Origin of the sequence: Paraglaciecola sp. (genome assembly GCF_039942875.1) — a bacterium.
Taxonomy (GTDB): Bacteria; Pseudomonadota; Gammaproteobacteria; order Enterobacterales; family Alteromonadaceae; genus Paraglaciecola.
Map to the genome: position 1 here is coordinate 173014 of NZ_JBDVBQ010000044.1, position 57671 is coordinate 230684.

A 57671-nucleotide genomic window follows, 5' to 3' on the forward strand; every position below is an offset into this window, starting at 1 on the left:
GAGAAAAATATCAAGGAGTCATGGCTCCGGTTGAGCGCCCAGTTGATGCATTTGATCCCGGAGCTAAATACCATGTACCAGGCAATACTCCTTATACTCGATATTTTTTAGCACACATTTTACAATTTCAATTCCATAAAACATTATGCGAGATTGCGGGTAATACAGACCCTATTCATCGGTGTTCAATTTATGGCAGTGCAGAAGCGGGCAAGGCATTAAACGCTATGTTAGAAATGGGAAAAAGTAAAACTTGGCAAGAAGCCTTGGCTAGTTTGACTGGTAAAGGAGAAATGGATGCCAGTGCTATACTTGATTACTTCGCTCCGCTCAAAACTTGGTTAGACGAACAAAATCAGGATAGAACTTGTGGGTGGAGCCAGAATATCTAAGTGTACTATTGCTCTAATCTGAGTATATTGCCAAGGAAGGCTAACTCAATTTTATTTAACTTACCTAACCTTAATAAGCAACTCATTGATTCGCTTACATCTAAAAGTCTGACGCGGGACGTCACTAACTAAATAAGCACTAAATTAGTACAAATCACTAAATAGGTGACTTTATAACCTCTTCGTTTCTAAAATTTGTTAATAAGCTAACAGTTTGAAAAAAATCATAAATGCTTAAAATAACAACTAGTTAGATTGTTATTTTTGTCGCAATAGTGTCTTTATTACAAGATTAATTTACAAAAGAACTTTGGCACTGATATTGCGTTTTTTTGAATTAAGTCATTTGCACTTATGTATTCACTATTAAGGATGATCGATATGCCCAGCCGTAAATTTTATAAAAGTCTAGTGCCTTATATTACTTCACTAACATTCTGCACTGTTTCTGCAACCGCAGAAATAGCATTCTATGAGCCCGTTAATCTTTCATACACTTCTGGACATTCATTTGCTCCCACAATAGATGTAGATAGCTCTGGTAATGTGTATGTTGCCTGGCACGACAATGACCTAGGTAATCAAGATATTTACTTTATAAAGTCTAGTGATCATGGTGAGACCTATGATGGTAAATTGAATATAAGTGAAAATGAGGGAAATTCTAGTTTTGCCGATATGGCCATTTCAGATTCTGACAATATTTATCTCAGTTGGGCAGATAATACTTCTGGCAAGTCAGATATTTTTATCAGTTTTAGTACAGATGATGGTACGAGCTTTTCTTCGGCTCTTAATATTACTAATTCGGACGTAAACTCTAGTTCGGTAAAATTAGCAACAGATTCCAGAGAAAGGCTCTATTTAACTTGGATTGAAGATGCGTCAATTAGCTTCGCAGCTGTAAATAATGGCGCCAATGTAAACAGCGTAAAAAACCTTGGCAACGGAGGCTCCCCTGGCGTAGCGGTTGATAGCGATGACTATATACACTTAGTTTATCTGGCCGCGCCAAATGATGATGGTGAAAGGCATGTTTTTTACACTCACTCTAGGGACGGGGCGAATTCGTTTTTGGACCAAGTTCAAATTTCCAATGGCATTAAAATTAGCGCTCCTTCAATAGATGTAAGTGACAGCGGCAATGTTTATGTGGTTTGGAGCAACACCCCCACTGAAGGTGAAGAAACAGATTTATATTTCACAGTGTCTACTGATCAAGGCCTGAACTTTAGTGAACCTAAAAACATTTCAAATAATGAAGGTGTTTCAGTTTTCCCAAATGTGTTTGTTGATACGTTAGGTACTGTTCATATAGTGTGGAATGACACTACACCGGGTAATTACGAAACCATGTATAGTTACTCAAACGATGCTGGCCAAACTTTCTCGCCCCCCTTAAACATTACACCCAGTGAATTAGGCTCATTAAAAGCGCAAGTGGCAGCTGATTTAGATGGTTATGTCCATGTCGCTTCTGATGATAATAGATACGATAGTGTATTCGAAGCGGTTGTTGCCACGGGCAAAGATGGCATTCCTACTTTCACAGATATCTCACTAAGTGCTGAGGTTTTAAGTCCAAATGGTGACTTAGAAGACGATCAGATTTCATTTAGTGGTACTGCTAGTGAAAACATGCTTTGGATTGCTGAAATTTTTGAAGAGGGTGAAACTAGGCCGGCGTTTATTAAAAAAGGCTTGGGAAACAATATATATGCTGAATGGGATGGACGTACGACTAGAGGCGGCCTAGTTGATGATGGAACGTACCAAATAACCTTGAGTGGGCGTACTCAAACAGGTGTTAATGCAGTTGTTGAGAAAGCATTTTTTTCAGTTAATTCAACTGCTGCAGATGCTACTCCCGAATTAATTTCGTTTAATGCAGCCAATACAATATCTCCTAATAATGATGGACGTCAGGAGGAAGCCTATTTTGATTTTGAGTTTAATAAATCAGTTACTTGGACTTTCACAGTGGCTAATCAACTAGGTGAGTTAATATTTGATACCTCTGGGACAGGGACATTAGGAGAGGTTATATGGGATGGAACCAACAATAATGGCGCGACTGTTGAAGATGACACTTACATTATCTCTTTGGTGGGCAGTGATTCATTTTCTCAAAGTATAGAGACCGAAACAGAGATTCTTGTGGATACAATTCCTCCCGAATTCAGTAATTTTTCAATTACACCTGACCCCTTTTCACCTGACGATGACGGTATTTTAACAATCAGCCTAGACGTTTCAGCAAGTTCATTAGTTACCGTATATATTTTACAAAGTGACGGGGTCGGCTTAGTGAAAGATCTAGATAGAACTTTGTACGAAAGGGAACAAACCGTAACGTTAACCTGGGATGGAACAGCAGATGGGGGGAATCTGGTTAGCCCAGATAACTATCAGATATCTATATGGATACGTGATAACGCTTCTAATCGAGTGAGCCCCTACCCGATAAAAACCATGATTACCGTGGAATAATGATTTAAACAAGTATTAATAGGTCACATACTTATTCACCTTTTGTTGTCTAAGCTCTAGGTGAATAAGTTTAAATACCCCATAACTTGGCTTTGTGGTTATCACTTTGTTTAGCGTCAACCCAATATTGACCGTCTTTAGTGGTTTCCTTTTTCCAAAATGGCGCTTGGGTCTTAAGGAAGTCCATAATAAATTCAGCACCTTGAAATGCAACTTGTCTATGTTGACTGGTCACTCCAACAAATACAATTTGTTCTGATATTTGTAGCCGCCCTACTCGATGAACGACTCTTATTCGGCCTAAAGGCCATTTGTCTCTCGCAAGTTCAATAATCGATAGTAATGATTTCTCGGTCATACCTGGGTAATGCTCAAGGAATAAACTTGATACTGAGTTGTCTAAATTCATATCTCGCACTAAACCACAGAATGTCACTACCGCTCCATCACGACTGTTGCCATCTATTAATGCTTGGTATTCAGCGGCTAAGCTAAAGTCATCTTCTTGAACCTGAATATACGTTAATGTATCCGCTTCCATTATTAGCCCCCCGTTACCGGTGGGAAAAATGCGATTTCATCCGAGTCTTTGATTGGCGTATCTTCCGTCGCCATTTGTTGATTTACCGCCACTAACGCTGAGCCATAAGCTAGGTTTTCTTTCCAAACATCTCCTTTCGTCTGTAAAAAAATCCTCAACTCTGCCACTGAATCTAAACACTTTGAGCCATCAACTAATTCAAGGGGCAAACGAGAAGTGTCTAACCGTTCTTTTAATTGTCCAAAAAATAAAATAGTTACCATCTTTTAGTCTTGCCTTGTCCAGTCACCGCTCTTGCCACCTTGCTTTTGCAATACCTTAATATTGTTAATCGTCATTAAGGGATCAACGGCTTTACACATATCGAATAACGTCAGGGTTGCCACACTCACAGCGGTTAGGGCTTCCATTTCAACGCCAGTCTTACCGGCAAGTTTACATAAAGCCTCGACTTTTATAGTGTTTTCACTAGGTTCAGGGATAAAGTCCACTTGTATTTTGGTAAGCATTAATGGATGGCATAATGGAATTAAATCGCCACACTTTTTGGCTGCTTGAATACCAGCAATTCTTGCTACAGATAACACGTCACCTTTAGCGTGCTGATTGTTAACCACCATATCAAATGCCACTTTCGACATCTGGATACTGCCCTGTGCTATGGCTTGACGCTGAGTGACCGATTTATCTGACACGTCAACCATATTTGCTTGACCGTGCTCATCAACATGAGTCAACACATCAGAATGCAAATTTGTCATATTAAACCTCTCTAGTAGCGCATTGGGTTTCAATGTTTTTTAAGTGAACCACAAAATTACATGGCCTATGGTTGCTATCTAATTGTTGCTGTAATATGCCCGTCCAAGCTGTCTTGCATGCACCTGTTGAACCCGGCATACAAAATATGGCTGTTCGATTTGCCATGCCTGCCAGTGCTCTTGATTGTACAGTAGACGTGCCTATTTCTAGATAAGATATATGCCTAAATAACTCTCCAAATCCTTCAACATCTTTATCAAATAAAGGTAATACTGCTTCTGGCGTGGTGTCTCTTTCTGTGAATCCCGTTCCACCTGTTATCAACACAACCTGAACATCTTGTGAGGCAATCCAATTGGACACTAATGCTCTAATCTGAAATTTGTCATCTATTACGATTTTTTTATCTAAAACATTGTGTCCTACAGCCTCAGCCGCGTCCACAAGATACTGCCCTGAGGTGTCATTGGCTTCGGTTCGCGTATCAGATACCGTTAGCACAGCGATATTTAAGGGTTGTTTAAGAGAAGATTGATTAGTTTTCATTTATGGTTCTCGCTACTCACATGACAGTGCTGTCGCCATTGCTGTGGAGTATTAATGTTTTCAAAAGGTTGACAATGTGAAGGCTTAATTACTATTCCTTGCAAATCGTTTATTAAATTTTTTAACGCATAGCGTTTATGCTTAACTGCAGGCTCCTGTGGAGTATCGACTGTAGTAAACACACCATCTAGGTAATTCATGAGCGATGTATCAATGGGTAAGTACAAAGGGAAATTATAAGATTCAAAATTAGTCACCCGCTTTGCCTTTAAACCTTGATGCAATAATTGCTTTAACTCAATTAAAGAAATATTAGGCATATCGATGGGCAGAATAAGCAGGCCTGTCACACCCGGGGTGTACAAAGAGATATGCTTAACTGCTGCGTGTATACCAGACATTGGCCCTAACTTTGCGTGAATATCCAAGATACCATCAGCATGCTGCGCGCCACTTACTAGCACTGGCTCACATAAATGTGACAGCATCTGTTTACTATGCTCAAGCATAGATAATTGGCTATTAGGTAACCTTAGATAACTTTTATCAGTGCCCATTCTTTGGGATTGACCACCTGCTAAAACCAGTCCAGCTAACATTACCCACCTATCATAGCGAGATGTTTAGTGGCTCCAGTAAATCCATCTTGTAACCAATGGGTGGCCTCTTTATCACCTAACAATGCCTGTAATTGTTGTTGTAAAGCCTGGTCATTTTCATTTTGCAATGTAGGCCTAATATCAAGTCCTTGATCTGCAAATAAACACAAATGTAACTTGCCTAAAGATGAAATCCTCAACCTATTACAACTCGAACAAAAGTCCTTACTATAAGGCATAATTAAGCCCATTCGTCCTTCGAAGTCAGGATGATAAAACTCTTGAGCTGGGCCTGATGATTTATCTCGAATAAGCTGACTCCAGCCATTACTCTGTAGCTTCTCTTTGATAGCGCTCCCAGATACATGATTCTGTTTAAAGAAATCAATATTGTCACCAGTTTGCATTAACTCTATGAGACGCAGCGTAATAGGCGTAGTCTTTAACCAAGCTAAAAACGCCTCAAGTTCTTTTTCATTACATTGCTTCATCAAAACCGCGTTGACTTTGACAGGAATGCCCAAGGCTAAAGCTTTATCGATTCCTCGCAGAATACTTTCTAACTTATTATGGCCGGTAATAGAGGCAAACATTCTGGGGTCTAAACTATCGATACTAACATTCAAAGAGTTGAGGCCCGAGTCAACCCAATCTTGAATATCAGATTCTAATTTAAAACCATTGGTTGTCATGGCAACGTGATCAATGCCTGATGTTGACGCGCATACCTTTAAAATATCGCATAAGTCTTTTCTTAGAGCAGGCTCACCACCGGTAATGCGGACCTTACTGGTGCCAAGCTTTGCAAAGCCCGAAACTAAGGTTTTAATTTCAGGTACCTTCAAAAAATCTCGGTCATTGTCACATTGATACCCATCAGGTAAACAATAATCACAACTGAAGTTACATACATCGGTTATGGACAGCCGCAAATAATGGAAGCGACGCCCATATTTATCTTCTAACATAATTTGTTAACACCTTTCCAAAATGAAGAGAATAACGACTCTTACGGGAGGCTGCTCAATTTCTCTTGCAACCCTGGCAAACTCAAAGTTTGCGGCCAAAATACCTTGTCTAAGATTTAGGTATAGAGGCTCGGAGTTATAAACATACCGTAAACTTGACGGTACTTGATTCAAAGCATTTGTATCATAAATAGTGATATCTGTCATAAAAACACTAGGTTTACAGAAAAATATATGGCATTTTGAACATGGCACACAAGTTGAAGATAAATTTACCAGCAAGAATAAATCGTTCTTAAAAGCAGCACTTTAAAAGTGCAATTATGAAGGACAAATAAATTAATGATCAGTGAATTCATCAAACAGCATAAGCTATCGGACGCTTTTAAAGATATTGCAACGCAATATTATATCCCTTTAGCAGAAGAAATCAGCTCGCACCATAAAAGTGCACAAAACACCTATTTTGTTGGTATAAATGGCAGTCAAGGTTCTGGTAAGTCAACCTTATCTGAGTTTATTAAGGCATATCTAACAGAAGCACATTCACTCAATGTTGTTGTTATGTCCCTAGATGACTTTTACTTCAGTCATGCTAAAAGACATAGTTTAGCCGCTAATATCCACCCTCTGTTACAAACCCGAGGTGTTCCTGGCACCCATAATATGGAACAAGCCCAAACAGTATTAAATGCCCTAAGGCAGCAGCTACCCGCCACAGTACCTAGATTTAATAAAGCGACTGATGACCCCCACCCAACAGCTAATTGGACAACAATTAGTGAGCCTATTGATGTAGTCATATTTGAAGGCTGGTGTTGGGGCGTGCATGCCCAAACTGCAGAGCAACTCAAAACACCTGTCAATAAACTAGAGTCAGAGCAAGATAAAGAAGCGATATGGCGTACTTATGCGAATACACAACTTTCACTTCATTATGCAACACTCTATAGTTACATGAACAAGTGGGTCATGTTAAGTGCCCCTTCCTTTGAAGACGTGTACGCATGGCGCTTAGAGCAAGAGCAAAAGTTAATCGCTGCATCTGGCTCGGGTAATCATTCAGGTTTAATGAATGAACAACAAATCTTAGACTTTATACAGTATTATCAAAGGCTGACAGAACATGGGTTGAATACTTTACCTGCTACGTGCGACCATGTATTCAAACTTAACTCGAAGCGAAAAATTGTTGAGCATATCAAAAAGGATGTTCATGAATAACAGCATTTTAGTTTTTAGCGATTTAGACGGAACCTTGCTTGACCATCACACATATAGCTTTTCAGCTGCAGTGCCAACCCTTTCCAAGTTAGCAGAACATGATATCCCTGTTATCCCTACAACCAGTAAGACCTACGCTGAATTAAAACAAATTCGCAATGACTTAGGGTTAGATACGCCTTTTATCGTAGAAAACGGGGCCGCCATCTTTATCCCGATAGGTTTTTTTACTGAACAGCCAAAAGATACGGTCGAAAAAAATGGTTTCTGGATCAAGGAGTTTTCAAAGCCCGTATCTTATTGGCGAGCATTACTTGGTCAATTAAAAACAGACTTTGAAGGTAAATTTAACCATTTCGCAAATATGTCGACCTCAGAAATAGTTGATGCTACTGGCTTGTCTGACGCCCAAGCAGAACAAGCAGGCGCCCGAGAATACGGAGAGCCGATACTGTGGTTAAGTGATCAAGACACTAAAATACAATTTTTAAAGGCCCTTGAAAGTTTAGGTGCTAAACCTTTGCAAGGAGGTAGATTTTTACATCTATCAGGACAATGTGATAAAGGTAAAGCATTGCTTTGGCTCAAAGAATTGTTTGAAATTACACATTCTGATAATACCTATACAAGTATCGCCTTAGGCGATGGCCAAAATGATGTTGCCATGCTAAATGCGGCAGATATTGCTGTTAGAATTTTATCACCCGTAAATGAACCACCGACATTAACAAAAGAAAATGATGTTCATACCACTAAGCGATTCGGACCAGAAGGATGGGCTGACAGCCTTAACCAAATTATTTTCAATTGTTAATTTTTTTTATAACCGGACAACGGAGCTATAATGGCTGATTTTTATCAAAACGGTATTGTTACTACGCTACATAACCTTTCAGAGCGACCTATAGAGGATCTTGAAAAAGAGTTGATGGGATTCGCTAAAAAGCGCCCGATGGCGTTGATACTTCCTTCTTTATTTTCTGAACTTGAAGGCGAAGCCTTACCCAATATTATTAACCACCTAAGTGACGTACCTTATCTGTCACAAGTAGTCATTGGCTTGGATAGAGCGGATTTAGAGCAATATCAACATGCTTTAAAATTCTTCGGAAAACTCCCTCAAAACCATAGAGTATTATGGAATGATGGCCCTAGATTAAAAGCATTAGATGCAAAATTAGAATCTTTAGGCCTTGCTCCTAAAGAATTAGGTAAAGGACGAAATGTTTGGTATTGCATGGGATACATACTGGCTACAGGTAAAGCTGAATCGGTAGCCCTTCATGATTGCGATATACTCACTTACGACCGTGGCTTGCTCGCTAGATTGATTTACCCTGTGGCTAATCCTCAATTTAATTATGAGTTCTGTAAAGGTTATTATGCCCGCGTCGCTGAAGGAAAAATTAATGGCCGAGTATCTAGACTGTTGGTGACACCGCTTATTAGAGCATTGCAGAAAGTAGTTGGGCACAATGAATATTTAGAATATATGGATAGTTTTAGATATCCACTTGCTGGAGAATTTTCTTTTAGACGAGATGTGCTAAACGATATTCGTATTCCAAGTGATTGGGGGCTAGAAATAGGCGTTTTATCTGAGATGCAACGTAATTATTCTCATAACAGACTTTGTCAGGCTGACATAGCTAAAACCTATGATCATAAACACCAAGATTTATCAGCAGATAATGAAAATGGTGGTTTATCAAAAATGTCTATTGATATTACAAAGGCGTTGTTTAGAAAATTAGCCACACAAGGCGAAACCTTTACGAATGAAACCTTCAGAACACTAAAAGCAACCTATTATCGTATTGCATTAGACTTTGTAGAAACCTATCACAATGATGCCATTATGAACGGCCTTAATTTAGATATTCATAGTGAAGAAAAAGCCGTCGAACTATTTGCTGGCAATATAATGACAGCAGGAGAAAGTTTCCTTGATAACCCAATGGAAACGCCTTTTATTCCAAGTTGGAACCGTGTAGTGAGCGCTATGCCAGATGTTTTAGACGAGTTAAAAGACGCAGTTGAAAAAGATTATTTAGAGTTTAACCAAACATAGGGGGCAATAGATGTTATCGGTATTTGAGCAACTAACTGAACGAGTTGAACATCACTTAGATGTAATATACCAAGACGTTGACTTGGAGGTGTCCCACAACGAGCTGGCTGGGACCCTTATCAAAACAATGGGAATTGTTGAAGATAAGTTAGCAGATGAACCAAAGCGCCATCATAACAATTGGGATCAAAAAGACGTCATGCTAATCACCTATGGTGATAGCATTGAAAAAGAAGGTGAAAAACCACTTAAAACACTCCACAGTTTTTTAAAGCAATACTGTGGAGATTCAATTAATAGTGTTCACATTCTACCGTTTTTTCCTTATAGCTCAGATGACGGTTTTTCAGTTATTGATTACTCAAGTGTAAATGAGTCATTAGGTAACTGGGATGACATTGAAGATATAACAAAAGACTATCGAATGATGTCTGATGTGGTTATCAACCACTGTTCTTCTAGAAGCGCATGGTTCCAGAATTTTATTAAAGGTGAAGGACCTGGTAGTGACTTTTTCTACACAGCTTTGCCTATAGATGATATTTCTGAAGTCACCCGTCCACGTACTTCTGATTTGCTCAGGCTCACAGAGACACAAAATGGTGAAAAATATGTTTGGTGTACCTTTAGTCACGATCAGGTTGATTTTGACTTTAGAAACCCAGCGGTTTTAGACACGTTCGTTTCTATTATTCGCCAATATTTAGATACTGGAATTCGTATATTTCGTCTAGATGCCGTAGCCTTTTTGTGGAAAAAGCTAGGGACGACTTGTATTAATTTAGAGCAGACTCACGAAGCAATAAGATTATTACGAACCCTAATAGAACATGCGGTAAGTGATGCCGTCATTATTACCGAAACCAACATTCCTAACCGTCAAAATTTGACTTATTTTGGTAATGCAAACGAAGCTCACGGTATCTATAACTTCTCTTTACCCCCTTTACTCGTGAACTCTCTGGTAACAGGCTCTTGTACTCACCTTAAAGCGTGGCTATGTAGTATGCCTCCGGCACAAAACGGTACGTTTTTCTTTAACTTTATTGCATCCCACGATGGTATAGGGTTAAGACCAGCTGAAGGCTTGCTTGATGATGATGAGCTTGGTGCTTTGGTCAATACCATGCAAAATTTTGGTGGCCGAATTTCATGGAGAAAATCAGAAACTGGTGAACAAAAAGCTTATGAGATAAATATCGCGCTTTATGATGCATTACAAGGCACCACAAAAGGCACTGATAAATGGGGCCTTGAACGTTTTGTTTGTGCTCACAGTGTGATGTTTGCCTTAGAAGGTATACCGGGCTTATATATTCACAGCTTATTAGGCACCACAAACGATTATGAGCGAGTCAAAAACACCAGTCATAATCGCTCTATCAATCGTCATAAATGGCAATATGGGCAATTGCAGCAAGAATTAGCATCGCCCTATAGCCAACATGCAAAAGTACATGCTCGCATTACTGAGTTATTAGATATTCGTAAAGAGCAGCCAGCTTTTCACCCAAATGCAACGCAATTCACTCTTCAACTAGGTGAGCAATTATTTGGGTTTTGGCGACAAAGTTTAGGCCGTAGCCAAAGTATCTTTTGTGTGTTTAATGTATCTGATGAGCCACAAATGATGAGACTCAGTGACTTAAACTTAATCGGAACTGACTCTTGGATTGATTTAATTAGTGGTCAAACCATAAGTTTAGAAGATTTAGAGTACGAAGTGGCACCTTACCAATCTTTGTGGATTTCAAATCGTTTAAAATAAATGTCAATGCCTCTAACCTGTTTTTTTTAAAGGTTAGAGGTATAACGTTTTGTCTCGTCTATATTTCTACGGGTAAATCTAATCTAGCCCCCCATTCGGACCATGAGCCATCATAAACCGCTAAATGTTTGCAGCCCAATTGGCTGGCAGCTAAGGCTAAAATACATGCCGTCACACCAGAGCCACAACTAAAAACAAGTTTTTCATGTGGATGGACATTTAACGACTCAAAAACAGAGGTTAACTCTGACGTGGATTTCAGCTGTGTGCCATTTATCAATTTCGTAAATGGCAAGTTAATCGCCCCAGGTGCGTGCCCCGAACGCAAGCCTTCACGAGGCTCAGGAGCCGTACCATAAAAACGCCCTTCACTTCTCGCATCTAAAACGTTTACAGTACCTTGCTCCGCTAATATATTTTCAGCCGTTGTAAAAAATACAGAGCTGAAGTTTACGTTAACTTGCTCTATGGGAGGTTTTACAGTTAGACTATTATCACATTGCCGACCTTCCTTTAGCCATTTTGGTAACCCTCCGTCTACTACATATACACGTTTAAACCCCATAGACTTTAACATCCACCACACTCTTGGTGAGCTATACACGCCTTTATTGTCATACACTACAATCAAGTTATCGGTACTTACTCCTAAGTTCGCGATGTGTTCAGAAAACTGTTTTTTACTTGGCATAGTATGGGGCCACGGTGAATCTTGATCGCAGAATACATTTTCAAAATCAAAGAATATCGAGTTTGGAATGTAACTCTCAGGTGCGGTGTCTTTTTTACCTGTAACCGGATTATCCATTTGCGTATACAAAACAGTTAAATCCTCATCATCAAGATGCTCGTTTAGCCATTGAGTTGATACTAAATTTTTATTGATCATTTTTTATCCTCAGTAAAATCAACCTAAGCCCTATTGTTTATTAAGTAACATTAAACTGCACCATTATGCAGCAAGCATTAAAAATTAAGTCACTCTGGTTACACAGTACACCAGTAATAAATTTCAATAATAGCAATGTTATCAGTAATCTAGCTCATAAGGTAGCAATTGACCAAGTGGTCACAATATTGCTAGTAAACTCTCATATTGAAATATAACAAGTATTGGTAATTTATCTCTATGCAGAACAATGATGAAATAATGTACGGCTTACACGACAAACCTAAAGTATTACATTGTATCAATGCGGCCTTACAACATGTCATGGCTTCTTTTATTGGAATTATTACCCCAATACTGATTATAGGCTCAGCATTAGGACTGACAGCAGAAATCCCCTATCTGATCAGTATGGCATTAATGATGTCAGGCATATCAACCTTCATTCAAACCAAAACCTTTGGCCCCATTGGATGTGGATTAATCGCAGTACAAGGCACTAGCTTTACATTTATCAGTGCACTTTTGATTGCAGGCTTTGCCGTTAAAGGACAAGGGGGAAGTAATGATGAAATTTTAGCGGTAATGTTTGGTATTTGTTTTTGGGGGGCATTAATTGAAATTGTCCTTAGCCGATTTATTGATCATCTCAAGGCTGTAATAACCCCATTAACCACTGGTATCGTCATTACTACAATCGGGATTACTTTAATAAAAGTCGGTATGACGGATTTGGCTGGTGGCTTTGGTGCAGAAGACTTAGGCTCCGTTGAAAATATCAGTCTCGGGTTTACTGTTATGGTTATTGTAGTAATTTTAAATCTCTCTAAACACCCAGTCCTGCGCTTGTCAGCTATTTTTATCGGCATGTTTGTAGGATGTGTCATTGCGTGGTGGCAAGGTGTGTTGTCCTTTGACGATATGCTGGACTTTCCGATATTTAGTTTTCCAGAACCGTTTAAATATGGCATTTCGTTTCAGTGGGACATATTTATACCGGTAGCCTTAGTGTATTTGTTAAGTGCCATTGAAACCTCTGGTGACTTAACGGCAAACAGTTTATTTTGTAAACAACCCATTAGCGGCCCACTCTATATAAAACGAATTAAAGGCGGGATCCTAGCTGACGGTATTAACTCTATGCTCGCAGCGATTTTTAACAGCTTTCCTAATACTACCTTTGGACAAAACAATGCGGTTATTCAGATGACAGGTGTAGCCAGTCGTCACGTAGGCTTTTACATATCAGGTTTTTTAGTGATTTTAGGCTTGTTTCCTATGATTGGTGCAGTCATTCAACTAATGCCTAAACCTGTTGTGGGAGGCGCGACACTGATTATGTTTGCAACCATAGCCACCGCTGGAATAAAAATACTCACCAGTGAACCTATTGACCGTCGCAAAGGTATTATCATCGCAACCTCAATTGGCTTAGGGCTGGGTGTCATGATGGTCCCAGATGTTTTAATACAATTGCCTCTTTTGGTTAAGAACATTGTTTCTTCATCAGTTACCACCGCAGGTTTTTGTGCGATAATTATGAGCGTATTAATTCCTGATCCTACAAAATCAGTTGAAGAAAAATCCTAATTTAAGAGTAAAAAATGTCTAACAAAACCTTATGGCTAAAGTCGCCCGCTGCAATATACACGGGCAACGAGTCTAATGCAGGTAACGGTTTGGTTATCCAAGGTACGAAAATAATAGAATTAGTACCTAGCGGACATACACCAATCAGCAAAATTGATCATTATATTGATTGCAGTAATTCAGTTCTAACTCCAGGTCTGATAAATACTCATCATCATTTTTATCAAACCTTAACGCGTTGCGTACCCGGGGCAATCAATAAACCTTTATTCCCATGGCTAAAGTATCTTTACAAAGTATGGGCACATTTAGACGAAGACATGATTTATAGCGCAACAAGGCTAGCCGGTTTAGAACTTATGCTGTCAGGCGCAACATGTATTGCAGACCACCATTATGTGTTTCCAAGAGGCTTAGAAAACGCAATAGATATACAAGTAGAAGCTATCAAATCGCTAGGGTGCAGGGCTACATTGACACGAGGCTCTATGAGCCTTGGAGAAAGCGCCGGAGGTCTCCCTCCAGACAGCGTTATTCAAAATGAAGATACCATACTCGAAGATAGCCAAAGGTTGATAAACCAGTATCACGATAGAGACGATGATGCTTTTATACAAATAGCATTAGCACCTTGTTCTCCTTTTTCGGTTTCAACTGAATTAATGAAGGACACGGCTACACTAGCTAGTCAAAATAAGGTGTTATTACATACTCATTTAGCGGAAACCGAAGATGAAAATAGTTTTTGTCTTAGGGAGTATGGTATGCGCCCATTAGATTATTTAGAGTCATGCAACTGGTTAAATAGCCACACTTGGTTAGCGCATGGCATACACTTTACCAACGAAGAAATACAACGATTAGGTAAAGCAAACGTCGGTATCGCTCACTGCCCAAGCTCAAATATGTTACTCGCTTCTGGAATTTGCCCCACCATTGAACTTGAAAATGCAGGTTGCAATATTGGCTTAGCAGTGGATGGCTCTGCTTCAAACGATTGCTCGAATATGATCCAAGAAGCTAGACAATCATTATTGCAGCAAAGATTGCGCTATGGCGCTGAGGTGATAACTGCAGAAAAAGTATTAAGTTTTGCGACTAAAGGCTCAGCTGCAGTATTGCAACGTCCTAGTTTAGGCGAATTTAAACCGGGTCAACAAGCCGATATTGCTATGTTTTCACTAAATGAATTACGGTTTTCAGGTGTAGGTAGCCCATTAGACGCACTTGTGACCTGTGGGGCTTATAAAGTCGAAAAACTGATGATTGCCGGCAAGTGGGTTGTTGAAGATGAACAACATCGCACAATTGAAGTCGCTAAATTAATGTCTCAACATCAAGATTTAGCCCGAAAACTACAAAATAGTGCAATCAATTAAGGCACCACGAGATGTCATACCCTACCATATAAGTGCACTGCTCATATAATGCGCCCCAATAAGGGGCGGATTTCCATTAAATTTAGGTTATGATTCAATGGCTAGACATTTAAATCACACTTAAGTTTTAAAATATTAATTGAAATCATATAATTACAATCAACCTTTACAACCTGACCAGCTGGACAGGTTGTTGGCATTAATTGTGCAATCCAATCAAAGACACATAAAAAAGCATTTGATTGGTCACATCTAGTGCGCAGAAGTAAATTATAAAAATTGGGAAAACCACAATGAAAAATAAAACGTTCAAATCAAGCTCTGTTGCTACTGCTGTAGCAATTGGGTTAGCAGTATTTTTGCCTAGCCAAGTGTTAGCTCAAGAAAGTGAAGAAGAATCAGTAGAGCGTATACAGGTAACTGGGTCGTTGGGAAGTCTTCCCGGTCAAGATGTAGAAGCCGTATTTGGCTTTGGTAAATCAATCCTTGAAACGCCTCGTTCTGCCTCTACAATCAGTCAAGAACAATTGGAACGTTTTAGTGTAAGTGACATAGATGAATTAGTTGCCTTTGCACCGGGTACTTTTACCCAATCTTTCTTCGGTGTTGCCGGCTCATTAGACGTACGTGGAACTCCAGGTGAAACCTATTTCCGAGGGGTAAAGCGCCTAGATAATCCAGGTAACTACCCTACTCCAATCGGCGCATCTAGCCGTATCGATATTGTGCGTGGTCCCGCATCTCCTATTTATGGCCCAGCTAAAATTGGGGGATACCTTAACTTTAACCCTAAGTCAGCCCGTGCAAGTGGCGGTCAATATTTAGATAAAAATGAAGGTGCGTTTTCTTACACATTAGGCTCTTGGGACAAGAGTATTATGACTGCTGAAGTGGGTGGTCCTGGCAAGATTGGCGATAAGGAAATGGGTTTTTATCTTTATGGTGAAGTAGAAAACTCAGGAAGCTATTACGACAATACAGATACAGATCAAACTGTTTTACAGGCCTCTTTTAATATTGATGTCACCGATAACGTTTTAGTCGAATTCGGTGCTATGTACCACGACTATGATGGTAACCAAGTAGCGGGTTGGAACCGTCTAACTCAAGATTTAGTTGATAACGGCACCTATGTGACTGGCACTGCAAAACCACTTGATACAAGCGGTGACGGCTTAATTTCACATGACGAGTATGGTGCAGTAAATATAGGCGGTGAAATCATATTTAATGATAATGGCGAATACTTGCGTGGTGGTTTTTACGCTCCAGGTTCTGACTTTATTGATAGTGACGCAACTGACTTAATGCAACTAGAAAATGTTGGCACAGCAACATTGAAAGGAAACCAAGTATTGGTTGCCCCTGAAGACGTTTTACAAAATGAAGTTGAAACCCTGTACTTTGACATCACTTATTTCTCAGAAAACGGCTGGGAAATTAAAAACCAGTTGTTTTATGAAGCATATGACAACCTAAATGAAAACGCCTATGGCTTCTCTCAGTTCCATGATAGTTCTGTTATTGAAAATAAACTTATATTTTCTAACGAATGGGAAACAGATTCATTTTTAGCTCAACTTCAAGTTTCACCTTCAGTACGTCATACACAATTTTTACACGGTGATGATTTCACTTACGAATATTTCAACCGTCGTGATTTAACAGGTCCTTCAACAGCTCTTGATAAAAGACAATTGTCTACTGCTATCAACGCTAACTACGATAACTACGACAAAGGTAATTATACTGATTTAGGTATAGCAGCAATGACAGACCTTACGTGGGATTTCGGTCTAAATATCGTATTAGGTCTTAGATATGACACAATCGATATTGAAACTACTAGCCGTGGTGATTTGTTATTAGGTGGTGGTGAAGTTGTATCAGCAAGCGGCACTGAAAGTGGAGTATCTTGGAATACTAGTATTTCATACAAAACGCCAATTGGTCTTATCCCTTATATTACAGCAGCCGAACAAGCAACCTTGGTTGCAGGTCAAGGTGCAGAAATTGGTGTAGGTCAATTAGAAGACGGCGCATTTGATACCTCAGAACTAATTGAATATGGTATTAAAGGTTCATTTTTAGACGACAGTCTTTACTTTGCTTTATCAGTTTATGAGCAAGAGCGCTCTGACTTTAGTGCTCAGGCGATTGTTACCAACTCTACCACAGAAAACAAGGGTACAGAATTTGAATTACGCTGGGTTGTCAACGATAACTTAGTAATCGGTGCAGGCTATACCAATATTAAAGTGTATAACCTTACAGCACTTGAAGAAGGTAGTCAGTTTGGTTTCTTCGGTGCTGAAGATTTAACATCTTTAACAGACCCATCTTTAGTTTATGGTGGTAACGTTATTGGTGTTAGTTTCGTTGGTGATAAAGAGGCTTCTCGTAAAGCGGGAATTCCTGAAAACATCTACACGTTAAACGCAACCTATGACTTCCAAAACGGTTTTGCTGCTAACGCTAGTGTAGTTAAAGCTGATGAGACCTTCTCAAGTTTCTCACAAGTCGTGACACTTCCTTCATACACGCTAATTAATGCTGGCGTGTTCTATGAAGGCGATGACTGGACTGCTAGTTTGAACATTAAAAACTTAACAGACGAAAGATACTTCAGAGCAAACTTCCCTGATTTATTCGGCGCGCAAATCGTGTTACCTGAGTTGCCTCGCCACTATCAAGCGAAATTTACTTATAAGTTCTAAGTCCTAGCTTTACATTAGTATTAAGGGTAAATATGTTCTGCATATTTACCCTTTTTTATATCTTCTAATAAAACAACATTACATTGAGGATGCGTCATGAACGCTAAACTATTGATACCCCTTTGCTTACTATTTTTTTGGGGGTGTAGTAAAAAACCAGAACAGATAAACACAAAGATAGAAATAAAAGTCGTTGTCGTAAATATGTTTGAAATTGGTGAAGACCAGGGTGATAAACCAGGAGAGTTTCAACTTTGGAAAACCGGACAAGAACTCAACACCTGCCTACCCTTTGACACGTCATTTCATGAGATTTGTATCAATCCTAAAACTGGGGTGATGGGGATAGTAACGGGAATGGGGACCGCTAGGGCCACCGCAGCTATCATGGCATTGGGCTTAGATCCAAGATTTGACCTTACCCATGCCTATTGGTTGGTTGCGGGCATTGCTGGGGTTGATCCAGCTGACGCTTCAATAGGCTCAGCTGTTTGGGCTACCTACCTTGTAGATGGAGACTTAGCCCATGAAATAGACGCTAGAGAAATCCCAAAAAACTGGGCCAGTGGCTATTTTCCTTTGTTTGCTAACGAGCCTGTCTCAAATGGAACAACGGCGCCAGAAGGCTCACTATCTCAAAATGGCGAAGTATATAAGTTAGATGAGCTTCTTGTTGATTGGGCCTACGAATTAACAAAGGATATACCGTTAAACGATTATGCATCTATGCATGAGCTTAGAAGCCAATATACCCAATATCCTAATGCCCAAAAGCCCCCTTTCGTATTAAAGGGTGACCAAATGGCAGCGTCCACCTTTTGGCATGGTGACAAACTTAACCAGTGGGCTAACGATTGGACTCACTATTGGACTCAAGGTAAAGGTAATTTTGTTACGTCAGGGATGGAAGACACCGGAAGTTACCAAGCCATAACTTACCTAGACAAGGCCAACAAGGCTGATAAGCAACGCTTTTTGGTGCTAAGAACCGCGAGTAATTACGCTACGCCGCCCACTGGAATTAGTGCTTCACAAAACTTAACAAATGAAAGTGGTGAAGCGGGTTTTGCGGGCATGCGTTCATCATTAGAGTCAGCTTATCTAGTAGGGAGTAAAGTCGTCGATACCATAGTTGCCAACTGGGACCAATATAAGTCTGCGTTACCCTATACTGGCTCTGTCCCTACTCAAAAGGTAGAAACCAGAAATCTACCGCCACAGCCTGAGACGATAACTTTGGAGTCTACACATCTAACAACTGAGCAATTAGTAAAAGCCCTAGGATTAGAGGGACATGTTGAAGGCGGGTATTTTAAGCAAACCTTTAAGGCTTCCCACAGGCCTAAGATTTCTACTGACAGTGGGTTACGAACTCTAATGACCAGCATTTTTTATTTATTGAGTGCAGAGTCCCCTATCGGCCATTTTCATATGAATCAATCAGATATTATGCATTACTTCCATGCAGGTGATCCCATAACCTATTATTTGTTACATCCCGATGGCACTCTAGAAACCGTCATAATGGGACCTGATCCAACTAAAGGTCATAAAATGCAAATGATGGTGAAAGGCGGTATATGGAAGGCGTCTAAAATACCTACCGATGAAGAATACGGCTATGGGCTAATTGGTGAAGCGGTTGCACCTGGGTTTGAATATGAAGATATGCAATTAGGAGAAACACAAAAGCTATTGGCCGAATTTCCAAAGCATGCAGAGCTAATAAAAATGTTAAGCCGATGATAAGATGAACTAACGTATGTTTTTAGAATCAATTATTAACTGATACAAAATAAGGTTCCAATAACATGTTTAAGAAAACCCTTGTTATACCAGCACTAATAACACTATATATTGGCGCTACAGAGGCCCAAGAACATAAACGTCCTGATAACTTTATGACTGCTCAGCTATCTGAACAATTACTAAATGAAACTCAAGCTTTTAGTAGTGATCGATTGGTTAATGCTCAAGCTACGTTATTAAGGAAACACTATTTAGCACTAATTGAAGCTGGCTTCAGCAAATCAGAAGCTTTGCAAATAGTTGTCGCTAAGGCGGGCAAAGAAAGATAGTTACAACTCCTAAAATCTCAACCTAAAAACGGCTCATTAAGAGCCGTTTTTCTAAGCTCATAGAAAATCTTATTCGGTTATATCTAACTTAAGCATCCAACTCTTGATATCTTCTTCAGGTAGAAAGCTTGCTTTAAAACCATTTTTAAGTAATGCCAATAACTGTTCTTTGTTTATAGGTAAATGATCAATTAGCGCATGGTAGTTGTCATTTAAATAGCCACCAAAATAACTAGGATCGTCGGCGTTAACCGTGACCAACAAGCCTAAATCTAAGAGCGTTAAAATATTATGTTGATGCATATGTTCAAATACTTTTAACTTAGTATTAGACAATGGACAAACGGTGAGTGGGTGTTGCGAATTAACTAAAAACGTGATTAAGTCAGGATCTTCAATACTACGCACACCGTGATCTATTCGATGAACATCTAGTGTTTTAAGCGCTCCCCAAATATACGCCGGAGGTCCTTCTTCACCGGCATGTGCAACACGCTTTAATCCTAATTTTTTTGCCATCTCGAATACTGTCGAAAACTTTTCAGGAGGATTGCCCATTTCCGCACTATCTAAACCTACAGCTGTAATATCACTTAGGTAAGGTGTGGCAGCATTTAGGGTTTCAATAGCACTTTCTTCGCTTAAATGCCGTAGAAAAGACATGATCAACAAACAAGATTGCCCCCACTCTTGTTTTGCTTGATTGATAGCTCGTTTAAAACCAGCCATGAAAACAGAAAAATCTATTCCTCTTTCAGTATGAGTTTGAGGGTCAAACATAATTTCCGCATGAACAACATTGTCTGCTTTGCATTGACATAAATATCGCCACATTAGTTGATAAAAATCATCTTCATCAATCAATACAGACGCCCCAAGATAATATAAATCCAAGAAACTTTGTAAATCTTGAAAATTGTAAGCTTCTTTTACTTCATTGATAGATTGATATGGTAGTTTGACACCGTGCTTCACAGCTAACTCCATCATCAACTCTGGCTCAAGACTGCCTTCTATATGCAAATGTAATTCTACTTTGGGCTGGGTTGACACCCATTGTTTTAATTCTTCTTTATTCATCACTCACCTAGTCACTCAGCATATGTTTAACGCTGTACTTGATAATTTGCACCATATTATTTCTTTTCGTTAATTAATGGTGCACAGTTTTCTTTTACAACGCAATATTTCTACTACTAACTCTTTAGGAGTTTTTAATTTCTGAAAAGTTTACAGACCTAGTCGTAAGTCCTTGATATTATTTACAGCATAAAGCCCAGCATTACCAGACTAATTGGTCAGCTTTTTGCAGGGTGTTCCGTTAGCTTTCAATAAATGATGATTAAATCAGCCATAACAAGAGTGAAATCAGATGTCTAAACTACTCGAGCATTATTTCCAATTAAAACAAAAAGGCACCAATCTAAAAACTGAGTTTATTGCGGGCCTGACAACCTTTGCTGCGATGTCTTACGTTTTAGTTGTCAACCCTAGCATATTAGGGGCCAGTGGAATGCCCATTGAAGGCTTAATAACCGTTACGGCATTAGCTGCATGTATAGGTTGTTTACTTATGGCGTTTATGACCAATTACCCTATCGCTATGGCACCTGGTATGGGGTTAAACGCATTCTTTGCATTTACTATTTGTTTAACAAGAGAAGTGCCTTGGGATGCCGCTTTAGGGATTGTTTTTTGGAATGGCATATTGTTTTTACTGTTATCTGTTACAGGGGTAAGAACCAAGATAGCAGAGGCGATACCCGCAGCACTAAAAATTGGTGTGCAATGTGGTATTGGTATGTTTATCGCCTTTATTGGATTAAAAAATGCAGGCCTTGTTGTTGATAACCCTGCTACCTTTGTATCCATAGGTGATCTATCTGAACCAGCTACTTTATTAGCCTTAGCCGGCATTATATTAACAATAGTACTCGTTATTAGAAAAGTGACGGGGGCGATTTTAATATCCGTTATTACCTTAAGTATCATCGGCGCATTTATACCTGTTGGTGATGGCTACTTAACTCAACATACCGATCAATTTATTGGCCTTCCTGATGACATTTCTAACACATTTTTTGCAATGGATATCATGTACCCTATCGAGCATCTTGCTGAAACATGGGATCTGATATTTGCACTATTATTCGTCAACATGTTCGACACTATCGGCACGCTTATTGGTGTGTCTCGTCGCGCTAACTTACTCAATAAACAAGGTGAGTTACCGAAACTAGGTAAAGCCATGACAGCTGACGCTGTTGCTAGTGTTATGGGGGCTGCCGTGGGTACCTCTCCTGTTACCTCTTATGTAGAATCGGCCGCTGGGGTCTCTTCAGGTGGTAGAACCGGCTTAACCACTATATTTGTCGCCTTATGTTTTTTATTAGCTTTATTTCTAACACCCGTCATGAAAGTCATTCCTTTGATGGCTACTACCCCCGCTTTGATAATGGTGGGCATTTTAATGATGGATTCATTCAGACAACTTGATTTCGATGATTTAACAGCCTTAGCCACTGCAACAGTGGCATTACTTGCCATGCCATTAACGTTTAGCATTAGTGAAGGTATAGCATTAGGTTTTATCACTTATGTGGGGATCATGATGGGTACAGGGCGTTACAAACAAGTAACCCTGATTACATACGCCATGGCGGCAGTCTTTGTATTAAGGTATGTTTTAGACTTAAAGTAGGGTTATGGAATAACCGCTGTCATTACAAAAAATATCCATATTAGATAAACAAAAACCGACTCATTCAATCACAATTTAGTCGGTTTTTTTATGGGGTACTTTTGTGTTTTAACTTAAGCTGGGAAATTCTGTTTCCAGTGATTCGCGATTTGCTCACGAGTACAGCACCAAACGCTATCATGGCTCTGAACGTACTCTATAAATCTTTGTAAAGCAGCCATTCTGGCTGGGCGCCCTATTATTCTGCAATGCAAACCAATAGATAACATTTTGGGGGCGGTTTCACCTTCAGCGTACAGTACATCAAAGGCATCTTTCAGATATTGATAGAATTGCTCACCACTGTTGAACCCTTGTGGAGTCGCAAATCGCATATCGTTGGTGTCTAGAGTATAGGGTACCATCAATAAAGGTTTGGCGTATTGCTGGTCGTAATAGGGTAAGTCATCTGCGTAAGAATCAGCGCAATATAGAATATCATTTCTATTGGCAATCAACTTTAAGGTATTAGGACTAGTTCTCCCTGTATACCACCCCACGGGTTTACTACCGGTAATAGCCTGATGCAATTGTATAGCCGCATCTATCATTTTCTTTTCTTGCTCTTCAGGCATATCCTGAAAATGTACCCAACGCATGGCATGACTAGCGATTTCCCAATTAGCATCTTGCATAGCAGCAACCGCCTCTGGGTTGCGTTGTAACGCCATAGTGACACCAAATACAGTAATGGGTAGGTCATACTTTACAAATAAGTTATATAAACGCCAAAATCCCGCTCTACTGCCGTATTCATACATAGACTCCATGCTTAAGTGGCGATCTTTATATGCTTGAGCTCCGACAATTTCTGATAAAAATATCTCAGAATGATCATCACCATGAAGAATATTGTTTTCTCCACCTTCTTCATAATTCAGCACAAATTGTACGGCTATCTTGGCATTATTTGGCCAATGTGGATTGGGGGGATTTTGACCGTACCCTATTAAATCCCTTGGGTATGCGTGTTTCATAAATTACCTAAATTCAGCTGGGACAGTTAAATCGCAGCCCGTTAAAATCAAATGTATAAGATTTTTCGTCGCGTTTTCAAAATCTTGTTGACCCATTGAGCTACCTTGAAGTTCCGTAATTTGCGTAGAAAAATCTGCGTAATGCTGAGACGTCCCCCAAATGTTGTATAGTAAATAATAGGGGTTCGTTTGTTTTAATTTTCCTGCTTTTATCCACTCATTAATTACCGCTACTCTACCTGCCATCCATTTTGAGTGCTGATCTTTAAAAAAGTCGTTCAAGTTTGGTGCACCATTGATAATTTCCAGTGCGAATATTTTTGAAGAATTGCCATGAGACCGAGATATTTCCATTTTATCAGTAATATATTGGGCTAATACTCTGGCAGGATCATCATGAACCGTTGCTTCATCAAACCGACTGTTCCATAAGCGCATTATATTTTCTAAAATAGCGAGATATAAACTCTCTTTGCTTTTAAAGTAATATAAAACATTAGTTTTAGGTAAGCCTGCCCTATCAGCAATTTGCTGTACCCTTGCCCCTTTGTATCCGTGGGATGCAAACTCTTCTTCGGCAGCCCGAAGTATTTTGCTTCTATTCAATTCACCAATAGTGACGTCTTTTTCGTTTCTACTTGTAGTCATTAACGGCTTTTATTTCCTATAATCATCTAATTAACCAAAGTACTTTTGTTCTTATAAGTTAATACTTTAACACTTTTTTGGGAATAATCTTTAGCAAACTATAGCTAACGTACTAATGACCCAGTAAACGGCATTTAAATTGCTTTTCAATTTGCTAGTTGTAGATTGTTTTACTATCTGTTGTATCCTTGCGAATCAAACCTGACCAACTAGTCAGGTTTTTATTGTAATTCGCCAGTCTTTAAGGATAATGTCCCATTTATTAAATTATTCGCTGGAGCTAAAAAAATGGTCAGCTTTTTGTTAAATAGTCAGATGAACCATATTCAGGAAGAGAAGGCGGACCTAACCTTACTAGAATATCTTCGTGAAAATAAAAAGTTAACAGGCACAAAAGAAGGCTGCGCATCGGGTGACTGCGGAGCGTGCACTGTGGTTGTGGCTGAGATATCAAAGGCAACAGATCACTCACTTCAATACAAAGCTATCAATAGCTGTGTGACGTTTTTATCTGCGCTGCATGGCAAGCAATTAATCACCGTTGAGCATTTAAGTGACGGCGACACCTTACACCCTGTACAACAAAGCATGGTTGAAGAACATGGCTCCCAGTGTGGTTTTTGTACACCTGGGTTTATTATGTCTATGTTTGCGCTTTATCATCAACCCTCAGAAATAGACAGAGAAGCCGTTATTAATGGTTTATCAGGTAATTTATGTCGTTGCACTGGATATCGTCCCATTATTGATGCTGCTCTCAATGTATGTGGCAACAAAATTGAAGATAAATTTAGCCAAGCTGAAGCACAAACGATTAGAACACTAAAATCTATCGACAAAACTTCGGTAGATACAGACAACCTGCTTATCCCAACGTCGAGAGAAGCACTGAGCCAAGCTATACAAAGCTACCCAACAGCAAAGATGTTTGCTGGCAGTACAGATTTAGCCTTGCAAGTTACCCAGCAACTGCACACCTTTGACAAATTAATATCACTGAGTTTAGTACCTGAATTAACCACTATTGATACCCAAGAGCAAGGTTTATTAATAGGAGCAGCCCTGCCCTTTAATGAAATTGAACCTGAGTTATTGAAGCATTTCCCTGATTTATCAGAGTTACTTTGGCGCTTTGCAGCGACGCCAATCCGTAACCAAGCCACACTAGGTGGCAATGTAGCAAATGCGTCTCCTATAGGTGATATGCCACCCGTTTTATTAGCTCTGAACGCAGTGATACATATTGATAATGGCCATGTTCAACGCACAGTTGCGGCAAATGAGTTTTTTTTAGGGTATCGACAAACAGTACTACAACCCGGGGAATGGGTTAGTGCTATTTTCATCCCTTATTTAGAATCCAATCAAAGCATTAGAGCGTATAAAATATCAAAGCGTTACGAAGATGATATATCTGCGGTATGTGCAGTATTTAATATTGCCCTCGAAGACAAACAAATAGTTAGCCTAAGCGCTGGGTTTGGTGGCGTTGCAGCTATTCCAGCAATAGTAGAAGAACTCAACACCAGCCTTTTAGGTAAAGATTGGTCAAGTTCGCTCACCTTCGAACTCGGCAAAGATATTTTATCTAAAGCATTTACTCCTTTGGATGATGTTAGAGCAACAAAAGAATACAGAGTGACTATGTTGGCAAATTTATGGAAACGCTTTTGGCTTGAGAGTAATCATCAAGCCAACACAATAGCAACTCGTGTTGTTCATGTCCCCCATAGCACGGGAGTCACTAGCCATGCGTAAACTCATTACACAGCCTGGTTTCGACAATCAAACCCAAGGCGTAGCAGGCAAATCACATAAACATGAAAGTGCACAGCGCCAAGTGGGCGGTCTAGCTCGCTATGTTGACGATATACCTGAGGCAGCCAACATTCATCACGGAGCGGTTGGGGTTAGCCCAGTAGCGTCTGGTGTCATCACCTCTATGGATTTAGAAGCGGTTAAAGCCAGTGAAGGAGTGATTGACGTTATTACCGTTGACGATATCCCTGGGCATAAAGATATAGGCCCGGTTTTTTCTGGTGATCCGCTACTTGCTGATTCAAAAATTCTTTATCACAGCCAACCTATTTTTGCTGTGCTTGCGACATCCACAACTTTGGCTAGAAAAGCGGCACTAAAAGCCAAAATAGAGATTACTGCTGACGAAGCATGTTTATCAATAGCCCAAGCCAAAGAAGCAAGTAATTATGTTCGCCCGCCTCATTTTATGCGTCATGGAGACTTTCAACAAAGCTATGACAACAGCCCTGTAAAAATAAGTGGTGAATTATTTATAGGCGGCCAAGAACATATGTATCTTGAAGGCCAAATATCTATGGCTATCCCCGAAGAAGAAGACAGAGTGACTGTGTATACCTCTAGCCAACATCCAAGCGAAGTCCAAAAGCTTATCGCAGAAGTGTTAGATATTAAGTTACATAAAGTCGTAGTGGATATGCGCCGCATGGGCGGTGGCTTTGGTGGAAAAGAAACCCAAGCCGCACAGTGGGCGTGTTTGACGTCATTACTTGCTACGCGAAATAATGTAGCAGTAAAAATACGCCTTCCAAGAATGCTAGACATGGCTGCAACAGGCAAAAGGCATCCATTTGAGAACCGCTTTAGTATTGGAGCGGATGAGCAAGGTTTATTGCAAGCAACCCATGTAGAAATTAATGGTAACTGTGGCCACTCTCCTGATCTATCAGACGCCATTGTTGACCGCGCTATGTTCCATGCTGATAACGGATATTATTTAGCAGATTGTTACATTGAAGGTCATAGGTGTCGTACTAATCAGGTCTCACATACTGCTTACCGAGGCTTTGGCGGTCCACAGGGTATGATTATGGCTGAAGCCATCATGGATGCAATTGCCCGTAAGGTGGGTAAAGATCCGTTAACCGTACGTAAACTCAATCTTTATCAAAAAGACAGCCGCAATACTACCCAATATGGTATGCCGGTTGAGCACAACCTACTTGAAGATCTCATTCAACGCTTAGAAAAATCTAGCGATTATTGGGCCAGAAGAGACCAAATTAGGCAGTTTAATGACACCAGTCCAATCATTAAAAAGGGCTTAGCGTTAACGCCGATAAAATTTGGTATCTCTTTTACGGCAAAACACTTAAATCAAGCAGGCGCGCTATTACACATATACACTGATGGCAGTATACAAATAAGTCATGGTGGCACCGAAATGGGTCAAGGCTTACACACTAAAATTGGGCAGATTGTTGCAAATGAGTTTGGGTTACCCTTATCTCATATTGAAGTCACTTCAACCCGTACCGATAAAGTGCCCAACACCTCGCCTACAGCGGCATCAAGCGGCACCGATTTAAATGGTAAAGCGGCGCAGAACGCTTGTATCACGATAAAAGAAAGGTTGGCAGACTTCTTTGCTGAGCAGGTCGATGGTGATCCGCAACGTGTTGAATTTACTGAGCAAGCCGTTACCCTAAACGAACATAAAATGACCTTTGTGGAACTCGTTCAACAGGCTTATATGAACCGTATTTCTTTGTCTGCATCTGGATTCTATAAAACCCCAAAAATTCATTACGATAGAGAAACAGGTAAAGGTCGTCCATTTTTCTACTTTGCTTATGGCGCAAGTTGTTCAGAGGTATCTATTGATACACTGACTGGTGAGTACAAGGTAAATCGGGTTGATATATTGCACGATGTAGGCAAAAGTATTAACCCTGCTATCGACATTGGCCAAATTGAAGGTGGTTTTATTCAGGGTATGGGCTGGTTAACCAGCGAAGAGTTGTTGTGGGATGACTCAGGTAAATTAATTAGTAATAACCCGGCAACCTATAAAATACCCGCTATTGGTGACACCCCCGAAATATTCAACGTAGACCTCTACCCTAGAGCAAATGATGAAGATAGTATCTATCACTCTAAAGCCGTGGGTGAGCCTCCTTTTATGTTGGCAAACTCGGTATGGTGTGCATTAAAAGATGCCATTTCGAGTATAACTGACTACAGAACTGACCCAATACTAGATACGCCAGCCACACCAGAAAAAGTCTATAAAGCCATAGAACAAGCTCAAGCTTGGAAGGATAATAGCTATGAAAGCTAATAGCTGGTTTGATGCTGTTTATCAGTGTCAACAACAAGGCAAGAGCTATGTCTTAGTCACGTTATTAGCGACAGCTGGCTCTACTCCAAGAGATGGTGGCACTAAAATGCTGGTATGTGATGATTGCACCTATGACACTATAGGCGGCGGACACTTAGAGTTTGAGATAACCAAGCAAGCAAGACAATTGCTACTAGAGGATCAAACTAAACAAAAAGTTGAGCATTATCCTTTATCAAGCAAGTTGGGGCAGTGTTGTGGTGGCGCCACTAATGTTTTGTTTGAAGTATTTACGCAACATACCCAACATATTGCAATTTATGGTGCAGGTCACGTTTCTAGAGCATTAGTCCCGATTTTGTCACAGCTTCCATTGCAAATACGCTGGATTGATAATCGCCAAACATTGCTTGATGAGATTGATCATCAAGCCCTTAGTTCAAACGTGAAATTGCAGTATGCAGAACACCCAGAAGATACCTTAAACACCTTGCCAGCCTCATCATGGGTAATGATTATGACTCACAATCATCAATTAGATTTTGACATAGTTGAAGCCGCCCTTGGCAATCAAGGCATTTCATTTGTGGGCATGATAGGCTCAGAAACCAAAGCCCGAAGGTTCGTTACCCGGTTGACTCACAGAGACTGGCCATCAGCAGATATTAAGCGGCTCATAAGCCCAGTAGGATTACTTGATATTCCAGGTAAACAACCTATTGAGGTAGCGGTATCCATGGCAGCCCAAATCATCCAAAAATTAAACACAAAGTCACCGAGCGTAGATGCCGATAAGCAAGCGTGGCGTGACAACAAACTACTATTTAAATCTTTAGTAGCTGAACCACTAAAATGAGTGCCTAAATGACCTTATCTTTATCAGCATTAAACAACCTATCAACGCCCGAAGCAGAAAATTGGTTTAGCCAGTGTTGTGCATCTGAATCTTGGTTTAAAGCCATGGCCGCTGGCCGTCCTTTTAGCTCCATTGATGCAGTGAAACGCTATTCGGAGAAAGTCTGGCAAGATTGTAACACCGCAGATTTTTTACAAGCTTTTGAAGCACACCCTATGATTGGTGACGTAAATAGTCTTAGAGCTAAATACGCCTCAACAAAATCCATGGCCAGTAACGAACAACAAGGTGCGTCTGAAGCAGACGAACGGGTTTTGGAGTCACTAGCTGGTGCTAATAAAACATATTTAGAAAAAAATGGGTTTATTTTCATTATCTGTGCAAGTGGTTTAAGCGCTCAAACCATGCTCGATGCATTAACAATTAGATTACAAAATGACACAGCAACAGAGGTAAACCTCGCCGCTGCAGAGCAAATTAAAATTACCCTTTTAAGAATATCGAAAGGCTTAGAACAAGGAATATCCAAATAATGAGCATTAGTTTATCTAGCCATGTATTAGACACCACATTAGGAAAACCCGCCGCTAACATGCAGCTTGAATTAACCACTTTTGATGGCACCACTATTACCGGTATCACAGACGCCGATGGTAGATGTAATCAATGGCAGGGTTTCGAGTTTGAAGCAGGCGAGTATTGCTTGCGCTTTTATACAAAAGACTATCTTTTAGCCCATCATAAAGACGCATTTTATCCTTTTGTAGATGTCCATTTTGAACTGACAAAAAATGGCGGACATTATCATGTTCCCTTGTTAATTTCGCCGTTTGGTTTTAGTAGTTATCGTGGCAGCTAGTGAGGCTTTAAACATATGAGCATGAACACATATCGCGCTTCTTTACTGCATTTTGCGGCGCGCTCAGATTCACCAAAAGATGATTATATCTATATTGCGGACGGATTGCTGGTTACGCGTAACGATAAAATTGAGTTTATAGGTGACTATAAAAGCAATATAAATCAATATGTTGACGGAACTCATCATGACTTATCAGGAAAACTGATATTACCGGGTTTTATAGATAGTCATTTACATTTTCCACAAACAGAACTGCTTGCCAGCTTTGGTGAGCAATTATTAGATTGGTTAACTGACTACACATTTCCCGTTGAACGTAAGTTTGAAAATAAAGAGTACGCGAGTCGTATTGCTAAAGTCTTTTTGAAACAACTTTACCGCCATGGTACCACTACAGGTATGGTGTATTCGTCGGTACATAAACAAGCCACAGACGCTTTATTTGAAGAAGCCCAACAAAACGACATGTTACTAATTGCAGGTAAAGTTTGCATGGATAGGCATTGTCCAGAATGGCTCCAAGATACAGCTGCCAGTGCGCAGCGTGACACGGCTGACTTAATAGACACATGGCACAATAATGGCCGTTTAAAATATGCCATTACCCCAAGGTTTGCACCGACTAGTACCCCAGAGCAACTCCATGCTTTAGGGGAACTTGCCCAGCAATTCCCCGATGTTTATATTCAAACTCACCTTTCTGAAAATCACAATGAGATAGCTTGGGTTAAAGAGTTGTTTCCCGAGCGAAAGAATTATCTAGACGTATACGACCATTACAATCTACTTCGCAAAGGTGCGGTATTTGGACACGGTATTCATTTAGAACAATCCGAATGGCAAAGGCTAAGAGAAACTCAGGCAAGTATTGCATTTTGCCCCACCTCAAATTTATTTTTAGGAAGTGGGCTATTTGATCTTGCCAAGGCGCAACAGGAAAATGTACCAGTAATGTTAGCCACAGATGTTGGTGGTGGCACTAGCTTCAGTATGCTTAAAACCTTAAGCGAAGCATACAAAATATGCCAGCTTAAAGGTAATCAAATGGACCCAATGCAGGGTTTGTATTTAATGACTCAAGGTGCCGCTCTAACCCTTGGGCTAGATGATAAAATTGGTAACCTCAATCAAGGCTCAGATGCGGATTTCGTTGTACTTGACCCAGAGTTTGATGAGTTAACCGCGCTTCGCTTTGAAAATCACAGAACACCTCAAGACTTAATTTTTGCTTTAAGTATGTTAGCTGATGACAGGGCAATATCTGCAACCTATGTAGCCGGTAAGCCGGTTTACCAAGCCAAAAAACAAACACAAGAGGAAGTACACAATGTTGCTTGATTGGATTTCACTATTTATTCGCTGGTTTCACGTCATCGCTGGCGTTGCATGGATAGGTGCTTCGTTTTATTTTGTGTGGCTCGACAATAACTTAGACACGCCTCCTGATTGGAAAAAGAAAAAAGGCATTAAAGGCGATTTATGGGCCGTTCATGGCGGTGGCTTTTATGAAGTTGCTAAATATGAGTATGGGCCAGAGGTTATTCCACAAAAGCTACATTGGTTTAAATGGGAGGCCTACACGACTTGGATAAGTGGCTTTTTACTTTTAAGTTTAATTTACTATCACGGTGCAGCTATTTATCTGATTGATACCTCTGTGATGGACTTAACGCCTGGCGAAGCAATTGCCCGTGGTCTAGGCATTATTTTTGGTGGCTTATTCATTTATGAAGCAGCATGTCGTAGCCCATTAGGCCGTTACCCCAAAGCATTCGGGATTATGTTTTTAATTCTGTTGGCTGCAGCCAGTTTTCTTGCTACACATTGGTTTAGTGGCCGCGGTGCGTTTATCCATGTTGGGGCGTTAATCGGTACGATTATGGCCGGAAATGTATTTTTTAAAATAATGCCAGCACAGCGCCTAATGGTAGATGCGGTAACCAATAAAACAGAGATTGACCCAAGTTGGGGGTTAGGAGCTAAACTACGCTCAGTTCATAATAACTACCTTACCCTGCCCCTGCTATTTATTATGATAAGCAATCACTATGCTATGACTTACCAGCACGAACAAGCATGGTTAGTGTTAATGGCTATAGGTATTGTGTCAGCTTGGATACGCCATTATTTTAACTTGAAGCATATTGGTATTTCCCGCCCTTCTATTTTAATTACAGGTGCAATAGGCATGTTTGCCATCGCCTACTGGGTGTCAATGCCAGCGCCTATGCCTGCCGAATTAATAGATGCACAGACAACTACCCTTGCTGAACCTGTTGCACTTAATCCAGACCAACAAGCGGTATTTGATGTTATGCAGGTTCATTGTGCGAATTGCCATTCGGCAAATCCTACTGATAATATTTTTGTTGTGGCACCACTGGGAGTGAAATATGACTCATGGCAGGAAATTGAATCTAAAGCAGCGCTTGTTCATCAACGAGCCGTTATCACTAAAGACATGCCATTGATGAACCGCACAGGAATGACAGAAGAAGAAAGGCAAGTTATCGCCCGTTGGTTCGCTAACAAATAAAAATAGTCGTATATCTAATGTTAATATTTTGTTCTAATTGAAGAAAACCAATTAGGTCAACCTATTATGTTTGGTATCTTTAAACCTGCTCCTCACATTGGGCGTGTTTCTGACGAACACACTGATAAAGAATATAGACACCTGCGCTGGCAGGTGTTTATAGGCATCTTTGTGGGATATGCAGGGTATTATCTAGTCCGTAAAAACTTCTCTCTCGCCATGCCTTTTCTAATCGAAGAACAAGGCTTTAGTAAAGGCGAATTGGGCTTAGCCCTCTCAGCGGTATCCATTGCTTACGGTTTAAGTAAGTTCTTAATGGGCAGTGTTTCAGACCGCAGTAACCCTAGGTACTTTCTTACCACAGGCTTATTAATATCAGCCTGTGTTATGTTTTTATTTGGTTTTACTTCTTGGGCGACAGCGAGTGTTTCCTCTATATTCATATTGTTATTTCTTAATGGGTGGGCCCAAGGTATGGGCTGGCCTGCTTGCGGCCGCACTATGGTGCATTGGTTTTCAGGTAACGAGAGAGGCAAAACAGTATCCTTTTGGAATATTGCTCATAACATTGGCGGTGGATTAATCGGTCCGCTAGCCATATTTGGCATGGCATGGTTCAACGAATGGCATAGCATATTTTATGTACCGGCAGCTGCGGCTACCTTTGTTGCAATATTTATTTTTTTAACTTTACGAGATACCCCACAATCTTGTGGCTTGCCCCCCATTGAAGAGCATCGCAACGACTACCCAAAAGACTATGACCAAAAGCACGAACTTGAATTTAGTGCGAAAGAAATCTTCCTGACGTATGTACTCAATAACAAGTTGTTATGGTTCATAGCCATAGCTAACGCGTTTGTATATCTGATCCGCTATGGAGTTTTAGATTGGGCTCCCACTTACCTTTATGAAGTTAAAGATTTCTCTTTTAATAAAAGTTCTTGGGCTTATTTTTTATATGAGTGGGCAGGTATTCCCGGCACACTTTTATGTGGTTATATCAGCGACGCTTGGTTCAAAGGCCGCAGAGCTCCCGCTGCCATTCTTTACATGGTGTTAGTATTAGTTGCAGTGCTAATTTACTGGTTTAACCCTGCAGGTAACCCTACCGTCGATATCGCTGCGTTAATGGCTATAGGTTTCTTAATTTACGGACCTGTGATGTTAATTGGTTTATTTGCTTTAGAGTTAGTCCCTAAAAAGGCAGCAGGTACAGCCGCAGGATTAACAGGCTTATTTGGTTACTTAGGCGGTGCGGTAGTGGCCAATATTGCGTTAGGTTATACAGTGGATCACTTCGGATGGGACGGTGGTTTTGTGCTTTTAGTCGGTGGATGTATTTGCGCCATTATGTTAATCGCACTGACATTAAAACATGAAGTTGCCCATGAAAGTCACCAACAACACTGAATGCCCTATAATTGAGACCTGTAATGGCGTTATATATTGCTGGTCTCTGATCCATTTTATTGATATTGCATCTGTTCCAATCCAAGTTATCACATAAAAATCACAATATATGTAAGGGTTTAATAGAATTGTTATAAATATGTGAGTACCCCGTGATATCAACTCTCTATTTTTATTAAGTCGCAGTATGACTTAATAAAAATATCAATCACGGAGAAACATAAAATGAAAAAGATCCTTTGTACTTCAGCAGCTATATTAATGATGGGAAGCGCTTTTGCCAATGATAGAGCCTACGAAGTAACCATAACCAATATTACTAGCAATCAAATTTTTACGCCTATTTTAGCGGCGACACATAGTACCAATATTAGCTATTTTGAATTAGGTAACCCGGCGTCCATAGAGTTAGCAACCTTAGCCGAGTCAGGCAACCCAGCACCGTTAGAAGAGGTATTATTATCAACACCTAGTCTAGTTCATGACACTGAAAACTCTGCTCCTCTATTATCAGATGGGCTATTGAGACCAGGAGAATCAGTCACCCTTGAATTATCAACATCTCGAGGATTTCCTAGGCTAAGTTTGGCTGCCATGTTAATTCCTACAAATGACACTTTTATGGCATTAGACTCAGTGTATTTACCCAGACGTACAGATACTGAGGTATATTTTGCAAAAGCTTATGACGCCGGCACCGAAGATAACGATGAATTATGTGACAACATTCCTGGCCCTGCTTGTGGTGGTATAGGTTTTTCAGAAGAGAGTACCTCTGATGAAGGGTTTGTACACATTAGTGCAGGGATTCATGGTGAAGGCGATCTTCTAGCATCAGAGTATGATTGGCGTGACGCAGTCGCTAAAATTACTATTTCTCGAAAATAGCTGCTCTCAATAATAGTTAGGGGCGTTGCCCGCCCCTTTTACATTATGCTTAAACAAGTTACTTAAAAAAACGCCTCTCAATCACAAACCCCATAACACCGAGACTAAATAGAAATACGCCCAACACCTGCAACCAGGCATTTATAGGCCGCTTAATCTGTTTTTCTCTTTTAAGTACAAAATGACGGTGCCCACCTTGCTGTTTCTGTTTAAAACTTTACCCGGCATATTCAAATAAAGAAATCATCTGTTCGTCAACTCTAAGGGCAATTTCAAGTTTTTTATTTGCCATAAAAGTACGGTCAGCCAATTCGTCTGGACTTAATAAAGCCATCCACCTAGAAAAGATAACATCAGGCTCACCTTCAAAAATTACGCCCTGCGACTCATATTGAAATTGAGTTTCTGAAAACACCTGCTTACTATAGCCCATATAAAATAAGGTAACTGCCAGCACGATTATCAAGCTTGAGGTAATTAAATACACTCGTTGTTGCGCAAACCTGACAGTTTCTTGTTCAGAAAAATACTCATCAACAATTGGGATCTGCCTCAATACGCCATGCTCTTTACCCAGCTCAAAATCTTTTAAAAATGTCGATAAAGATAAGTGAAAAGCATCTAAAATCTTGCGAAGCACTTCGTTTGAAGGCAATGACTTATCATTTTCTAACTTAGATAAGTATGACTGCTCAATTCCAATTTTATCAGCCAATTCTGGCTGACTTAATTCATGCTCTGTTCGTAAACTTTTTAGTTTTCTACCCAATGTCATTTTTTGCCTCCTAAAATACTAACGCCTTACCAAACGCTGATAAGACGCCACTAGTCTTGGCTATTCTTAAAGGACTAGGAAGGTGAATATTAACGACTAACAATGAATATTATTAATGTGTTGGAGTTTGCTTAATAGGGGCTAACAACAAATAAAATACCCATGCGATCCAAGACACAAATACAATTAATAATAGCCACGCTACCTTTTCATTACCTTGGGTACGATTTGATTTAGCGACTAAAATGATAGGTATTAACCAAATTAGCAACACAAGTATTGAACTCATCCCAAACATATACTTTCCTTTTCTATAGTTCGATTATTGACATTCTACTGATTACCTAACATATTAAACTGCTCATCTAACATGCCCGTAAGTAGAACCTCCCCCTGAGTATTCAAGCGAAACACGCCGTATCGGGCGTCTTCATATAATGCACCATCCCCTTCACTAAAAAAGAATGCATTGGTGGCAAATTTAACTCGCTTATCTCTAAATCTAAATTGTAGCTTTCTCTGGGAGGCTGTCATTGCTTCAGCGTTATCTAGACGCACAAACTTCATCACGTTATTTTGATCTTTTTCAGCAATAAGATAACCATCGGTAGCAGAAAACCCTTGGTTATTCCAATCTTGCCACTCTTGATTATTATCAGTGTCGGTAACGCCAGTTAACGCAGTATACACACTGTTACTCAGCTTATACCTTAGCGCCATATAGTCTCCTTGCATTAAGGAGCGAGGGTCAACGGGAGCGAGTTCAAGATAAATCACTTCCCCCTCATCTAGGTGTGCTTCTTTTTGCCAAATAGACAGGTTTATAAGTATTAAAATAACGACCCCAGTAAGCCACATTACCACGTTGTATTTCATAACACTTTACCCGCTGGTAAGCGCTTATTTAAAACCATAAGTAACAAACTTAAAGCGCCCATTGTGACTAAAATCAATGACTTGTTCAATAAGGTGATATCTAGGAAATAGTAATAAGAAGACAAGTTAATTAATGTACAAATAACCCCTAACACTAATAGAGTTTTGTTCTGATTCGCAAACCCTAAAAGCACCAAAGTAAGGCCAACAATAATGCCGTTTGCAAAAAAGCTACCAATACAAAATAACATAACCACGGCCATGCCTATTAAGCAGTTTGCTCGTGCGATAAGTAATGATTTATGTCTTAGCATTTGTACGACAATATATATCAATATTAAGATATTTAGCCCTTCGTCGAGCCATTGGTTTACATATGGCACCATGTCTTGCGCCCAAGTTTGACCGCCTTGACTAAACAAAATTGACGTTTTAAATTGCATCAATCCTATAACCATTCCGTACCCAATTGCCTGTAATTTTTTGACGTGGTAACTAAAAGTAAATTCATATAGCCAGATGCTAGCCACTAGGAACAAAGCCACACCACTAAAAAAAGAGGGTAGCCCCACTAAATACATTAAATATGAAAAGCAAAGGGTAGCTAAGCAAGCAGACACTAAGCTATGGATGTAGCTCGGCATAACTATGGCTAAAGAACCGCACATTAAGCTCAACATGATCCAATTAGTAATATCCTTCAAATCGCCTTGGTTAAATAATGCAAAGACTATAAGTGCCTGTCCTGCAAAACTAAACGCGAGACAAAGATGTTCAAAGAACTCTGATTTTTTTGATGATAGTAAACTATAACTACCTGCAATCATGGCCAAACCGACAATGATCAATGCAATGGTATTTTCAAATAAACTAGCTATAGCAACACCGAAAAAACCAAGAATAAATAAAGCGGCAAACCACCCACTGACCCCCATCAATATCTTTATATACCAAGGAGAGTCAACTTCATTGGTTGTCCTACTAACCTCATGATTAATTAACTGATTTTTTTGAAGAGATGCTAATATTTCATGTTCAGGTTTCATGTGCGCCCCAACTTAACCAGGGATTTTAACCAAACACTTAAATAGGTGCCTAAACCAATCGTTACTATCGTTAAAAGCATAAAGGATGCGGCCTCAAAAAAGTTTGGGAGTATCTTTATCAGTAATGTATTCGCTGCTACTAACATAGACACAGCCCAGCCTGCCAACATAAATAGGTTTAATATTCGGTAGCGATATACATAAAAAGTAACCCCCGTCCATATTCCCCAAATTATTAGCCCAGCAGGCTCATCGTTAAAAAGGCCACGAACAAAGAGATTTAGGGCTAATGCACAAGTGGTAAAACCCAGAAAGTTAATAGCCCAAGTCTTATTTAACCAGCTAAATTTACTCACACTAACTTGCCAAATAACAAGCGCAGCCGTATTGAAAGCAAAAGCAACCCACGCAATATTGAGGTAACCACCAAAGGTTTGATAATAAAGACTAATCGAAAGGTTAAGTAGACCCAACCAAATTAACCAGATAACACTGAACCGACTAATTAACACCCAAGGTGTGGTTAACAATGCCCAGTTAAAAAATAATTGCCATGGATCGGCGCCAGTTTGGTAAGTTTGCCCAAACAGTGCCATTAACGCCCCAACCAATAAGATAGCGACCAATAAAATGACTTGTCTGATAACCTCTTTATGGCGAAATTTTAGGTGTAAGATCATCGCGCTTAAGAGAGCGCCTTCCACTATGGCAAACTTCCCCATACGCCCTACTTCTTGCCAATTTGCTGCAACAAAAAATATCACGCCAAATGCCAAGGAGAGGCTTCCAAACCAAAGTAAAAGGATATTGATGAAGTTTTGCCATTGAACGGCCGAGGGCGATATTTTGGTTATAGCAATGGCCTCTGGAACATCCTTTATTGCCAACTCTTTAGATTCAATAAGCTCAGTAAATAGCTGCCGGGTATCAGCAGCGTTATCATCAATCATTTAACCATTTCCTTGTTTTACACTCGCTTACTAAGAGTATAACGTTATCACTACAACCATGAGCAAGATTAATTTAGGCTTCAAGCTCGGTAAATAAATCTAACATGCCTTGTTCGTTTAGCACCTTCACGCCTATGGCTTCGGCTTTCGTTAACTTAGATCCCGACTTTTCACCAGCCACTAAGCAAGTTGTTTTAGCAGATACACTACCCGCTACTTTCGCACCTAAACCTTGTAACTTGGCTTTTGCAGTATTTCTATCCATTTGCGATAAGGTTCCTGTTAACACATAGGTTTGACCTGCAAGTGGTAAAGAGTCGAGCTCAATTTTTTCTATTTTTGGCCAATGTATACCTGCCGCAATTAAATCGTTTATGACATGAACATTATGCTCTTCAGCAAAAAAGTTAACTAAGTGCTGCGCAACAATCACACCCACATCGCTTACTTCTTGCAAACTCTCTACCGTTGCCGTTTTAATGGCATCTAACTCACAATAATGGGCGGCTAAATTAGCAGCAGTAGCTTCACCCACTTCTCGAATACCTAGAGAATACAGGAACTTAGCTAAAGTCGTTTGTTTGCTCTTTTCTAAAGACTGGATTAGGTTAGCAGCTGACTTTTCACCCATACGTTCCAAATTTGATATCTGAACCAATTCCAAATTAAAGAAGTCTGCAGGGGCTTTGACTAATTTTAAATCAACTAGCTGTTCGATAATTTTGTCACCCAAACCGTCGATATCAAAACCTTTACGAGACGCGAAATGCTTCATAGATTCTTTAAGCTGCGCACCGCAATACAGCCCGCCAGTACATCTTGCAACGGCTTCATCTTCAAGCTTTTCTATGTTTGAATCACAAATTGGACAGGTTTTTGGAAACACTATCTCTTTTGCATCTACTGGGCGCTTTTCTAAAATAACCGAGACAACTTGCGGGATAACGTCCCCTGCCCGCCTGACAATCACCGTGTCGCCTATTTTTAAACCTAAACGTTGAATTTCATCTTGATTGTGCAACGTTGCATTAGATACGGTCACACCACCCACAAATACAGGCTCTAGCCTTGCAACGGGAGTAATCGCCCCTGTTCTGCCAACTTGAAACTCTACATCTTGCACCACTGTCATTTCTTCTTGAGCAGGGAATTTATGGGCGATAGCCCAGCGCGGCGCTCTAGCAACAAATCCAAGTTCTTGCTGTAACGCTATCTTGTCAGTTTTAAATACGACCCCATCGATGTCGTAATTAAGTGCATCTCGTTTTGCACCAATCGCTTGGTAATACGCTAAACATTCACTTGAATCTTGGGCTACTTGTAGTTCTTTGCTAAGAGGGAATCCCCATTCACTTAACTGTTGTAAACGGGCTGAGTGGGTTTGGGCTAAGGGTTTTTGTTCCCCTTCGACCAACCCAAGAGAGTAGGTAAAAAATAGCAAAGGTCGTTTGGCTGTTATTCGCGAATCCAGTTGTCGTAAACTGCCGGCAGCTGCGTTTCTGGGATTAGCAAACACTTTTTTGCCTTCAGCTAGTTGGTTTTCATTTAGTTTTATAAAGCCATCACGGCTCATAACTACTTCACCACGCACTTCAAGCCGTTCAGGGTAATCATCTCCTCTGAGCATTAAGGGGATATTACGAATTGTACGGACGTTTGCTGTAATATTTTCTCCAACCTTACCATCGCCTCGAGTCGCGCCGCGCACCAATCTTCCGTTTTCATACAGTAAGCTTACCGCCAAGCCGTCAAGCTTAGGCTCACAACTATAAGTAATCTGCTCACTGCTTTTTAATCGGTCTTGCATACGCTTTTCAAAAGCAAGAAAGGTTGCTTCATCGAAAGCATTATCTAAAGACAGCATAGGGACTTCGTGTTCTACCTGTTGAAACTCTGGTAATGGCATGTCTCCCACCTTTTGACTAGGTGAGTCTGAAGTAAGTAATTCAGGGTATTGGGTTTCAATCGCCTTTAAAGCCTGCATTTGCCTGTCGTATTCGGCATCAGGCACGCTTGGGTTATCTAGTACGTAATATTGGTAGTTATATTCTGTAATAGTGGCTTTGATAGCGGCGAGTTTTAATATTGTGTCTTGCGAGACTGCCATAAGAAGCATTCCATAGAAAAGAGATTAAGCAGTCCCCTCACAAACGTGAGGGGAGAATAGTTGAGTATTATCCGTTTTTTAGCATACGTTGGCGTTCGAATTCACGAATTTTTTCAACGTATTGTTGCAGGCTTTGTTTGGTTAATAAACTGCGTTTGGCATCATAAATTTGCGCTGACAATTCTTCAGAAATTTTACGAGCTGCATTATGCATCATATTAAAAACCTGATGAGGTTCACCGTCAATCGGTAAAATCATAAATAATGACACACCTTGGGTACTAAAATTTTCTAGATTATCAATATCGAATACACCTGGCTTGAACATATTCGCCAAACTAAATAAGACAGGCCCCTTACCATTAGAATTAACATGGCGGTGAAAGATATCTTGATCCCCAAATTTAAACCCTAAGGTAAGCAACATAGGCAGTAATGCTGCTCCTGAAATTGGCTCTCCGTCTGGAGTTTTAACATTAAGCACTAATACTTCTTGCTGCTCTACCTTGGCTTGTTTTGTTTCTGATTTTTTCTCTGGTTCTATTGCCTGTGGCTGAGTAACGTCTTTGGTGTCTTCTTCATCAAAATCAATTTTCATTTGATCTTCAGCCATTTTGGGCTCTCGACGTTTTCGCGTATTTTCAGACTTTTTACGTTTTACCAAATTGCGTGCTTGTTCACTAAGGCTAGGCTTTTCAGTGACACTTTTTTCTGAGCCAACGGATTTAATATCTTTAACTAGTGGCTCGTCATCGGCTTTTGGAATGTCTTTTGTAATTTCAGTCTCGGGGGAGGTATCTTTTTTAAGTAAAAATGGGGGGGGCTCTGGCGCTTGATATCCATCAGAAATCGAATTAGTACTACTTTGGCTTGTGCCAGTGCTCATTGATGGTTTTGGGTTTCCAGTCGTGCTAGAAGACACTACTTTATGCTGCTGTGATAGGTCACTATTTTTAGACTTAGAAACGTCGCTTTGTTTTATATACTCAGGCTTAGGTTGTGTTACAACCGAAGCATAAATTTTACTTGGAGATTCGTTAGATTGCTGTTCTGTTTTAGACTCTTGTTGATATTCAACTTCAGTATTGGCGATAGTTGGGGAGCTCTGGTGTTTAATTTCAGTTGCCTCATTGGGCTCTGCTGAAGTACTACCCGACACCACTCGAACACTACTTAGTCCTAAATCATCGAATTTAGAAGAATTTACAGATGTACTAGTAACCTCAAGCTCAACAGAGGGCTCTTTAAAATCATTGTCAAAGTTTATGGAAACATCTGCGTCTTTTTCAGCGACATCATTAACTGGGTATTGATCTTCTGTTTGTAACTCTGGTCTAGTTCTAGTTTTTTGGGGCGTTTGCTCACTATTTTTACGTGACACCCATATACCATGCAAGGCCACACCAATGATGGCACAACTTCCGACAACCACTAATGACCAACGTAACACATCTTCCATTTAATTCACTCGTACTTTCAATTTATTATAATTTTTAAGACAAACATTAATTAAGCATTTGCAATGGCAACAGCTTCTTCAACATCAACAGCGACCATTCTCGATACACCCGGCTCAGCCATTGTGACCCCTGTTAAATGGGTGGCCATTTCCATGGCAATTTTATTATGAGTAATGTAAATAAACTGCACACTTTTTGACATTTCAGATACCAACTTACAAAACCGCCCTACGTTGGCATCATCTAATGGCGCGTCAACTTCATCTAACAAACAAAATGGCGCTGGATTTAATCTAAATATCGCAAACACTAATGATAAAGCGGTCAGCGCTTTTTCACCACCAGAAAGAAGGTGAATCGTGCTGTTTTTCTTTCCTGGCGGTCTAGCCATAATACTCACACCAGTTTCCAACAAATCATCACCTGTTAACTCTAAATATGCTGAACCCCCACCAAATACCTTAGGAAACAACATTTTTAAATCTTCGTTAACGGTATCAAAAGTCTCTTTAAACCGGGTTCGGGTCTCTTTATCAATTTTACGAATGGCTTGCTCTAAAATATCCATGGCAGACACTAAATCATCATTTTGATCATCTAAATGCTTTTTACGCTCAGCTTGCACTTCATACTCTTCAACAGCAGCTAAGTTTACCGCGCCCAGTCGACTTACAGAAGCCGTTGTTTTATCAAGTAACCTTTGCCATTCGTTTTCTTCTGCATCTGCACTTAAATCATCTAACACCGTTTTTAAGGGCTGCTGCATTTCTTCTAATTGCTCTAGAACTGCATTCGCTCTTACTCGAAAACCTTCACACTCTAGCTTAACGCTCTGTAATTCAGTTAACATAGATTGAATTTTATCAGTTACCCCTTGTTGACCTTTTTCTGCTTCACGTAGCTTTTCTTCTATCTCAGACAATTTTTCTGATAAGTCGTTCTGTTCGATTTCAAGGGTAGCCTTTTGTTCTAAATACAATTGTAGGTTTTCAACCTGTTCCTCGAGAGGCATAGAAATTTCAGATAGTTCTACTTGTAAAAGAGCTAACTTTTGTTCCATGGTATTGAGTAATTTGTCTTCTCTTTGTTGACCCGATATAAGTCCATCGTATTGATTTTTGAGCCCTTGTAAATGAAGTGCCAATTGATGCAGTTTAGTTTTGCCGCTTTCTAGGCGGGTGCGACTATCGGTTATATTTTTCTGAAATTGCTCTCGACCTTGCTCTGATGCTATCTGTTGCTCTTCTAATGCCTCAACAGCTTGCTCTAACTCTTCGGCTTGCAACGCTAATTCATCCAATTGCTGACGTTCATCTTCGAAGGTTTCTTGCTGCCGGCATAATTCCTCATTTAATCGACTGTGTCGACTTAAGGTTTGTTGCTTTTGTCCAGTAAATAATTGGAGTTGGTTCCGACTTGTTTGTAACCCTTGCTTATGTTGATCCCATTGTTGCTGCGCGCCCTTAGAGTCTTGTATACAATCAAGCAATGCTTGTTCAGTACTTTTGGCTGCTGATTCAGCCTGACTCAATTCTTCAGCAATCTGGTTCTGTTGTTGTCTCAGCTCTTTAATTTGGTTCTCACGAGCTAGCAAACCAGAGTCTTGACTTGTATTACCAGAAACAATCCAACCTTGGCCTAACCAAATGCCATCTTTTGTTACCACGCTTTGATATGGTTTTAGTTGAGGTAACAATGCTTGGGCTTGCTGTTGATTTTCGGTAAACATAATATGAGTTAACCACAGAGGCACCTTAGTCATATTTAATTTTGACGCAATAGACTCTGAGGCAATGTCACTGACATAATCTCCCGAAAATAACCAAGAGCCATCTGCACAATCTAATAGGGTTTCTAGTGTTACATTGTCTTTGAGTTCAAAAGCCAGTTGCCATTGCTGGGTGACAGTTTCAAATGCTTGTTCCCAGCCAGGCGTAATGTCTAAAGTTTGCCACCACTTTTTATATTCTATGTTCTGCTGATCCAATGTTTCGAAACCATTATCTCTCTGGTCACTAGTTTGTTGTAACGCTGTTAACGCATCTATTTGGGCATTGAGGCTTTGCAAAGACCCTTGAATTGTTAGCTGTAGCTGACTGGCTTTCTGCTGCTGATTACGTTTTTCGCTTTCCGCTTGTTCCCTTTGGTGGGCTAACTCTGCAAGCTCATCTAACGTTTGCTCTTGGATTAATATTTGTTCTTGGTGGGCTTCTATCTTTACATCCAATTCTTGGTCCGACTCGGCTGATAATTCATCTTTTAGCTCTCCAATGCGCTGTTGAGTGCGCATTTGCATGGACATTAGCGATTGGATTTTACCATGACAAATTTGGGCTTGTTGTTTACGTTGATTAAACTCTTGCTCCTGAGTTCGCCATTGATGTTGCCCTTGACTGAACTGTTCCTCTGACTCTAGTAACCTAAATTGAGCCTGTTCAACCTCCTCATCAAGCAACTCTTTTTCTGGACCTGCTAACTCTAGCTGCTGCTCTAAGCCTTTAATGGTGTCTAGGTGCTGTTGCTGACTTATTTTATTGTCGGTTATAGCATCCCGCAGAGATTGTGACTCCTGCTCAATATGCTGTTGCCTTTGCTTAGTATGAATTTGAATTTGCTCTATACGTGTGATGTCTGTACTCACCTTAAACAACTGTTGCTGCATATCTGACAACTGTTGTTTAACATCATGCTGTTGTTCTTTATAAAGCGTAATGTCTTTTTCTTCATTACGCTGAGTAGCAACATAAGCCTCAACATCAGCATTTTTTTGTGCAATATCCGATTCTAAAACTTCAACCTTTTTACTGTGTTTTAACCAACGTAAAGCAGCTAACTCAGCTTTATATTGTCTTTCGCTCTGTTTTAATTCTTTGTAGCGCTTAGCTGCAGACGCTTGACGTTGTAGTTTTTCAAGCTGTTGTCCTAATTCACCTCGAACATCTTCTAACCTTTCAAGATTTTCTTTAGTATGACGAATACGGGTTTCTGTTTCTCGGCGACGCTCTTTATATTTTGACACGCCAGCCGCTTCTTCTATAAACACCCTCAATTCTTGAGGTTTCGACTCTATTAATCGAGAAATCATGCCTTGCTCGATAATCGCGTAACTTCGGGGGCCTAAACCTGTCCCTAAAAATAGGTCAGTTACATCTCTACGACGACACTTTGCATTATTTAGTAAATAACTGGACTTGGCTTCTTTGGTGACGATACGTTTCACTGATAACTCATTGTAGCCAGCGTATTCACCTTGTATTCGTCCAAGGGAATTATCAAACACCAGCTCAACACTACATTGAGATACGGGTTTTCTTGCGGTTGACCCATTAAAAATAACATCTGTCATGGCATCGCCACGAAGATTTTTGGCGGAACTTTCCCCTAAAACCCAGCGTACAGCATCAATTACGTTGGATTTCCCACAGCCGTTAGGGCCTACGACAGCGGTCATATCATCAGGAAATGGGATAGTGGTTGGATCTACAAAAGATTTAAATCCGGCCAGTTTTATTTTTTTCAGGCGCATAGAGTGAAAGACACGAAGTCGTAATTTCCCTAAAAATATTATAATTATTATTGATTAGTAAGTGAATGTACCAAAAGTCATCAAGTGTAACAATTGACGTTTTGATCATCTGCGCGAGTTCCGTATACTTCAAATAAATAAATTGACGTTTGTACCGGTTAATATTGTAGTTAATTCAAACAAAACAAAAGGTTATTAAAGTTTACTATGCATTATTTTTTCTTGGGATTTAGTCTAATTACAACCAAAGGATTAAAACGATTTGTGTTTTTCCCCTTAGCAATTAATCTTATTTTATTTTCTGTTGCATTTTATTATTTATTTGGCGAAATCAGCGCCAGTATTGTTTGGATGGTTGACCTCATCCCCGATTGGGACTGGTTAAGCTGGTTAAAACAAGGCTTAAGTTACATTATCTGGCCAATTGCCGTTATTAGTATATTACTGGTGTTTTCTTTAATCTTTGGAACTTTAGCGAACTGGATAGCCGCGCCTTTTAACGGCCTATTAGCAGAGAAAGTAGAACAGCACCTAACAGGGCAAGCAATGGATGACTCAGGTTTACTGGATGTATTTAAGGATATCCCTCGTACGTTAGGGCGAGAGTTAGCCAAGCTAAGTTATTACCTACCACGAGCAATTGGCTTTTTATTATTATTTTTCATTTTGCCGGTTTTTGGACAAATATTGTGGTTCTTGTTTAGTGCTTGGATGATGGCAGTACAATATTGTGACTACCCATTTGATAATCACAAAGTTCCTTTTACAAAAATGAAGCATGTGCTAGGTGACAATAAATCACAAAGCTTTAGCTTTGGAATTACAGTAAGTGTGTGTTCTTTGATCCCTATAGTAAACTTCTTGGTGATGCCAGTTGCAGTATGCGGTGCCACAGCATTGTGGGTAGAGGAATTAAAGGACCAAGTTTAAGGATGTCGAGTGTAATAAGGTGTAACTATAATTACTGATAGTTACACCCTAATTTTAAACTAGCGTTTTTGGATAATGGCTTCTGCTATATCCATCATATTTTTCTCATAAATATCAGGCATAAGAAATAAAGCATTGTATGGTGCACCACTTCTGTCTAGATATGCTCCGTTTAACCCAGCAGTTAACGCACCATGTATGTCCCAGTCATGACTAGCGACTAACCTCAAGTTTTCAACTCTCTGCCGTAATTTTTCTGCCACGAATTGATAAACTTTTAAATCTGGCTTGAAACTACCTGTACTCTCTACAGACACAATGTCATCAAAAAAATCAGATAAACCAGCATTTTTGATTTGCGTTACAATAAGTTCATTTGAGGAGTTTGAAAAAGCTACAAGTTGAAATCCTTTTTGTTTTAAATTTGTAAGTGCGGGCTTTATATCTTCATGTGGCGGTAAACAGCCAAAGCCAGAAAGTAAATTTGCCTTTACCTCAGCAGTTAACGACACACCCAAACGCCCTGCTACCACATCTAACGTAGAGCTGGCCAAACTAGAAAAATCGGTTTTAACGTTAGTAGCAACACATACGGTAGATGCATGTAATAACTCAGAAAACCATAACGATAAGGCTTTATCATCATCAAAAGCAGACGTAAAGTTTGGCTGTAATGAACTTAAGTTCAAAACAGTTTCATTAATATCGAAAAGGATAGTCTCTTGGTACATCTATTTTAACCTAATGGCACCATGGATTTAAAAACACAGTTAATTGTGGTTTCTAGAATACAATCTGTAAACCACCGCACATATTAAACATACAGTTACCGGTAACAGTAGTGCATAAAAGTGATATTCTGCATAACTAACAGTACCCGCAGCTCCACCAATAATAAACCCTAAAATAATTAAACAGAATAATTTAGCCTTACGAGTGTCAAGAGGTTCCCCCCTTAAAACGGCTCCAATCATAATACCTAAATCCGTAAAGATCCCCGTAACATGCGTTGTTCTAACTACCGCTCCACTGTATTTGGTTGCCAAAGCATTTTGTAAACCACAGGCAGCAGAGGCCAAAAAGTGACCGAGAAAGAATTCATTAAGTAATGAAGCTAATGCACCCAACAACAAAATGGCTTCAATAAATAAACCAGTATCGTAATGCTTGCCCAATTTTAAAGTAGCGCCATGTAAAAGAAAACCAGCCAAGGCAGAGCCGATTAGGAATGACAATAGTATGCCAAGTAAGTGAAAAACTTGTAGCAAGGAGCCATTAAATAAACTTGTTCCTAAAAAGGTGGCAGTACCGGAAACATGTGATACGGATTGATGTTCAAAACTCAAAAGCCCGATAGCATTTACAAACCCAGCAACTAGCGCCAAAACAAAGGCACCAACTTCAACCCATTTAGGCAGTTTCGAAATCAATTTTGTAAGTTCCTTGATAATCTCAATTTAATAAAGTAATCGGAATGACACCTGAAATTTTTCCATAACCTTTTCCCTAGCTAAATACATTCATATTTTACTATTTACACCCTTTGCCATCTTGAGTTTGATCAAAAAGTTCTTAAAGTATTTTATCCATTTATTTTTAATAACTATTATTTAAGACGTACTCTGTTATCAATCTTGTTTGGATATAAGCCTAATTTTATATGCAGCGCGCTGGAAAAGTATTGAATATTGATACTTTAAATACACTTTCATGATACTAATCGCAAAATGGTTTATTTATACATTACCATTGACTACTTTAGAGCCAGTTAAACAATACTACTGATTACTAATAAAGGAAATATTCATGAAAATTCAAGCACCAACTAAGTCTTACACTCTAGCCTCTATCGTTGCTTTAATTATCGGTGGGGCAGCCTATGGATTAGGACTATTAAACGCAGAAATGGCCCTAAATGAAAAAGGCTATTACTTGGCTATTATTTTATACGGGTTGTTTTCTATGGTGTCATTGCAGAAAACAATTAGAGATAAAGCAGAAGGGATCAGTACCTCAAAAACCTATTACAGCCTTTCTTGGGCATCGGCTGGTATATCAGTTGGGCTACTCATAATCGGTTTAATTAATGCCGATTTATTACTGAGCGAAAAAGGCTTTTACGCCATGGCCTACGTATTGAGTTTATTCGCTGCTATTACTGTTCAAAAGAATGTTCGAGATAAACAAGCCTTCGCACCTGAAATAAATAACACCCCAGATATTTTACAGGAAAAGCAAGTTTCACAATGATAAGTTCCCATAAAAAGAGGACTTTAAAGTCCTCTTTCGCTTTTTCAGAAACCCTGCTTAAATCAATTTCACTGTAAAACTTTCATTACCAAAGTGCACAATATCACCGGTCATGATTTTCTTACGTCGCCTAGTTTCTACTACGCCATTTACTATAACTTTACCGTCATCAATCACCCCTTTAGCTTCGCCACCACTAGAAACCAAAGCCTCAAACTTAAGTAATTGATATAAAGCTATAGGTTCATCGTTAATTTCAATAATCTTCATTGGATTGTCATTTCTAATTGTTTAAATAAATTTACTCTATCGCCAATAACAATTACAGTATTTAGGTATTTTCTATAGAATATATACTCTTCTTAATACCATTATATTTGATCCACAGAGCAACATAAATGAAACTGTTAATTAAGCTTATTCGCAACCTACTAGGCAGTATTATTGCTGTCATTGATTTAATCACAAGAGGCCCCAAAAAAACACGCACACCTGAAGCTCAAAAAAAAATAACCCATGAGATTCAAGGCCTATCTCTTTACCAATTTTTTGCATGTCCATTTTGCATTAAAACCAGAAGAGTGATGCACAAACTTAATTTACCTATAATTCGACGAAATGCTTCGAAATCGCCCTATAGAGAGCAGCTATTAGCAGAAGGTGGGAAAATACAAACCCCTTGTTTGCGCATTGAAGATGGTGGAAAAGTTGAATGGTTATATGAATCATCTGAAATTATAAAATACTTGGAAAAACGTTTTTCTTAAAATTCTAGGTAATGTAAATGAGATTCAAAAGCAGCGACAAAAGTCGCTGTTTTTTTTATATTAAAAGAGTACTTCCCCATTTAAAAAACTCCAGCTCCCTTATTGTTTAAAACAATCAGATACCGCTTAAAACTCTGAAATTATTTATTTTATAATACTAAGTCTACTACTCCTCTCAATTTCAATTTATAAAAAAAGCCAAATAAAACATAGAAGCTTCATGTGGCTTTTTTGATCATTACAAAGAGCAATATGACACGTTAATTTATTGGAGCTCTTCCCTGCTCATCAAGTTTTTGTCCTTTGACAAACAGAGATATTCGTCGACATAAAATGTAAAACACCGGCGTAAATAGCAAACCAAATAAGGTTACCCCTAACATACCACTAAAGACTGTTACCCCCAGCGCTTGGCGCATTTCTGCCCCCGCACCTGTTGCGATAGCTAAAGGTACCACCCCTAAGATAAATGCAAATGATGTCATTAATATTGGGCGTAGTCTTAACTTTCCAGCGTCAACCACAGCTTTGTACATAGGTACACCCTGTTGTTCAAGATGACGGGCAAACTCTACAATGAGAATAGCGTTTTTACTGGCTAAGCCTACTAAAACGATTAACCCCACTTGAGTCAAAATATTATTATCCATATCTAACAACCACACCCCTGTGATAGCACTAAGCAAACACATAGGCACGATTAAGATGACAGATAAAGGCAGCGTCCAGCTTTCGTATAATGCCACCAATAATAAAAACACAAACACCACCGCTAGAATAAAGGCAATGATTGCAGTATTACCGGCTTGTTGTTGCTGATAGGCAAGCTCTGTCCATTCAAAGTCAATACCCGGTGGTAATATCTCTGCAGCAAGCTTTTCCATAGTGGCTATCGCTTCACCTGAGCTGTAGCCTGGTGCTGTATTACCTAATAAATCTGCAGCTGGATATAGATTATATCTTGGCACCCTTGAAGGGCCCGAGCGATATTCAAACGTTGCCACTGAACTTAAAGGCACCATCAACCCATCTTCATTGCGGACCCGAATTCGTCCTATATCTTCAGGCGTCATTCTATATTGAGAATCTGCCTGAGCCGTCACTCTGAAGGTTCTTCCTAAGTAACTAAAGTCATTAACAAAAGCACTGCCTAAATATACCTCAAGGGCAGAGAACACTTCAGAAACCGGTACACCTAAACGCTCTACCCTTTCTCTATCAATATTTGCATATAGCTGTGGAGTATTGGTTTCAAATAGACTGAATACTTGGGTCGTTGCTGGTGCTTGGTTAGCCGCCCCAGCAAGTTGCCACATTGATTGTTCTAAAAACGGTAAACCGTGCCCTACTCTGTCTTCAATCATCATTTTAAAGCCACCACCGTTACCAATCCCCCGAACCGAAGGGGGCGGTATCACCACAATAAAGGCTTCTTTAATTTGTGCCATTTGAGCCTGAACGTCAGCATAGATTTTTTCAAAGGTTAGGCCTTGCTTGGCCCTATCTTCGAAATATAACATCTGCGTAAATATTGCAGCAGAATTAGATGCACTGGTAAAAGTCGCCCCTGAAAACCCAGCAAAGGCAACTGACGTCCGAATACCCTCAACACTAAGTAAACGGTCTATCGCCTCTTGAACTACTTCATCGGTACGCCCTAAAGAAGCCCCCGAAGGTAGCTGAATGCTAACAATCACATAACCTTGATCCTGTTGCGGAATAAACCCTTTAGGAACAGATGAAAACAAATACCCAGCCAAGACCATTAAACCTACATAAACCACAACCACTAAAGGTATCAAGCGAATAAGTTTACCTGTGATAAATCCGTAACCCTGTGAAAGCTTATCCATAAAACCGTTAAAGCCATCTGCAAGGATTGTTGTAATACCTCGCTTACTTGTTTTTTCAGTGTCTTTTTTATGGGCTTTGAGCAATACCGCAGACATAGCGGGGCTAAGAATAAGAGATACTGACACCGAAATCATGGTGGCTATGGCAATCGTAATACCGAACTGGCTATAAAATTGCCCCGATATCCCACCAATAAATGCTGTTGGCAAAAATACCGCAACCAGAACCACACCAATGGCCACAACTGCGCCGCCTACCTCTTTCATGGTTTCTCTGGCCGCCTCTATTGGCCCCTTACCATCTGCAAGCAAACGTTCCATATTTTCAACCACAACAATCGCATCATCTACTACTATGCCTATGGCCAACACTAATCCGAAAAGGGTTAAATTATTGAGAGAAAAACCCAGAGCACTCATAATCGCAAACGTGCCAATTAATGAGACCGGAATAGCAACAACGGGTATAATCGCAGCGCGCCAACTTTGTAAAAACACTATGACCACTAAAACCACTAAAGCAATGGCTTCGTATATGGTCATTTTAACCGCGTCTATTGATTGGCTAATAAACTCTGTTGGGTTATAAGCAATTTTGTAAGCTAAGTCTGGTGGAAAGTCCTGTTCAAGCTCTTCCATTATGCTTTTTATGGTGTCAGCTGTTTCCAATGCATTGGTACCTGGTCGCTGGAATATGGGGATAGCTATGGCCTTTTTGTCACCTAGGTACCCACGAGTTGTATAACTTTCAGCACCTAACTCAACGCGACCTACGTCTCTAAGCCTTACAATTTTGCCATCCGAATTTTTAATGATGACATTCTCAAACTCTTCAGGCTCTTGTAATCGACCTTGGGTTTGCACAGCCAGTTCAAATGCTGTTTGCCCCTGTGAAACAGGAGATTGATTCAAAGTACCACTAGATACCTGTATATTTTGACTTTGTAACTGTGCAACAACTTCAGCAGCCGTCATACCTATTGAGGCGATACGATCGGGATCTAACCACACTCGCATAGAATATTGACTGGCTCCAAAAATCCGTAGATTTCCTACTCCCTCTACCCGCGAAATCCTATCTTGAATTTGTAGCGCAACATAGTTTGCTATATAGGTTTGGTCGTAAGTGCTATTGGGCGAGTACATATTCACTACCAGCATTAAATCTGGAGAGTTTTTAGCTGTGGTTATTCCTATGCGTTTAACAGGCTCAGGCAGCCTCGGCTCTGCAATCGCCACTCGGTTCTGTACTTGTACCTGCGCTTTATCGAGGTCAGTCCCTAATTTAAAGGTAACAGTAATGGTTACTGTGCCATCTGCCGTAGACTGTGACGATAAATAAAGCATATCTTCAACACCATTGATTTGTTGTTCAATGGGTGTAGCAACAGTTTTTGCAGCAATTTCTGCGTTTGCACCTGGGTAAGATGCCGTAACTTGAATAGTTGGAGGAGCAACTTGTGGATACTGCTCTATGGGCAGTCCTAAATATGCAATGCTGCCTATTATCATCACCATTATGGCAAGTACAGAGGCAAACTTGGGTCGGGAAATAAAGTATTGAGTAAAATTCATGGGTACCCCTAATTACAAGTCAAACTGTTTACTGATATCGACAACATTAGGAGAAACAGTGGCTCCGGGGCGAGTACGTGCGAAACCGTTAACGATTAATTTATCTTGCGAAGTGATACCTGATTTGATGATCCTTAGCTCTTGAGTGTGTAACTTCCCTAGGGTTACATATTTTCGCCCTACCTTATTATCGCCATCAATTACCGTTACATACTTACGGGATTGATCTGTACCAATAATAGCGTCGGGCACTAAAATTACGTTTGCATTTTTTGTTTCAATTAAGCTAATACGACCAAAAAGCCCTGGTAATATAAACCCGTCTTTATTATCAAAAATAGCTCGTCCTTGAATGGTTCCAGTACTGTCATCAACTTTATTATCGACAAAATCCATCACGCCAAAATGACTAAAGCTATCTTCATCTTGTAAACGGACTTTGACCTCATTTGGATATACTCGAGAGCTTTTTCTATTATCAGATTGAGCAAGACGTAAGTATTTAAGTAGATCTCGTTCACCGGCCTCAAAGTAGAAATGAATCGGGTCAACCGAAACTACAGTAGTAAGAAGTGTCGCACCAGAAGCGCCACCAGTTACCAAGTTACCTTTATTAACCAAATCTCTAGAAACTACCCCATCAATTGGAGATTTAACTTCTGTAAATTCTAAGTCTAATTTTGCGTTATCAAAAGCGGCTTTTGCTAATTGATACTCAGATACCCGGCGGTCTGACTCTTCTTGAGAAATAGAGTTGTTACTTTGTAACTCCAAGCCACGCTTGTATTCTTTTTCAGCAATATCTAAATTTGATTGGGCGCTTTGTAAATTAATTTTAAACGGTCTCTGATCAATAATAAATAACACATCACCCGCTTTAACTTGCTGTCCGTCTTCAAATTTTATTTGATCTAGATAACCACTGACACGAGCTCGAATTTCTACATAATTAACAGCTTCAAACCGCCCGGTATAATCATCCCAAATATCAACGACCGCACTTATGGGCGTGCTAACATCGACCTCTGTTAAAGGACGAGCTTGTTTTGGTGGTTCATCTTTATTGCAAGCAACAAAAAACAAACTCGCGGTAATGGCCGCAAACGCATAAAAAGACCTAAAATTTCGAATAGGCATAACTGACCCTGTATGTGTGTGTTTAAAAAAAATACCCTTTTTGTCTTACATATTAATGAAACAGAAAGTTCAATAATATGTAAGGCACTAAAAGTTTTACCTTTGGAAAGGCCTTAGTGGGATTGAAAATTAAAAGCCTAGAAACAAGTATTAAAATTACATAGATGCAGCACTGATACTAGTTAATCTATCAACAAACTAGTTTTTGTAGCTATTGTTCCTTACGTTTTGCATCTACAGAGTAGGAATCATATTCCTTGAAGGCAATTAATACTAATGAAGCAAATAATAATGTTGTAGATGGAAAGAAAGTCAATTTGGCTGAGTCAGCGATGTACTTCCCAAACGGGTCGATTATATAGGGTAAAATGGGTAATAATCCCATAACATACCACACAAGTTGACCATAATAAGAAACACGCCTAAACAAACCAACAACTACTAAAGCACCTATTATTACTTGCAAAGAACCCAAACCAATATTGATTAAATCACCACTTAATAAACCATTGTAATATTTGTCAGAGACAGCATTAGCCTTATCTGTTGCAGCTAGTTTAACTGTACCCCAAAAAATTAAATACAAACCAGTGGAAACCCTAAGTAATAATAAACTGATCGCCTGCATGCTATTCCTTTCTAAAATTTAAATAAACAGTGAAATATTACAGACCAGATAGTATCTAAAAACCTTTCGTCAAAATAAAAAATTATTAAAGATTAGATTGATTTACTTTCGGCGATTTCGATTAGAAGTTTTATTATTTCGCCCCTTAAAAGGTTTGCTATCAGCCTCAAAGTTACCATATAGATCATTGTCACTTTCTTTTTGTGTTGTCTTCGTTTTTTTCTTAGCTGGTGCAAAACCGGATACACGTTCTCGTTGCAGTCTTTGGCCTATCAATTTTTCAATAGACAATAGCTGCTTAGATTCTTCTTCGCTAAATAATGTAATGGCCATACCGGATGCCCCCGCCCTGCCAGTCCGACCAATTCGGTGTACGTAATCTTCAGCCACAAATGGTAAATCGAAATTAATTACGCAAGGTAACTGACTTATATCTATTCCCCTTGATGCTATATCGGTAGCAACCAGAACGGATAGCTTGCCATTTATGAAGTCACTTAACACTTTAACTCGCGCGTGCTGACTTCTGTTAGCATGGATTGAGGCGGCATTAACGCCTGATGTTTCTAATTTTTGAACCAGTAAATCGGCGCCATGCTTAGTGCTAATAAACACTATTACCTGGCGCCATCGGTGTTTACTTAACAGATGACTTAACAATTTTACCTTATTACTTTTATCAACTGGGTGTACTAGTTGTCTAATATTACTAACAGTGCTGTTCACCTTATTAACTTCAATCACGTTAGCTTGATTAAGTATACCCGTAGCTAGGCTAGTCATTTCTTTAGAAAATGTCGCAGAAAACATTAGGGTTTGATACTTTTTACGTAATAGCTTCTGAATTTTGCGGATATCATCAATAAACCCTAACTCCAACATACGATCTGCTTCATCTAAGACAAGGATTTCTAGTTGCTGAAAATTCACAGCTTGCTGACTATAAAGATCTAGCAAACGCCCTGGGGTAGCAACTAGCACATCTGCACCATCTCGTAATTTCGCTATTTGAGGCTCAATTCGCATCCCCCCATAAACGCCAGTGATATTAAGATGTAAATCACAACCATAAACCTGAAAACTTTTTGTCACCTGTGCAGCTAACTCCCTTGTAGGCGTAATCACCAAAGAACGTATGTTTTTAGGAATAACCACTTGGCTAGCTGACATCAATTGTAAAATGGGCCATGCAAAAGCAGCGGTTTTACCTGAGCCTGTTTCAGATATCATTACCAAATCTTCACCCTTGAGCACTACAGGTATTGACTTGCGCTGAACTTGAGTCGGGCTGAAATAACCTAAGTTTTCTGCGGTTTTTGATAACACATCACATAAGCCTAAATCGACGAATGACATTAAGTTTCCTTAGGAGATATAGCGAAAACAAGTTAACACCAATAACTTATCAAAACCTAAGTTATTAATGAAAACTTTAAAGAATGAGTTAACTGATAGGTTTTAAAAGCATACTAGCTGAAATAAGTGGTATCTGTTGCTCTGGTACCCTAGATCTATTTTTAAATTAGTAGTTAGAGCACACATTTTTTCATTAACTTGGCAAATAATACCTAGCTTTTTAGCATTTCTTAGCACGGTACCATTGATATGCTTAATTTCAGTTACTTTACCTTGGGATACATTTGACACCAAGTAACCTGACTCCATGCTACGTTAGTAACTAGTACTAGACTAACATACGGCTATACCTATGATTGTAATATCCTTTACAATATCTAGATATTATTTACTCAGTCATTTAAAGCAAAGATAAAGTCAGCTCTAGATATCTAGGCAGTAATCTTAGTAAACCTCAACAAGTAGTGAATAGATGAACAAACAAAGTGTATTAGTTTTAGGTTATGTGTGGCCAGAGCCCAACTCATCCGCAGCAGGCAGCCACTTATTAAGCCAACTAAAACTATTCTTAAAGCAAGGGTGGCAGGTGACATTTGCAAGCCCTGCACAATTGGGTGAGCATAAAATTGATTTAAACCAATTTGGAATTGAACAAGTTCCTATCAAAATTAACTGCAGCAGCTTTGATGAATTTTTACTGGAGCTTTCTCCAACTATCGTATTATTCGACCGCTTTATGTTAGAGGAGCAATTTGGTTGGCGAGTGGCGAAGCATTGCCCTACTGCATTAAGAATTTTAGATACAGAAGACCTGCACTCTCTGCGCAACGCTCGTCACCAAGCTCTTAAACAACAAACTAAAGTAGACCTTAATAGTGAGATGGCAAAACGTGAAATTGCGGCAATATATAGATGTGACTTAAGCCTAATTATTTCTGATTACGAACTTGAATTACTCAAAAATTATTATGGCGTGCCGCAACACCTATTAATACATAGCCCCTTTATGTTAGAAGCAACAAACGTAACTACACCTGATGATACTTTTAATGTTCGCCAACACTTTATCAGTATTGGCAACTTTCGCCACCAACCTAATTGGGATGCAGTATTATGGTTAAAACAAAAAATATGGCCATTAATTCGTAAGCAGTTACCTCAAGCAGAATTACATATTTATGGAGCCTACCCTCCTCCAAAGGCCACACAATTACATAACCCCAAACAAGGTTTTTTGGTTAACGGTTGGGCAAGCGACGCAAAAAAAGTAATGCAGCATGCTAGAGTGTGTTTAGCGCCATTACGTTTTGGGGCGGGTATAAAAGGTAAGTTAGCAGAAGCTATGACTTGCGGCACGCCAAATGTCACCACACAAATTGGTACAGAAGGCATGCAAATGGGG

At 39.7% G+C, this 57671-nt stretch carries 50 protein-coding genes and 1 riboswitch (2 of these 51 only partly in view); of the genes, 25 read left to right on the forward strand and 25 right to left on the reverse strand.

Going from position 1 to position 57671, the window contains the following annotated elements; all coding sequences use genetic code 11:
• Positions 1-392 carry the 3' portion of a M2 family metallopeptidase gene (locus tag ABJE44_RS15105; RefSeq protein ID WP_348111415.1) on the forward strand. Its footprint begins 1462 nt before the window's first position, so the window shows 392 of its 1854 coding nt (coding positions 1463-1854); the start codon falls outside the window, past its left edge; the stop codon is at positions 390-392.
• Positions 393-773: 381 nt separating this feature from the next.
• Positions 774-2882 carry a sialidase family protein gene (locus ABJE44_RS15110; RefSeq protein WP_348111414.1) on the forward strand — a complete coding sequence of 703 codons (2109 nt, stop codon included), beginning with the start codon at positions 774-776 and terminating at the stop codon, positions 2880-2882.
• 70 nt (positions 2883-2952) lie between these two features.
• Here the strand turns inward: ABJE44_RS15110 and moaE are convergent, their stop codons facing one another.
• The 6 genes from moaE to moaA all read right to left on the reverse strand — a co-directional run bounded on the left by moaE (position 2953) and on the right by moaA (position 6298).
• Positions 2953-3423 carry a molybdopterin synthase catalytic subunit MoaE gene (gene moaE / locus ABJE44_RS15115; RefSeq protein WP_348111413.1) on the reverse strand — a complete coding sequence of 157 codons (471 nt, stop codon included), beginning with the start codon at positions 3421-3423 and terminating at the stop codon, positions 2953-2955.
• 2 nt (positions 3424-3425) lie between these two features.
• Positions 3426-3686, reverse strand: a complete 261-nt coding sequence (locus ABJE44_RS15120; protein WP_348111412.1) for a MoaD/ThiS family protein — start codon at positions 3684-3686, stop codon at positions 3426-3428.
• Positions 3687-3689: 3 nt separating this feature from the next.
• Entirely contained in the window at positions 3690-4163 is a 474-nt protein-coding gene (gene moaC, locus ABJE44_RS15125; RefSeq protein ID WP_348111489.1) for a cyclic pyranopterin monophosphate synthase MoaC, read from the reverse strand.
• 22 nt (positions 4164-4185) lie between these two features.
• Entirely contained in the window at positions 4186-4731 is a 546-nt protein-coding gene (gene moaB / locus ABJE44_RS15130) for a molybdenum cofactor biosynthesis protein B (RefSeq protein WP_348111411.1), read from the reverse strand.
• Entirely contained in the window at positions 4728-5330 is a 603-nt protein-coding gene (locus ABJE44_RS15135) for a molybdenum cofactor guanylyltransferase (protein ID WP_348111410.1), read from the reverse strand. Before ABJE44_RS15135 ends, moaB begins: the two co-directional genes overlap by 4 nt.
• On the reverse strand, positions 5330-6298 hold the full coding sequence (gene moaA, locus ABJE44_RS15140) for a GTP 3',8-cyclase MoaA (RefSeq protein ID WP_348111409.1): 969 nt from the start codon (positions 6296-6298) through the stop codon (positions 5330-5332). Before moaA ends, ABJE44_RS15135 begins: the two co-directional genes overlap by 1 nt.
• Positions 6293-6446, reverse strand: a riboswitch (molybdenum cofactor riboswitch). Its footprint overlaps the gene before it by 6 nt.
• Positions 6447-6640: 194 nt before the next feature.
• On the opposite strand from moaA, the gene ABJE44_RS15145 reads away from it, so the two are divergent.
• Genes ABJE44_RS15145 through ABJE44_RS15160 form a run of 4 tightly spaced genes read left to right on the forward strand, consistent with a single transcriptional unit; the run spans position 6641 to position 11361 of the window.
• Positions 6641-7522: a P-loop NTPase fold protein gene (locus ABJE44_RS15145; RefSeq protein ID WP_348111408.1), complete on the forward strand. Its 882-nt coding sequence runs from the start codon at positions 6641-6643 to the stop codon at positions 7520-7522.
• On the forward strand, positions 7515-8336 hold the full coding sequence (locus ABJE44_RS15150) for an HAD-IIB family hydrolase (protein WP_348111407.1): 822 nt from the start codon (positions 7515-7517) through the stop codon (positions 8334-8336). Before ABJE44_RS15145 ends, ABJE44_RS15150 begins: the two co-directional genes overlap by 8 nt.
• 30 nt (positions 8337-8366) lie before the next feature.
• Positions 8367-9593, forward strand: coding sequence for a glycosyl transferase (locus ABJE44_RS15155; RefSeq protein WP_348111406.1), 1227 nt, complete (start codon positions 8367-8369; stop codon positions 9591-9593).
• 10 nt (positions 9594-9603) lie between these two features.
• Entirely contained in the window at positions 9604-11361 is a 1758-nt protein-coding gene (locus tag ABJE44_RS15160; RefSeq protein WP_348111405.1) for a sugar phosphorylase, read from the forward strand.
• Positions 11362-11419: 58 nt separating this feature from the next.
• Here ABJE44_RS15160 and ABJE44_RS15165 read toward each other — a convergent pair whose 3' ends face one another.
• Complete coding sequence (locus ABJE44_RS15165; RefSeq protein ID WP_348111404.1) at positions 11420-12250, reverse strand: sulfurtransferase; 831 nt, start codon at positions 12248-12250, stop codon at positions 11420-11422.
• A 240-nt stretch (positions 12251-12490) separates the two neighbouring features.
• On the opposite strand from ABJE44_RS15165, the gene ABJE44_RS15170 reads away from it, so the two are divergent.
• The 5 genes from ABJE44_RS15170 (at position 12491) to ABJE44_RS15190 (ending at position 20014) form a co-directional block, all read left to right on the forward strand.
• Positions 12491-13840, forward strand: a complete 1350-nt coding sequence (locus tag ABJE44_RS15170) for a nucleobase:cation symporter-2 family protein (protein WP_348111403.1) — start codon at positions 12491-12493, stop codon at positions 13838-13840.
• A 14-nt stretch (positions 13841-13854) separates the two neighbouring features.
• Positions 13855-15219: an 8-oxoguanine deaminase gene (locus ABJE44_RS15175; RefSeq protein WP_348111402.1), complete on the forward strand. Its 1365-nt coding sequence runs from the start codon at positions 13855-13857 to the stop codon at positions 15217-15219.
• Positions 15220-15512: 293 nt separating this feature from the next.
• Positions 15513-17936, forward strand: a complete 2424-nt coding sequence (locus ABJE44_RS15180; protein ID WP_348111401.1) for a TonB-dependent receptor — start codon at positions 15513-15515, stop codon at positions 17934-17936.
• A 96-nt stretch (positions 17937-18032) separates the two neighbouring features.
• Positions 18033-19682: a cupin domain-containing protein gene (locus ABJE44_RS15185; RefSeq protein WP_348111400.1), complete on the forward strand. Its 1650-nt coding sequence runs from the start codon at positions 18033-18035 to the stop codon at positions 19680-19682.
• 65 nt (positions 19683-19747) lie between these two features.
• Entirely contained in the window at positions 19748-20014 is a 267-nt protein-coding gene (locus ABJE44_RS15190) for a hypothetical protein (RefSeq protein ID WP_348111399.1), read from the forward strand.
• Between the two features lie 69 nt (positions 20015-20083).
• Here the strand turns inward: ABJE44_RS15190 and ABJE44_RS15195 are convergent, their stop codons facing one another.
• Positions 20084-21094: an adenosine deaminase gene (locus tag ABJE44_RS15195; RefSeq protein ID WP_348111398.1), complete on the reverse strand. Its 1011-nt coding sequence runs from the start codon at positions 21092-21094 to the stop codon at positions 20084-20086.
• Between the two features lie 292 nt (positions 21095-21386).
• Here ABJE44_RS15195 and ABJE44_RS15200 point away from each other — a divergent pair, with 292 nt between their 5' ends.
• Positions 21387-22715 (forward strand): NCS2 family permease, encoded by a 1329-nt coding sequence (locus tag ABJE44_RS15200; RefSeq protein ID WP_348111397.1) that lies wholly within the window; start codon positions 21387-21389, stop codon positions 22713-22715.
• Between the two features lie 113 nt (positions 22716-22828).
• Here the strand turns inward: ABJE44_RS15200 and puuE are convergent, their stop codons facing one another.
• Positions 22829-23731, reverse strand: coding sequence for an allantoinase PuuE (puuE, locus tag ABJE44_RS15205; protein WP_348111396.1), 903 nt, complete (start codon positions 23729-23731; stop codon positions 22829-22831).
• A 3-nt stretch (positions 23732-23734) separates the two neighbouring features.
• Complete coding sequence (locus ABJE44_RS15210) at positions 23735-24379, reverse strand: TetR/AcrR family transcriptional regulator (RefSeq protein ID WP_348111395.1); 645 nt, start codon at positions 24377-24379, stop codon at positions 23735-23737.
• 288 nt (positions 24380-24667) lie between these two features.
• Between ABJE44_RS15210 and xdhA the strand changes: the two genes are divergently transcribed.
• From xdhA to ABJE44_RS15255, 9 genes are all read left to right on the forward strand, one after another.
• A complete protein-coding gene (xdhA, locus tag ABJE44_RS15215; RefSeq protein WP_348111394.1) occupies positions 24668-26137 on the forward strand; it encodes a xanthine dehydrogenase small subunit in 1470 nt (489 codons plus the stop codon).
• A complete protein-coding gene (gene xdhB, locus ABJE44_RS15220) occupies positions 26130-28478 on the forward strand; it encodes a xanthine dehydrogenase molybdopterin binding subunit (protein WP_348111393.1) in 2349 nt (782 codons plus the stop codon). Before xdhA ends, xdhB begins: the two co-directional genes overlap by 8 nt.
• On the forward strand, positions 28468-29334 hold the full coding sequence (xdhC, locus tag ABJE44_RS15225) for a xanthine dehydrogenase accessory protein XdhC (protein ID WP_348111392.1): 867 nt from the start codon (positions 28468-28470) through the stop codon (positions 29332-29334). The genes xdhB and xdhC overlap by 11 nt, the downstream gene beginning before the upstream one ends.
• 8 nt (positions 29335-29342) lie before the next feature.
• Complete coding sequence (gene uraD, locus ABJE44_RS15230; protein ID WP_348111391.1) at positions 29343-29867, forward strand: 2-oxo-4-hydroxy-4-carboxy-5-ureidoimidazoline decarboxylase; 525 nt, start codon at positions 29343-29345, stop codon at positions 29865-29867.
• Positions 29867-30193 (forward strand): hydroxyisourate hydrolase, encoded by a 327-nt coding sequence (uraH, locus tag ABJE44_RS15235; protein WP_348111390.1) that lies wholly within the window; start codon positions 29867-29869, stop codon positions 30191-30193. The genes uraD and uraH overlap by 1 nt, the downstream gene beginning before the upstream one ends.
• 15 nt (positions 30194-30208) lie before the next feature.
• Positions 30209-31534 carry a guanine deaminase gene (gene guaD / locus ABJE44_RS15240; protein WP_348111389.1) on the forward strand — a complete coding sequence of 442 codons (1326 nt, stop codon included), beginning with the start codon at positions 30209-30211 and terminating at the stop codon, positions 31532-31534.
• Entirely contained in the window at positions 31524-32732 is a 1209-nt protein-coding gene (locus ABJE44_RS15245; RefSeq protein WP_348111388.1) for a urate hydroxylase PuuD, read from the forward strand. Before guaD ends, ABJE44_RS15245 begins: the two co-directional genes overlap by 11 nt.
• 66 nt (positions 32733-32798) lie before the next feature.
• On the forward strand, positions 32799-34145 hold the full coding sequence (gene glpT / locus ABJE44_RS15250) for a glycerol-3-phosphate transporter (protein ID WP_348111387.1): 1347 nt from the start codon (positions 32799-32801) through the stop codon (positions 34143-34145).
• Positions 34146-34370: 225 nt separating this feature from the next.
• Positions 34371-35033, forward strand: coding sequence for a spondin domain-containing protein (locus tag ABJE44_RS15255; protein WP_348111386.1), 663 nt, complete (start codon positions 34371-34373; stop codon positions 35031-35033).
• A 217-nt stretch (positions 35034-35250) separates the two neighbouring features.
• On the opposite strand, the gene ABJE44_RS15260 is transcribed toward ABJE44_RS15255, so the two are convergent.
• The 8 genes from ABJE44_RS15260 to smc form a co-directional block, all read right to left on the reverse strand.
• The gene (locus ABJE44_RS15260) at positions 35251-35808 is read right to left on the reverse strand and encodes a helix-turn-helix transcriptional regulator (protein ID WP_348111385.1); all 558 of its coding nucleotides are present in this window, start codon (positions 35806-35808) and stop codon (positions 35251-35253) included.
• A gap of 112 nt (positions 35809-35920) precedes the next feature.
• Positions 35921-36097 (reverse strand): PLDc N-terminal domain-containing protein, encoded by a 177-nt coding sequence (locus ABJE44_RS15265; protein WP_348111384.1) that lies wholly within the window; start codon positions 36095-36097, stop codon positions 35921-35923.
• Positions 36098-36141: 44 nt separating this feature from the next.
• Positions 36142-36684, reverse strand: coding sequence for a GDYXXLXY domain-containing protein (locus ABJE44_RS15270; RefSeq protein WP_348111383.1), 543 nt, complete (start codon positions 36682-36684; stop codon positions 36142-36144).
• Positions 36681-37730, reverse strand: a complete 1050-nt coding sequence (locus tag ABJE44_RS15275; RefSeq protein ID WP_348111382.1) for a DUF4401 domain-containing protein — start codon at positions 37728-37730, stop codon at positions 36681-36683. Before ABJE44_RS15275 ends, ABJE44_RS15270 begins: the two co-directional genes overlap by 4 nt.
• On the reverse strand, positions 37727-38680 hold the full coding sequence (locus tag ABJE44_RS15280) for a DUF2157 domain-containing protein (protein WP_348111381.1): 954 nt from the start codon (positions 38678-38680) through the stop codon (positions 37727-37729). The genes ABJE44_RS15275 and ABJE44_RS15280 overlap by 4 nt, the downstream gene beginning before the upstream one ends.
• Before the next feature lie 73 nt (positions 38681-38753).
• Positions 38754-40787 carry an NAD-dependent DNA ligase LigA gene (gene ligA, locus ABJE44_RS15285; RefSeq protein WP_348111380.1) on the reverse strand — a complete coding sequence of 678 codons (2034 nt, stop codon included), beginning with the start codon at positions 40785-40787 and terminating at the stop codon, positions 38754-38756.
• Between the two features lie 67 nt (positions 40788-40854).
• Positions 40855-42246 (reverse strand): cell division protein ZipA, encoded by a 1392-nt coding sequence (gene zipA, locus ABJE44_RS15290; protein ID WP_348111379.1) that lies wholly within the window; start codon positions 42244-42246, stop codon positions 40855-40857.
• Positions 42247-42296: 50 nt separating this feature from the next.
• Complete coding sequence (gene smc / locus ABJE44_RS15295; RefSeq protein ID WP_348111378.1) at positions 42297-45773, reverse strand: chromosome segregation protein SMC; 3477 nt, start codon at positions 45771-45773, stop codon at positions 42297-42299.
• Positions 45774-45980: 207 nt separating this feature from the next.
• Here smc and cysZ point away from each other — a divergent pair, with 207 nt between their 5' ends.
• The gene (gene cysZ, locus ABJE44_RS15300; RefSeq protein WP_133471487.1) at positions 45981-46703 is read left to right on the forward strand and encodes a sulfate transporter CysZ; all 723 of its coding nucleotides are present in this window, start codon (positions 45981-45983) and stop codon (positions 46701-46703) included.
• 59 nt (positions 46704-46762) lie between these two features.
• Here cysZ and ABJE44_RS15305 read toward each other — a convergent pair whose 3' ends face one another.
• Both ABJE44_RS15305 and ABJE44_RS15310 read right to left on the reverse strand, forming a co-directional pair.
• Complete coding sequence (locus tag ABJE44_RS15305) at positions 46763-47434, reverse strand: haloacid dehalogenase type II (RefSeq protein WP_348111377.1); 672 nt, start codon at positions 47432-47434, stop codon at positions 46763-46765.
• Positions 47435-47473: 39 nt separating this feature from the next.
• On the reverse strand, positions 47474-48133 hold the full coding sequence (locus tag ABJE44_RS15310; protein WP_348111376.1) for a YoaK family protein: 660 nt from the start codon (positions 48131-48133) through the stop codon (positions 47474-47476).
• Positions 48134-48509: 376 nt separating this feature from the next.
• On the opposite strand from ABJE44_RS15310, the gene yiaA reads away from it, so the two are divergent.
• Positions 48510-48953 (forward strand): inner membrane protein YiaA, encoded by a 444-nt coding sequence (gene yiaA / locus ABJE44_RS15315; RefSeq protein WP_348111375.1) that lies wholly within the window; start codon positions 48510-48512, stop codon positions 48951-48953.
• 57 nt (positions 48954-49010) lie between these two features.
• On the opposite strand, the gene ABJE44_RS15320 is transcribed toward yiaA, so the two are convergent.
• Positions 49011-49223 (reverse strand): RNA-binding S4 domain-containing protein, encoded by a 213-nt coding sequence (locus ABJE44_RS15320; RefSeq protein ID WP_348111374.1) that lies wholly within the window; start codon positions 49221-49223, stop codon positions 49011-49013.
• Between the two features lie 128 nt (positions 49224-49351).
• Between ABJE44_RS15320 and ABJE44_RS15325 the strand changes: the two genes are divergently transcribed.
• A complete protein-coding gene (locus ABJE44_RS15325; protein ID WP_348111373.1) occupies positions 49352-49720 on the forward strand; it encodes a glutathione S-transferase N-terminal domain-containing protein in 369 nt (122 codons plus the stop codon).
• Positions 49721-49980: 260 nt separating this feature from the next.
• Here the strand turns inward: ABJE44_RS15325 and ABJE44_RS15330 are convergent, their stop codons facing one another.
• From ABJE44_RS15330 to ABJE44_RS15345, 4 genes are all read right to left on the reverse strand, one after another.
• Complete coding sequence (locus ABJE44_RS15330) at positions 49981-53148, reverse strand: multidrug efflux RND transporter permease subunit (RefSeq protein WP_348111372.1); 3168 nt, start codon at positions 53146-53148, stop codon at positions 49981-49983.
• Positions 53149-53160: 12 nt separating this feature from the next.
• Positions 53161-54285, reverse strand: a complete 1125-nt coding sequence (locus tag ABJE44_RS15335) for an efflux RND transporter periplasmic adaptor subunit (protein ID WP_348111371.1) — start codon at positions 54283-54285, stop codon at positions 53161-53163.
• 211 nt (positions 54286-54496) lie between these two features.
• Complete coding sequence (locus ABJE44_RS15340; protein WP_348111370.1) at positions 54497-54913, reverse strand: hypothetical protein; 417 nt, start codon at positions 54911-54913, stop codon at positions 54497-54499.
• A gap of 102 nt (positions 54914-55015) precedes the next feature.
• The gene (locus tag ABJE44_RS15345) at positions 55016-56269 is read right to left on the reverse strand and encodes a DEAD/DEAH box helicase (RefSeq protein ID WP_348111369.1); all 1254 of its coding nucleotides are present in this window, start codon (positions 56267-56269) and stop codon (positions 55016-55018) included.
• Between the two features lie 472 nt (positions 56270-56741).
• Between ABJE44_RS15345 and ABJE44_RS15350 the strand changes: the two genes are divergently transcribed.
• Positions 56742-57671, forward strand: the 5' portion of a protein-coding gene (locus tag ABJE44_RS15350; protein ID WP_348111368.1) for a glycosyltransferase. 318 nt of this gene lie beyond the right edge of the window; 930 of the gene's 1248 nt are visible here — the first part of the coding sequence; it begins with the start codon at positions 56742-56744; its stop codon lies beyond the right edge, outside the window.

Excerpts from the sequence above, each read along its gene's own strand:
- ligA (WP_348111380.1), bottom strand. The coding sequence starts at position 40,787 with ATGGCAGTCTCGCAAGACACAATATTAAAACTCGCCGCTATCAAAGCC.
- guaD (WP_348111389.1), top strand. The coding sequence starts at position 30,209 with ATGAGCATGAACACATATCGCGCTTCTTTACTGCATTTTGCGGCGCGC.
- smc (WP_348111378.1), bottom strand. The coding sequence starts at position 45,773 with ATGCGCCTGAAAAAAATAAAACTGGCCGGATTTAAATCTTTTGTAGAT.
- ABJE44_RS15345 (WP_348111369.1), bottom strand. The coding sequence starts at position 56,269 with ATGTCATTCGTCGATTTAGGCTTATGTGATGTGTTATCAAAAACCGCA.
- ABJE44_RS15155 (WP_348111406.1), top strand. The coding sequence starts at position 8,367 with ATGGCTGATTTTTATCAAAACGGTATTGTTACTACGCTACATAACCTT.
- xdhB (WP_348111393.1), top strand. The coding sequence starts at position 26,130 with ATGCGTAAACTCATTACACAGCCTGGTTTCGACAATCAAACCCAAGGC.
- ABJE44_RS15280 (WP_348111381.1), bottom strand. The coding sequence starts at position 38,680 with ATGATTGATGATAACGCTGCTGATACCCGGCAGCTATTTACTGAGCTT.
- ABJE44_RS15320 (WP_348111374.1), bottom strand. The coding sequence starts at position 49,223 with ATGAAGATTATTGAAATTAACGATGAACCTATAGCTTTATATCAATTA.
- ABJE44_RS15170 (WP_348111403.1), top strand. The coding sequence starts at position 12,491 with ATGCAGAACAATGATGAAATAATGTACGGCTTACACGACAAACCTAAA.
- ABJE44_RS15210 (WP_348111395.1), bottom strand. The coding sequence starts at position 24,379 with ATGACTACAAGTAGAAACGAAAAAGACGTCACTATTGGTGAATTGAAT.
- ABJE44_RS15180 (WP_348111401.1), top strand. The coding sequence starts at position 15,513 with ATGAAAAATAAAACGTTCAAATCAAGCTCTGTTGCTACTGCTGTAGCA.
- xdhA (WP_348111394.1), top strand. The coding sequence starts at position 24,668 with ATGGTCAGCTTTTTGTTAAATAGTCAGATGAACCATATTCAGGAAGAG.
- ABJE44_RS15120 (WP_348111412.1), bottom strand. The coding sequence starts at position 3,686 with ATGGTAACTATTTTATTTTTTGGACAATTAAAAGAACGGTTAGACACT.
- glpT (WP_348111387.1), top strand. The coding sequence starts at position 32,799 with ATGTTTGGTATCTTTAAACCTGCTCCTCACATTGGGCGTGTTTCTGAC.
- ABJE44_RS15260 (WP_348111385.1), bottom strand. The coding sequence starts at position 35,808 with ATGACATTGGGTAGAAAACTAAAAAGTTTACGAACAGAGCATGAATTA.
- ABJE44_RS15245 (WP_348111388.1), top strand. The coding sequence starts at position 31,524 with ATGTTGCTTGATTGGATTTCACTATTTATTCGCTGGTTTCACGTCATC.
- ABJE44_RS15165 (WP_348111404.1), bottom strand. The coding sequence starts at position 12,250 with ATGATCAATAAAAATTTAGTATCAACTCAATGGCTAAACGAGCATCTT.
- ABJE44_RS15145 (WP_348111408.1), top strand. The coding sequence starts at position 6,641 with ATGATCAGTGAATTCATCAAACAGCATAAGCTATCGGACGCTTTTAAA.
- ABJE44_RS15340 (WP_348111370.1), bottom strand. The coding sequence starts at position 54,913 with ATGCAGGCGATCAGTTTATTATTACTTAGGGTTTCCACTGGTTTGTAT.
- ABJE44_RS15305 (WP_348111377.1), bottom strand. The coding sequence starts at position 47,434 with ATGTACCAAGAGACTATCCTTTTCGATATTAATGAAACTGTTTTGAAC.
- yiaA (WP_348111375.1), top strand. The coding sequence starts at position 48,510 with ATGAAAATTCAAGCACCAACTAAGTCTTACACTCTAGCCTCTATCGTT.
- ABJE44_RS15265 (WP_348111384.1), bottom strand. The coding sequence starts at position 36,097 with ATGAGTTCAATACTTGTGTTGCTAATTTGGTTAATACCTATCATTTTA.
- ABJE44_RS15135 (WP_348111410.1), bottom strand. The coding sequence starts at position 5,330 with ATGTTAGCTGGACTGGTTTTAGCAGGTGGTCAATCCCAAAGAATGGGC.
- uraH (WP_348111390.1), top strand. The coding sequence starts at position 29,867 with ATGAGCATTAGTTTATCTAGCCATGTATTAGACACCACATTAGGAAAA.
- ABJE44_RS15190 (WP_348111399.1), top strand. The coding sequence starts at position 19,748 with ATGTTTAAGAAAACCCTTGTTATACCAGCACTAATAACACTATATATT.
- ABJE44_RS15150 (WP_348111407.1), top strand. The coding sequence starts at position 7,515 with ATGAATAACAGCATTTTAGTTTTTAGCGATTTAGACGGAACCTTGCTT.
- cysZ (WP_133471487.1), top strand. The coding sequence starts at position 45,981 with ATGCATTATTTTTTCTTGGGATTTAGTCTAATTACAACCAAAGGATTA.
- moaB (WP_348111411.1), bottom strand. The coding sequence starts at position 4,731 with ATGAAAACTAATCAATCTTCTCTTAAACAACCCTTAAATATCGCTGTG.
- ABJE44_RS15270 (WP_348111383.1), bottom strand. The coding sequence starts at position 36,684 with ATGAAATACAACGTGGTAATGTGGCTTACTGGGGTCGTTATTTTAATA.
- ABJE44_RS15175 (WP_348111402.1), top strand. The coding sequence starts at position 13,855 with ATGTCTAACAAAACCTTATGGCTAAAGTCGCCCGCTGCAATATACACG.
- ABJE44_RS15335 (WP_348111371.1), bottom strand. The coding sequence starts at position 54,285 with ATGCCTATTCGAAATTTTAGGTCTTTTTATGCGTTTGCGGCCATTACC.
- ABJE44_RS15275 (WP_348111382.1), bottom strand. The coding sequence starts at position 37,730 with ATGAAACCTGAACATGAAATATTAGCATCTCTTCAAAAAAATCAGTTA.
- xdhC (WP_348111392.1), top strand. The coding sequence starts at position 28,468 with ATGAAAGCTAATAGCTGGTTTGATGCTGTTTATCAGTGTCAACAACAA.
- ABJE44_RS15330 (WP_348111372.1), bottom strand. The coding sequence starts at position 53,148 with ATGAATTTTACTCAATACTTTATTTCCCGACCCAAGTTTGCCTCTGTA.
- ABJE44_RS15200 (WP_348111397.1), top strand. The coding sequence starts at position 21,387 with ATGTCTAAACTACTCGAGCATTATTTCCAATTAAAACAAAAAGGCACC.
- ABJE44_RS15195 (WP_348111398.1), bottom strand. The coding sequence starts at position 21,094 with ATGAATAAAGAAGAATTAAAACAATGGGTGTCAACCCAGCCCAAAGTA.
- zipA (WP_348111379.1), bottom strand. The coding sequence starts at position 42,246 with ATGGAAGATGTGTTACGTTGGTCATTAGTGGTTGTCGGAAGTTGTGCC.
- uraD (WP_348111391.1), top strand. The coding sequence starts at position 29,343 with ATGACCTTATCTTTATCAGCATTAAACAACCTATCAACGCCCGAAGCA.
- moaA (WP_348111409.1), bottom strand. The coding sequence starts at position 6,298 with ATGTTAGAAGATAAATATGGGCGTCGCTTCCATTATTTGCGGCTGTCC.
- ABJE44_RS15325 (WP_348111373.1), top strand. The coding sequence starts at position 49,352 with ATGAAACTGTTAATTAAGCTTATTCGCAACCTACTAGGCAGTATTATT.
- ABJE44_RS15185 (WP_348111400.1), top strand. The coding sequence starts at position 18,033 with ATGAACGCTAAACTATTGATACCCCTTTGCTTACTATTTTTTTGGGGG.
- ABJE44_RS15160 (WP_348111405.1), top strand. The coding sequence starts at position 9,604 with ATGTTATCGGTATTTGAGCAACTAACTGAACGAGTTGAACATCACTTA.
- puuE (WP_348111396.1), bottom strand. The coding sequence starts at position 23,731 with ATGAAACACGCATACCCAAGGGATTTAATAGGGTACGGTCAAAATCCC.
- moaE (WP_348111413.1), bottom strand. The coding sequence starts at position 3,423 with ATGGAAGCGGATACATTAACGTATATTCAGGTTCAAGAAGATGACTTT.
- ABJE44_RS15110 (WP_348111414.1), top strand. The coding sequence starts at position 774 with ATGCCCAGCCGTAAATTTTATAAAAGTCTAGTGCCTTATATTACTTCA.
- ABJE44_RS15255 (WP_348111386.1), top strand. The coding sequence starts at position 34,371 with ATGAAAAAGATCCTTTGTACTTCAGCAGCTATATTAATGATGGGAAGC.